This window comes from Curvibacter sp. APW13 (assembly GCF_032337135.1).
GTDB lineage: Bacteria > Pseudomonadota > Gammaproteobacteria > Burkholderiales > Burkholderiaceae_C > Allorhodoferax.
Window position 1 is genome coordinate 1,435,991 of the sequence record NZ_JAVXZZ010000001.1, and the last position, 57,671, is coordinate 1,493,661.

Here is a 57,671-nt window from a genome sequence, read left to right on the forward strand (position 1 = left end):
AGCGTGCACGGCCGCTTCAAGGGCACCGTGTCGGTGGAAGGCAACAGCATCATCGTCAACGGCAAGAAGATCCGCCTGACCCAGGAGCGTGACCCCGCGAACCTGAAGTGGTCGGAAGTCGGCGCCGACATCGTGATCGAGTCCACCGGCCTGTTCCTGGACAAGGCCTCGGGCGAGAAGCACCTCGCCGCTGGCGCCAAGAAGGTCATCTTCTCCGCGCCTTCCAAGGACGACACCCCCATGTTCGTCTATGGCGTGAACGACAAGACCTACGCCGGCCAGGCCATCATCTCCAACGCCTCCTGCACCACCAACTGCCTGGCTCCCGTGGCCAAGGTGCTCAACGACAAGTGGGGCATCAAGCGCGGTCTGATGACCACGGTGCACGCTGCCACCGCCACCCAGAAGACCGTGGACGGTCCTTCGAACAAGGATTGGCGCGGCGGCCGCGGCATCCTGGAAAACATCATCCCCTCCAGCACCGGTGCTGCCAAGGCCGTGGGCGTGGTGATTCCTGAGCTGAACAAGAAGCTCACCGGCATGTCCTTCCGCGTGCCCACCTCCGACGTGTCCGTGGTTGACCTGACCGTGGAACTGAACAGCGAAGCCACCTACGAAGAGATCTGCGCCGAGATGAAGGCCCAATCCGAAGGCGCCCTGAAGGGCGTGCTGGGCTACACCAAGGACAAGGTGGTGGCCACCGACTTCCGCGGCGAGACCTGCACTTCCGTGTTCGATGCCGACGCCGGCATCGCGCTGGACAAGACCTTCGTCAAGGTCGTGGCCTGGTACGACAACGAGTGGGGCTACTCCAACAAGTGCCTGGAAATGGTGCGCGTGGTCGCCAAGTAATCGGCAATTACCTGCCAAGAAAAAGCGCCCTGCGGGGCGCTTTTTTGTTTTCACCTGTCGTTTTGGCCTGTGGCCCGCGTATTGGTTGCGTAGGCAGCTATCAAAAACAGAGCGAATGCTGGGGCGTTGGTTCAGTCCGCGAACTGCATGAAGTTCACCGGCAAGCCCGGCGTAGCCACCTGGCGGTAGAACACGCTGCCCGAGTCCGGCAATGCGGCCAGCTCATCGGCAGGGCGGCCCTTGCTGGCCGTGGTGACGTACAGCGTGCGCAGGTCCTCACCGCCGAAGCAAGGCATGGTCGGGCACTGGGCCGGCAGTTCCATCTCCTGCTGCAGGCTGCCGTCGGTTGCAAAGCGGCAGACCACGCGGCCCTCGTACATGGCAGCGGTGTAGTGACCGTGCACATCCACGGCGGCGCCGTCGGGGCGGCCCTGGTAGCGCCGATCCTTCCAGGTCCAGCCTTCGGGCTTGGGGGCCACTTTCACGAAATCGCTGCGGTTGCTCAGCACGTTGGTGTTGGATGCGTGGCTGAAGGCGACCACCGTGTGGCGCGGCGTGTCGGTCCAGTACAGCGTGGACGCGTCCGGACTCCAGGCCAGGCCATTGCCGGTGAGTGCACCGCTCACATGGCAGTGCACCTGCGCAGTGCCTGAGCGGCAGTCGATGGAATACAGGGCAGCGGCATCGGCCGACTTGGTTTCGTCCACGGTGCCTACCCACAGGCGCCCCTGCGGGTCGCACTTGCCGTCGTTGGCGCGCACGGTGGCGGTGTCGTAGGGCAGGGTAGCCACGAGCTCCAGGGAGCCACCCCAGTCCCGGGCGCGGTAGATGCCGTTGCGCAAGGCAATGACCAGCCCGCCACCGGCCACCGGGGCGATGCAGCCGGGCTCGGTCGGCATGTCCCAGCGCTGCACCTCACCCATGTAGGTGTTGGCGCGCAGCAGTTGCCGACCTGCGATGTCGACCCAGTACAGGGTGCTCTCCAGCGGGTGCCAGAACGGGGACTCGCCGAGTTCGCAGCGGGAATTGGGAAGGGTTTGCCAGGGCATGGGAATCACAGTGTGCGCACAAACCGGGGGTTTTACCAGCAAAAAAAAGCGCCCGAAGGGCACAGGGCTCCTTCGGGCGGCAATCGACTCACTTCGGTCCCGGTACGTAACCGGGATGACGGGTTCGCCTTCAAACGTATAACTGCGTTGCTTCGTCTCGCCGTGCGATTCGCACTGTCTTCGACTGCGCGCCTTGTTCTACGCTCGAATGCAAACCCGTCAGAGGGTTTAGCGGTTGTAGGCGGTTTCGCCGTGGCTGGTGATGTCCAGACCTTCGCGTTCGTCTTCTTCGCTGACACGCAGGCCGATGGTCAGGTCCACGAGCTTGAAGGCCACGAAGGACACGATACCGGACCACAGCACGGTCACACCCACAGCCTTGGCTTGGGTCAGTACCTGGGCGCCCATGGTGTAGGCGTCGGCGGTGACCATGGCCACGGTGGTCCAGTCAGCCACGAGGCTGGGGCCACCCAGGTTGGGGCTGTTGAACACGCCGGTCAGCAAGGCACCCAGGATGCCGCAGACACCGTGCACGCCGAACACGTCCAGCGAGTCGTCCGCACCGAGCAGCTTCTTCAGACCATTCACACCCCACAGACCGGCAAAACCGGAGAGGAAGCCGATGATCAGGGCACCACCGATACCGACGTTGCCGGCAGCGGGGGTGATGGCCACCAGGCCAGCGACGGCACCGGAAGCAGCACCCAGCATGGAAGCCTTGCCACGCAGCATGGCTTCACCCAGGCACCAGGCCAGCACAGCGGCGGCGGTGGCACCGAAGGTGTTGATGAAGGCCAGGGCAGCGAAACCGTTGGCTTCCAGGGCGGAGCCGGCGTTGAAACCGAACCAACCCACCCACAGCAGGGAAGCACCGACCATGGTCAGTGTCAGGCTGTGAGGCGCCATGGCTTCCTTGCCGTAACCGATACGCTTGCCGACCATGAAGGCACCGACCAGACCGGCGACAGCGGCGTTGATGTGCACCACGGTACCGCCGGCGAAGTCCAGCGCGCCCCACTGCCACAGCAGACCGGCCTTGCTGTTCATCTCATCGACCACACCAGCGGCGGTGTAGGCGTCAGGACCCATCCAGAACCACACCATGTGGGCGATGGGAGCGTAGGAGAAGGTGAACCACAGGACCATGAAGGCCAGCACGGCGGAAAACTTCATGCGCTCGGCGAACGCGCCCACAATCAGTGCACCGGTGATGCCGGCAAACGTGGCCTGGAAGGCAGCGAACACGATTTCGGGGATGTACACGCCCTTGCTGAAGGTGGCAGCGTTGGCGAAGGTGCCTGCAGCGTTGTCCCAAATGCCCTTCATGAGCACGCGGTCGAAGCCACCGATGTAGGCGTTGCCTTCTGTGAACGCCAGGCTGTAGCCGTACAGGAACCACAGCACCACGATCAGCGAGAAGGTGACCATGACCTGCATCAGCACCGACAGCATGTTCTTGGAGCGCACCAGGCCACCGTAGAACAGGGCCAGACCCGGCACGGTCATCAGGATGACCAGCAGGGTGGAGACCATCATCCAGGCGGTGTCGCCCTTGTTGGGTACGGGCGCTGGTGCGGCGGCAGCGTCAGCCGCGGGCGCGGCAGCAGCAGCGGCCGGAGCTGCGGCAGCAGCGGGTGCGGGGGCTTCAGCCGCGGCAGGCGCCGAGGCGGTGGCCGCAGGGGCGTCGGCCGCGGGCGCGGCGGACTGGGCCAGGGCCACAGAGCCTGCACCGAGCAGGCTCCAGCCCAAGACCATGGAAGCAATCAGTTTTTTCATGGTGGTGATCCTGAGAATTGGAATTACAGGGCTTCCTTGCCGGTCTCGCCGGTGCGGATGCGGATGACTTGTTCGACGTCGTAGACAAAGATCTTGCCGTCGCCGATCTTCCCGGTGCGGGCAGCACCTTCGATGGCTTCGATGACCTGTTCGACGAGGGCGTCGTCGACGGCAGCCTCGAGCTTGACCTTGGGCAGGAAGTCGACCACGTACTCGGCGCCGCGGTACAGCTCGGTGTGGCCCTTCTGGCGGCCGAAGCCCTTGACTTCGGTGACGGTAATACCCTGTACGCCAATACCGGAGAGGGCTTCACGCACCTCGTCCAGCTTGAACGGTTTGATGATGGCCGTTACTAGTTTCATGGTTTCTCCTGGTTAGGTGGGAGCGGCTGGCGGCTGCGGCCCACGGGGTCATATAGAAGGCTGTCGGGGGTTGCACCTGCCATCAGCAGGCGGTGGCCCCAGGGGACGCAGGGCTAAAAGCACAAGCCGTGCCAACCCGAAATCAGCGCCTCCACGCGACCCAGGGCTTGGTAAAACCCGTTGCATCCGCTAATATCACTGTATAAATAAACAGTCTGCACTGTTTTGGGGCTGCTTGCGCTGCGGGTGCAGCCGTATTGCACTGCTTTAGGGAGAAATTCGCATGGGCTTGTCTTTGGTGCGCAGTCGATCGCTGCAAGGGCTGCAGGCCGTGGAGGTGCTGGTGGAGGTGCACTTGGCCAACGGGTTGCCAAGCTTCACGCTTGTGGGCTTGGCCGATGTCGAGGTCAAGGAAGCGCGTGAGCGGGTGCGCTGCGCGATCCAGAACGCCCGCCTGGAGTTCCCCAACAACAAGCGCATCACGGCCAACCTGGCGCCGGCCGATCTGCCCAAGGACTCCGGCCGGCTGGACCTGCCTATCGCGTTGGGTCTGCTGGCGGCCAGCGGGCAGATTGACGCCGCCAAGCTCGCCAACTATGAATTTGCCGGGGAGCTGTCCTTGTCCGGCGAGTTGCGCCCGGTGCGCGGCGCGCTGGCCATGGCCCTGGCATTGCGCCAAGGCGGCAGCACGCGGGTGCTGGTGCTGCCACCGGGCAGTGCCGAGGAAGCCGCCCTGGTGCCCGACGTTTCGGTCATTCGCGCCCGCCACCTGCTGGACGTGGTGCGCCGCTTTGTCCCCACGCCCTTGCCCAACGACGATCTGACCGGCGAGGCCGACGATGGCGGCTGGGTGCGGCTGCAGCCCACGCCGCGGCGCTCCACGGCACCCGCTTTGGATTTGGCCGACGTCAAGGGCCAGGCTGGCCCGAAGCGGGCCCTCGAAATCGCAGCGGCCGGCGGCCATTCGGTACTGTTGAGCGGGCCGCCCGGTTCCGGCAAGTCGATGCTGGCCCACCGCTTTGCCGCCCTGCTGCCGCCGCTCGACGACGAGCAGGCCTTGCAGAGCGCGGCGGTGCGTTCACTGGCGGGTCGCTTCGATCTGGCGCAATGGGGGCAGCGCCCCACCGGCAGCCCGCACCATTCGGCCAGCGCCGTGGCCCTGGTGGGTGGCGGCTGATGACTGTATTATTATTTGATAATATTTCTTTTAACTGATAATTGTACCGTTATCTGATAATTTGACTTTAAAATGCCTCAAGCTGAGGCGGCCCTGAAAAGCCAGACATATATCCATTTCGCCTCAGATCTGAAAATGGAGAAGGCAAGGAACGTAAATCGCATAAGGCATAGCCAAAAGCATGGGATCAAGCGTTTCGCCAAGTCCATTCTCAACGCCTTGGGGGTTTAACAACCTGCAGAAGCCACATCCACCGCAATATTGAGCTCCATAGGCAGCAGGTGACGCGTCAGCGAGGCGCCATTTTTTCGTCCCTTCTTGCACAGGTGGGGGAAGCTACTTGGTACGGTCAAGCAAGATTCGGCGAAGTACATCCCACAAGGACTCTCCGGTTGGCACACCTGACGCCTGTAAGATGTGTAAGACAGTGCAATATTCTTGCACCGGGGAGCAGAGGAAAAATAACATATGGCATTCGAAAACCTCACGATTGGCCGCATCATCATTCATGAGATCTTCCGCATCAACGAAGATCGAAACATGGTGGAACCACGCTATGGAAATGGCTTGATTCAGCTTGATGCTGAAGCCAAAGACGCCTTGCAAAAGCGAATCACCGAAGCCCTCGGTAGTTCGTCGCACGGCGTCGAAATGAGCATCAACGACGCAGGCGCTCATAGTGTTTGGTCTTCTACAAAGACCATCATTGAAGCGGCAGGCAGCGACGCCCAATTCATCCAGCTATCGCAAGCAATAACGGCAAAACTTGCAGCCTCGCAGACCACCAAGGTGGTACCTGGGGGCATTGTGGTGATCATAGATGGCACTGCAGGCCACCCTGCTCGTCCTTTCGTTTGCGTCATCAAAGCGGAACCACACCCAGGGTTTATCAAGCGAGAAGAAAACGGTCACCTATTACTGGAATATCTCCGAGACCTCATCCTTACTCCTGAGGCCAAGCTGTACAAAATCGGAGCGTTTGTCCGGTCCGATGCAGCCCAAGCCAATGCTCAGCAGCCTACTGCTGGCTGGCGGGCATTTCTCTTTGATGATCTGATCACCAAGGGAAACAAGTTGGGAGCGGCTCACTATTTCTATTCAACTTTTCTGGGGTTGAAATTTCCGTCCAACAGTGCATTCCAGACCAAGGAATTCCACACGCTCACCAAGAAATTTATCAGATCAGCGGACATCAGTGAAGAAAGCCGTAGCGATCTTTTGAATGCCCTGACCGCCTACCTGAAAGCTGACCAAATCGCCACTATTCAAGTGGGAATTTTTTCAGATACCTACCTGGGGACGGCGGAACTCAAGGACGCCTACACCCACTACATGGAGCAAAACGAGTTTCCTGTACAGGCGATCCATAAAGACCTTAGTGAAGTGGCTCCCGCCCTTAAAAAGCGCAAAATCTCTTTTGGGCACAACATCAGCCTGACCGCCCCTCCAGAGGAGTTCGAGGGTTTGGTACGCATCCAATCCATTGATGGCGACGCGGATGAGCATGGACAAGTGCCCAAGTGGACCCAAATCACCATCAGAGACCACATTCGGGAACAGGAATGAAAGAAGCCGAGCTTCTTGCCAAATGGAGGGCTGAACGGCCTCTCTACGAGGCTTGGGCGGACTTCATTAGCCAGAAAGTACACGAGGCACTTCACACCAGTATTGCCCCTGTGTCACTCGACTACTTCATCAAGGTACCCGTAAAGCCCAGGCTCAAAGCTGACAGCACACTAGTCGACAAGGCCCTGCATCGCAAGAAGTATGCGAATCCCTATGAAGATTTGACCGACAAAGTTGGCATGCGATTCGTCGTCCTGCTGACAACCGACATCAGAAAAGTTTGCGCTGTCATCGAGGCGGGGGTGGGGAAAGGCCTTTGGGATGCCTCAAAGGATCGAGACTATGAACAGGAGCGACTTGATAAGCCCTTGGAGTTCTCGTACCAATCGGTCCACTACATACTACGTGCCAGGGAAGGTGCCGAACATCAAGGACACAAGATTCCTGTAGGTGCTTCCTGTGAAGTCCAGATCCGAACCCTATTGCAGCATGCTCATAGCGAGCTAACGCACGACACGATCTATAAGCCCAAGACAACGGCAAAACCCGAGGTCAAGAGGACAGTTGCCAAGAGCATGGCACTCATTGAGGCGACCGATGAGTTCTTTGAGAAAGCCATTAAGGACCTTGATGAAGCGGCCCGTCCTGGCCGTGAGCTCATGGCATTTTTGACTAGCATCTACGAAGAGGGCGTCAAAGCCTCTGCAGGCAGTGAACTGTCCAATCAGATTCTGATCGACACATGCTTTGATCTGGCGCCGGCAACTCCCTATAAGGAGATCAACGACTTCTTGCAGGCCAAGGGCTTTGTATTTGACAGGATCAAAGAGCGCATCGCTACCAGTCACTTTTTCACCCAACCTATCGTGCTTTTAGCCTACTACCTCGCATACGCCAAACCTGCTCAAGTCAAAGACATATGGCCCCTTGATCGGAACGACTTGGCCCTGGTTTTCAGTGACCTAGGTAAAAAGTTCGAGGACTGACTTTTATGCGCTTTCCATGGACGAAAGACAAATACGCGTTGTCTCCATACCTTCGCGATCCAAATCGCCTCGGCGACGTCATTGCGGCAATTCAAGCCATGGCGACATACAAGTTCTACAAACTTTCTTTCGCTAGCTGGGCAGACCGAATGTCAGCCGACGAGTCACAGGCGGACAAATGGCGAACAGTATTTATTGAGCACCCAGAGTTTTTTAGGTTGGACTCGGCAAAGGAAAAAGCATCATTGGTTTGGCGGCGGCAATTTCCGAAGAGGTACGACGTTGACACTGTCAAAGTGCTGACGAACGACGAGTACGAACAGCTATCTCCAGAAATGAAGTTTCGCATTTCCCGGGTCCCCTTAGCGTCAGCTGACATTAAGGCTCTTATAGATACGGCAGTGAATCTTCATTCACGTGCTTTGGAGCATCAAAAAGATAAGCGTTGGTGGGCCGCACTTGCTGGCGCTGTCGGTGGCTTAGTCGGCTCAGTACTTGGGGCACTACTCAAGTGAGTCAGCACTCTATTGTTGAAACCTTCGGCCATTGATATCGATTGGCCTCGTTACTTAACTATGTCTGCTGACCCCATTACTTACTGCCTAGAGCGAGTTTCCGACTATCGGGACTTCGAGCGACTCTGTTCAGCTTTTCTGGCTGGCGCCGGTTATCCCGACATCGACCCACTGGGTGGAACAGGTGACGAGGGTCGGGACGCCATTATTAGAAATGACGGATCGGGGCGAAAGATTGGCTTCGCATATACGGTTCGATCAGATTGGCGCGTCAAGCTCGCGAGCGACTGCAAGCGAATCCACGAAAAGGGCCACTCCCCGGATATCTTCGTCTTTGTTTGCACGGAGGCACTGACAGCATCGGAGAAGGACTTCGCGTACAAGTTCGTCACCGACAAATATCAGTGGACACTCGACCTGTTCGATATTGAGAGATTGAGGGCACAACTCGTCGGACCCCAGCGGCACCTGATTGCACAGCACTCCAGTATCTTCACGCCGCCGTTCTTCCCACAACGTGGTGGTCAGTCAATCGCTGAAAGTCGGGATACCTTACTGATAGATCATGTTGCAGCCGACCATGCATTAGCCACTTGGCTAGCCCGTCGTCTATCGCTAGCGGGATTTCAAACTTGGTGTCAGGGAACCGCCCCTCTTGCAGGGGAGAACGCAGACGAAACTGTGCGCACGCTGCTCGACACGCGCGCAAACCACTATTTACCCGTCTGCTCCTCTGCCAGCCTCGCTGATGGGGTGTTTCTGGAACGTTGCACGATCGCCGCAACCAGGGAGGTTTTTGTGCTTCCCTGCAAATTGACCACAACACCAGATCCACGCATGCCATCGAGACTCGCCAAGTTAGCACCAGCAGACTTCGACAGCTCATGGAACACCGGTTTGAACCAGGTACTAGAACGGTTGAGCGCATTGGGCATCAAGCCATCGCTTGAGCCTGACCGAGGGCGACAAATTGCTCTCAGAGACTACCTTCCTACACGAGTTACGGTTGCAAAGCCCGAACCTGTTTTTGCTAATGTTTTCCCGATTCAATTACCCAAGACCATGCTCGTCTTCGACCTGCGAAAGTCGTTGACGGACGTTGAAACACTTGAACTTCGTAAGCATTGGGCATTTGTTGAGTTAGGCGCATATCGTCTCATCGCTTTCATGCCACCGCCACGGCAGACCATTTCCTCGGTGACTGTCGAGCGCACCCCTGAATTTCTTTGGGAAGACATTCCGCATAAAGATGGCAAAAAGACCATGGACATTGCCAAAGAGCTTGCCTGGCGCAGCCTTGAGGTCGTATGCGCGCAAAAGGGATTGAAGTTCTGCAGTGACAGACGGGTTTTGTATTTCCCTGAGCGCGAAACGGGCGACTGGAATCAGTCGATTCAACACGTTGACGGTCGCTCAACTACTGTGCGGCTCAACGGTGAGCGCACAAAGGGATGGGGGGATCGTGCTTCTCTATTCCTTTACCAACTTGCACCCAAATTCCGACCTCAACGTGACGCTGATGGTTCTTGGAGCATGTTGGTCAACGTCTACATACGCGTTACGACCCTTGAAGGTGCGATGTTTGAGGGCAAGGAGATTGGCCGGCGTAGAAAGATTGTTAGCAAGAGTTGGTGGAACAAGGAATGGCTAGCGCGTTTACTGGGGGTAGTACAAGCCCTTCAGACCAGTGACGGCCGTATCGAGATTGGGGAAGGTGCCCGCGCCGTATCGATGCTGAGCAAACCGCTAAGTTGGGATTGCCCGGTGGGCCTGGATGTCTCTGTACTTTCCGGCATGTCCGACATCGGAGAAGAGATTGCGCAATACCGCGTCCGCGATGAGGACGATGACGAGAGCGACGAAGCTTCCCCGGCCTTAAAAGGAGCTTTAGGCGCATGACCGACACATTCCACTTTCTCGGTGAACCTCTGCTTCAGTTTGGGCTTGGTCAAACGGCCGAAGATCCACATGATGGTTTGGCACTTTTTGGCCCCGCTGAGCCGCGCACACAAATGCCGGACAACATTGTTATCGGCACAGCACAAGGCATTGAGCTTTGGAAAGATTGGTGCGCCGCCCTGAATGCACCGGCTGCATGTGTTGATCCGACGCGCCATCGAGCTTGGCCACCGTTTCCTGGCTATGACGTCGCTTTCGGAGCAAAGTGGCCCAGTCCAACACGGAGCTACCCCGTAGAAGCAGCTCCGCTGTCGGATGCATCGCGAAAGGCTGATCGCTTTGAGCGCGCCTTTGCCGTTGCAAACCTCTACATGGGAGCGCTTGATCGTGTGGCAAAAATGGACGCTCGGCCAGCGTTGGCCATAGTGGTCGTTCCTGATGAGGTCTACGAGAATTGCCGGCCTAAATCATCGGTGGTTTTCTCCCAGCGAAGCGATGCCACTCGGACCAAAGATGAAGTGAAGTTCATCAAGCAGGCTATTGATGATCGAAATAGCGGGCAATGGCGGATGTTCGATGACGAGGATCCGACCATCACGGCAAAACTTGAGGAGTTGGATGAGTTTGAGGAGGCCAGAGGCTTGTCACCCGATTTCCGCCGACAGCTGAAGGCTCGAATGATGGCCTTTGAATTGCCAGTTCAGATCATTAAAGAATCCACCCTGCGCATTCCGGCACAGGTACGGAATGGAGAGCCCGGTACGAATCCTCTATCTGACCGACTCTGGAACTTCGGCACAGCTGTTTTTTACAAATGTGGCGCTAAGCCCTGGAAGACTCCGTGGGCTCGGGAGGGAGTCTGCTATGTCGGACTCGCCTACAAGCTTACTGAAGATGGTCGTAATGCATGCTGCGCTGCACAGATGTTTCTTGATAGCGGTGATGGCGTGGTTTTCGTCGGTGAGTTCGGTCCGTGGTACTCCACGGAGCGAGGGGAATTTCACCTACCACCCGACAAGGCTGAGGCCCTGTTGCGAGGAACTATCGCGACTTACCAACAGGAAGATGGACGGCCGTTGAAAGAAATATTCTTACATGCTCGCTCGGGGATAGATGCGGATGAGTATGAGGGTTTCAAACGCGCTTGCCCACCGGACGTCAATTTGGTTGCCATTCGTGTCCGCCAGGATCGCGGTGGCCTGCGCCTCTACAGATACGATGAGCATCCCAACGTGGCTAAACGCGGCCAGCACCCTGTACAACGAGGCGTCTTCTGGCAACGCTCGGCACGCCACGGACTTTTGTTTACCAACGGATTCAAGCCCAGAATTGCAACATATGACGGATTCGAGGTTCCCGTCCCCCTTGCAATTACGGTTCAGCACGGCGACGGTGACTTAGTGCAAGTCGCCAAAGACATCTTAGGTCTTACCAAGCTGAACTACAACTCGTGCCAGTTGGGTGAGGGGCAACCCATTACAGTCAAATATTCGGACCGCGTGGGAGAAATTCTGCTTGCTAATCCCGGCTTGCCGTCGGACAAGTGGAAGCACAACTTCAAGTACTACGCCTGAGAAGACGGTCAAGTCAGCCGGAATAAACAGCATGGATCGGCTGTCGCCGCGACTCTTCAAAATGACTAAGTGACCGCACAGCAGGTGCGTATTCCGGTTGACCTGACCATCTGTTCCGGGAATTGCTGACCACCAACAGCAGGTTTTCTTGTGTTGACCAGAGTTTGTTGCTGCACAGGCGTGGAACGTCAACAAGGGGCCAGTTGCAGTCGCTTGCGAGTGTCTGCTATCGGACGGTTGAATCCGCCAGTAAAAGCAATGGGACGGCAGTTTGTTGATCGCGCTCTAAGGCGCTGTAGCGCATAGACCGTACAAGAAACCTTCCCACAAAGTATGCCGGGGATCGCCAATAGAGCTGGCAATCTCCTACCATGGTGCCATGCGCAATGTAGTTGCCGGTCCCCTTGAAACCAGCTTTCTTGCTGACCTGGAAAACATCGCCCTGGATCTCATCAAGGCGTTTGGGTTGCGGTACAAACAAGAACAGGTAAACCTGAGCTGTCCCCTGATGCGCTGGATGGACTTTCGCCATCGGTATGTCGAGCCCATCCCCCGCCCAACGGTTTTCTCCGACAAGTTCCGCAGGATCCAGCTGCCGCCCGACGCCGCGCGCGCGCTGCATCAGCTGGTGGGCATGTTTGAAGCCGGCGCCAACGTCAATCCCTACCAGGGGCGGGGCCTAATCATCAACAACGATACCAGTGCGCTGGCCGGCCACAAGCGCACCGACTTGCTGTTCGCGGACTGGGGCATCCTGCACTTTCACCTCACGACCAAGCTTATCCCCGCTGGCCAATATTTCTCCGCGCCTGCTGACTATCTGGCGTTTTGCCTTGTCGGCAGCGACGCGGTGGCCTTTATCGACGTCCTTAGGCACCCTAGCAGGGAGGGCTTTGCCAACATGGATTTGTTCGAGACCATGGCTAGGAACTGGCCGGAATACATCGAGCAATACCGGCTCAGGGGCATCCTGCCCGGACGTCGGGTCCTCACCACCAAGGAAGTGAGTACGCTCAGGGAAGGGGGCGTGGGGGCCATCTATAACTATCAGGGGGCCGCGTACATAGGGCCCGGCGGAGGCGTGACATCTGCTTGCACGCCGGTGCGCCTGACCGTTGCATGCGACCACATCACGGAAGGGGTCAGGACACTGGCCAGAATCGTCGACGACCCTGCAGGGCAAGTCCGCAAACACCCAGTTTTGGCGGCCGTGCCCGTCCCCCAGTTCCAACTTGGACTCTGTCAAAGCGGGTTGTTGGTTAGAGAGACTCACTCCAACACCAGCTTTGACCTTCTCCAGGATGGTCCAAGCGATGGACCTACTTGGGTGCGGCAGTTAAGCGAAGCGATTTCTCCAGTATGGGCTATCAACGCTCTCCAGCCCTAGCTAGTAGAAATGCGACCTGACTGGCAGAGGGAAGGGGCGGATGCGTGTAGTCGCAATTGAGTTCTGCGAGTCTGGACTGCCGAGCAGGTGCAGGATTTACCAGAGAGTGCTGTAGGGTCTCCCGGAGCCCCAGCGTACTCAAGAACACTTCAACTTTCTGCTACGCTGAGAAAACAATGAGCCTAATAGGCCAACAGCGGAGGAAAAATGGCAGGAGCAAACCGTTCAAAACTTGTACGCATCACCGTGCGCAATATCGGATGCATCGGCAACGATGGTGTTGAGATCGAACTCGACAACGTGGTCTGCTTGGTCGGCAAGAACAATGCCGGAAAGTCCACTATTCTGCGAGCCTACGAGCTTGCGAAGGGTTCGGCCCAGTTCAGCGAATCGAAAGACCGCTGCCTATATGCATCCGTAGACCACCCCAGCGAAGTGCAGCTCGAGGTGCATATTCCAGAGGACATCGGGAACGTTGACGCAAAGTGGAAGACCGAGAAGGATGGCCTGCTGATCGTTAAAAGCCGATGGCAGTGGGTGGCGCCGAATTTCGAAAAGGTACGCACGACTTGGGATCCTACTGGTGGTCCCGATGGTCAGGGAGATTGGGCGGAGGATGGTAAAGCCGGCGGGGCGGACCCAGTGTTCAGCTCCAGGCTACCCCGTCCTCTTCGCATCGGCTCGTTGGATGATGCGGCGAAGACTGAGGAGATGCTGCTTATGCTCGCGCTTGGCCCGTTGATCGCGGGCCTTGAAAAAGAGCGAATCAATCCAGCCTCCGAGCTTTCCCAAGCGATCGACGGCGTAACCCAACGGCTGAATGCACTGAGTGGCGCGCATCAGGCGCATTTCAATGCCATCTCTAGTCGCGTGGGAGCTGGATTCAAAGGCGTGTTTCCGAGTCTCGACGTCAAGTTGACTGTTGGATCTGGTCCGCTGGTCCCGAAACTCGGCGATCTGATCAAATCCGGGTCGAGCCTCAAGGTACAGGACGGTGCCACGGAAACGGCGCTGGGCCAACAAGGCACCGGTGCCCGACGCGCGCTCTTCTGGTCGATGCTGCAAGTCCATAATGAACTATCACGAGATACCGAGATCAGACAGGAGTTCCGCAAACGGCTCGACAAGGACCTGACCGACACCGAGAAGAAAAGGACGAAGGAGGCAGTCAAGGCAAAGCCTAATTTTGAGGAAATCCAGGCACTCGATATATCTATTGGGACCCTGAAGGCACTGCTCCAGGCGCATGACGAAGGAGCACCTATCCCAGACAGTCCCGACGATCCAGCCTTCCCGGGGTACCTGCTACTCATCGACGAACCGGAGAACGCACTGCATCCCATGGCGGCGCGCGCGGCTCAGCGTCATCTTTACAAGCTGGCGGCGAGCCCCGACTGGCAGGTCATCATGACTACGCACTCTCCCCACTTCGTAAACCCGTTCGAGGATCACACCACGATCGTTCGACTTGAACGCTCGGGCGAGGATGCATCTGCGCCAATGGCACCAAAGACCTACCGCTCAGATCGAATCGAATTCGAAGGCGAGGACAAACAGCGGCTCCAAGCGTTGCAACATATAGACCCAAGCTTTTCCGAAGTGTTCTTCGGCTCCTACCCGATCCTCGTCGAAGGAGATACGGAACATGCCGCGTTCATGTCGTCAATCATCGAGCGGCAACACGGATTAATGGATCGCGTCACCGTAATCCGAGCGCGCGGTAAGGCGATCCTGGTGCCACTGGTCAATGTCATGACCCACTTCAAGATCGACTTCGGAATCGTCCACGACGCAGACTCACCTTTCAACAAAAAGGGTGACAAGAACGGTATGTGGACAGTGAACGGGAGGATTCGCGAGGCCGTGCTCAAGGCGCGGGCGGCCGGATTGACTGCTCGGCACAGGATCAGCATTCCAGACTTTGAGCGTTTTTTGGGTGGCGAGGAAGAGTCTACGGACAAACCGCTAAATACATATCTCGTAGTAGCGAAGGTCGATGCCTTGGCCACGCAGGTGCAGATGCTGATGACCGCACTGTTGGATTCGGCCCAGTACGAGCCATTTCCTGACGGCGCCCTTGCCGAAGGCGACTATCTGGCGTGGCTAGGTGGTGTCGTCCAAGCCTGGGCAAGAGAAAACGGTTTGGCCGATCAGGTTCGATTCAAGGGAGCGTAAACCCAGGAAGCTGGCTGTTCAGATCGACTTCTGGTGGGAGCCAGTAGCAGTCATCGGAGAATGCCATCTTTGGAGCGGTTCCCTATGACCTTAAGCGTTTACCTCGATAGCAGCGACTATTCTGTACTCTCTGATCCTGGCAGAGCAAGTCGAGAAGCACCTGGTGTTCTTGAGAAGCTTCAACGCCTTAGGGATGACGGACTGGTGGAGTTCTTCTTCTCTGCAGCACACCTGACGGAAATGGCTCCACTACAACCGAGCTATGCAGACGCAGCAATTAGACGCGGCAATGTATTGGTGGAACTGTGCGGAGGCAACTGCATGGTTCATCAGGAAACACTTTTTCGCGCAGAGGTAAGCACCGCGCTTGGTCTTACTGCCTCAGTGTCAAACCCGACAGATCGCAACGGCAGATGGTTTCAAGACAATATTGCGGAAATGTCTCCTGTCACTGCAGTAAGCCATCTTCGATCTCTTCAAGACTCCATCGCGGAACTACTCCCTGAAGCCTCACGAGCACAGAGAAGGCAAGTTCAGCGGAAGCTTTCGAAAGGTGGGAAGCTGCGTCCTGCAATCCACAACTCCATTGTTCGCGATGCCAAAGAGGTCGACCTTAACGAAATCCTTGCGCTTTATCCAATGACTCAGGATGCAGCGCGCGTGTTGGCGCGATACGTTGCCGGAGACGCCAGCGCTGAGCATGCAACTGCAGCGTTTGAATCTTGTCTTCGGGATCCTAGATGGATGATGCAGTGGTTTGAAAAGCATCATGGCAAACTGACACCCTTCGTTGCATGGGCTCGTGGCCCAGCTGCACAGGTAACGAGCAAAGTGATTGAGATGGCGCAACTCATCGAAAATGCGCGTGAAAATCCATATCTCAGTGAGGAGCTTCTCAACTCCATATACGGACCTGCAGCATGGGCGGAGCTGCAGGAAAAAATGCTTGTCAACATCGCCAATAAGTTTGGCGAGGGGATAAAAGCAAACACTAGGCTAGACATTGATTCGATTGATAATTCCTGTCCGGGACTTTCGGCGGCAATCCGCTCATTGCACTCTGCCTGGTACTCGATAACTTTTGAGAAGCAACGCAAGCCGAAAGAGAGCGATTTTGTAGATGCCCTGCATACGGCCTATGCTCCATATGTGGATGTGTTTAGAGCAGATGGGTTCATGGCAAATTACGTCACTAAACAGGTCGCTCAGTTCGGCACTACGGTCGTATCGAAGCTCTCATCTCTCCCGAATATCCTCCAAAATCGCTGTGCACCAGTGGCTAACAAGGCCCAAGTCGACTGTACCTCGGCGCCCCTATGATGGTCTTCATGGATGCCGCACTCGATCAACTATTGGTTCAAACTGAAGCTCTTCACAAAGCTGCTATAGGACACGCTAAAGTTCTACGGCCGCTTGGCGATTTGCGTACTATGGTCGCGTTTCAAGCTGGCTGCCTGGCACTAGAGCATTCTCGTTCTGTGCAGATTCTTATTGCGGATGGGCGCCTCCCTTCCGCCTTTGCGTTGTTTCGCCCTCAATTTGAAAGCCTTGTTCGAGGTATCTGGCTGCTACACGCAGCAAGCGACAACTGGATTCAAAAGTTCGGCCAGCCCTTGACAACCGACAGTGCCAAACGGGCCAACGAAGGGCCGGGTTTCGCAGAAATGCTCAAAGAGCTCAAAGCAAGTCCGTCATCACCCTCAAATATCGTCGAGCAACTGCACGAGTACAAAGAAGCGACATGGAAGCCACTAAACAGCTATACGCATGGTGGAATTCATCCGTTGACTCGAAATTGGACTGGCTACCCACCTCAACTGACCTACGCTGCTGTGCGCAACGCAAACGCAGTGCTGGCACTCACCTTGCAATTGCTGTCCATTCTTACCGGAGACCCGCGCAATATGGAGCCTGTCCATCGTATGCATGTGGAGTTTGCCGATTGCTTCAACGTGTTGCCCCCAAAAACGGAGCAATAGCGACGCCTTACCGAAAGCACAAGTCCCAAATGCCAAAACCTCCTCAATCTGGAATCACTACGCTCTCAGCATTAAATGCACAGCATCTTGATGCACTGCATAAATCCGGCGTTACAGAGCGAGCCATTGAGCTGCTAGCAATCATCTCAACTGACTGGGTTCAGGGAGTGGGAGTCGCGGCCGCCGAGTTCCGTCGCGATCATCGTCGAGATGCCGTCGTTCTAAGGTCGCTGGAAGAACGGCGGTTTATTGCCGGCAACGGGGCGTTACCGTATGTGCCGGAGTTCAGCGCCTTCTGTGCAACTTTGGTTGCTAGGAAACGCATCGCTGTGTCTTTGTTCGGGGAAATGAAGCTAGTTATCAAAAGAGCTCTCGAATTGCTGCACAAAGAACCATTGCGCACTCAGGTACGTTTAGACGAATTCACGGCTCAATATCCACTTTCCCCACTAACCTTTCCCGCAGTGAAGCTGCTAGGAACCGCATCGCTTGGAATTTATCTGAGCTCTGACAACGGTGTGAGTTTGATTCAGTTTTCCGAAGAGACGCTGAAAGGAAAGAAGCTTCTTGACTACATCAGCGGCTACCTGAGCATGATCACCCTGTCCGCCAACGGCGAGCGCACTTCGTCGCAGCCGACGGGACGTGAGCTCAATACCTTTTCAATCGACAAACTGCAGCTTGTTGCGGACGCTCACGAAAAGGCAGACCGGGCGCTGTCACAGTGGAATAGAGCTCCCGACACTGCTATCTCTTCGGCCAAATCAGCGTTGGAGGCCACTCTCAAATTTATTGCGCACGCGGAAGGCTTACCTATGTCCGGCGCCATCACGTTGCCACAACTCTTGACGCTTTGTAGACCGGTGTGCGGATTGGGCTCCGACCCATCCCACAAGATCGGTAGATCCGTTGCCAGTCTGTGTACCGAGATTGCCGAAGCACGCAATGTCCTGGGGGACTCACACGGGAAGTCTCCCGTCGCACCTGTTCCAACAAGATCCGAAGCAAGGTTCATTGTTGGCGTGGCCTTGCATTTGTCAGATTGCTTGCTGGATCGCTATGACGCGCATCGCATGACGTCGGAAATACCGCGAAAGCTGAAATAGGAAGCTGCGAGTTCTAGCGCCTGTTTGACTTGCCAACCATACACGCAGGGGGGCACCAATGACTGCTCTCAGGCGCTGAGTCTGGTTGTCCGGATATCAGCTTTGGGTCGACTGTTGCGGGCCAAGTGTTGACGCTCACATGTGACTGCTTTCGAGCTGCGAATATCACTCCATCAAAGTTACTGCCTGGCTCATGAAAATTTCAGTTATAGGCTGAGCCATCGGTACTTGCGGCGCGACACCACCGTTCTTGACCGAAACCAGTCGCCCTTCTTTGAGCATGTTCTCGATTACGTAAAGCTCGTGCTTCAAACGGCGCTCGATCAGCACGGTCACTGTCCAATTTTGTCGACTTGCCCCTCATGGAAATCCCAAACCTGGAGGTTAACCATGGCGGCACAGGAAAGGAACTTGATACCCACATTCGTAAATAGAGTCATCTGCATACCCACCATGCCGTGCGCCCTCTACAGCACATGCTAATTAGCGCATCATGACTCGTCCCGGAAGGCCAACCAATTTGCAGGAAGCACTTTCATCACACGAAGCGTGTGTGTTGGCGCCGATTGAATCTCGACAACGTCATTTTCCGGTGGGCGGCAACAGCCTATGCAGGCTATAGAGAAGTGGTTCGAGCGTTATCCGCACTTACTCCAGAGGCGACCATATTGTCCCCTCGAATGCGACAAATATGCAGATTCATGCTTGGTTGGAACGAATACCATGCGCAAGAAATCCGATGAATATGTCGGCCACTTCATCACCTCGAAGATCGCCATCGATATGCAACCATTGGGACAGGGAATTGATGGCACCCATAAACCAGAAAACCGCCAACTTCACGTTGCACGGTGCAATCGATCCGTCCTGAACACCGCCCTCAAGCACTTTCCGCAACTCCAGATCGAACTTGCGTCGGCGCAGCGTGATTTTCTTTTGGTCCGCGGCAGACATCATCGAGACATCATGAAGAATCGCCGGGGCCCCCATTTCATTTGTTAACAATGAAATGTAATTCTTCATAAAGGCACTGATGCGCCCATACCCCGTGCTTTCGGAAGCGATCGCGTCATGCAAAACGCGATCCCCCAATTGCATGGCCAACTCGTGGCATTCGTAGACCAGCTCTTGCTTGTTCTTGAAATAGTAGTACAGGGCGGGCTTGGTGACATTGAGCGTTTTGGCGATTTCGTCGAGCGACACATTTTTGTAACCATGGCGGCCAAACGCGCGCGAAGCTTCTGCAATGACGGCTTGCTTCTTGAGCTGGTACTGCTCATCCGCTCCGCCCACGGCATTGTTCCATTTCGCGGCCTTGTTCGCGCGCTTGGCAAGCACGCGTGGCCGTGACTTGGGTTTTGCATCAATTTGCGTGCTCATTAATATTCTATTCCTTGCGGGTATCCGCATCCCCATCAGGGTCATAATGATATATGACTGAGGGAGCGCTGACAGGGTGTCTACCCCTGCCCCGGTCCATCAACCCGCCAGAATATTGCGAGCGATGATCAACTTCTGGATGTGGCTCGTGCCTTCGTAGATCTTGGTCACGCGCACGTCCCGGTAGTAGCGCTCGACAGGGAAGTCGTTGACATACCCATACCCGCCATGCACCTGCAGTGCTGCAGAGCACACCTTCTCGGCCATTTCGCTGGCATAGAGTTTGGCCACGGCAGCCTCCTTGCCGGTTGGCAGACCCGCGTCCGTCAGGCGCGCGGCATACAGCATGTATTGGTGCGCCACCTCAACTTGCATCGTCATCTCCGCCAAATCGAAACTGACAGCCTGCAACTCGGTCAGGGGCTTGCCATACGCCTCTCGGTCCTTGGCGTACCGAATGGCAGCTTCTAGGGCCGCGCGGGCGATGCCGATCGCCAAAGCCGCAATGGCAATGCGGCCATCGGACAGCAGCGACAGCGCCTTGCCGTAACCACGTCCCTCTTCGCCGACCAAGTTCGCGACAGGCACGCGCATGTTGTCCAGCTGGATCTGGGCTGTATGGGCGGTGTGCTGGCCCAGCTTTCGCTCAATACGCAAGCACTGGTAACCCGGGTCCTTTGGATCGACAATCATCAGGCTGAAGCGATTGCGCGTACCGGGCTCACCAGTAGCGGCCACCAAGAGCGCAAAGCCCGCCTCGCTGCCATTGGATATCCACTGCTTGCTGCCATTGACCACATAGAAGTCCCCATCCCGCTTGGCAGTGGTCCGCAGTGCTGCGGTATCCGAACCTGCGTGCGGCTCGGACAACAAGAAGGCAGCAATGCTTTCGCCACTGGCCAGACCGGGTAGGTAGCGCGCCATCTGCGCTTCGCTTCCGAAGGTGCGCAGCACGTGCGCCGCTGAATTGTGGACATGCATCATGGTGGCAAAACCACCGTCGGCCGCCGCGAATTCTTCAATCGCCAGGCAATACTCCACGAACGAAAGCCCCGAGCCGCCATGAGCCTCTGGCGCGAGCATGCCCATAAAACCGACCTCGGCCACCGCCTTGATTTCGTCGTGCGGCCAGGCACCCGAACGATCACGCTCAGCAGCTGTGCTAGCCACCACCTCCGTTGCAACGCGCCGGGCAGATTCCCGAATAATGACCTCTTGTTCGCTCAGCAAAGCGTTAGAAACGATGCTCATAAATACTTCCTTAAAAATTGGGATAACGAGTGACTGAATGCGCTCAGCCCAACCAGCGCTTGCGGCGGCGGTAATGTTTCATGTCGCGAAAGCTCTTCCGAGCCCCATCGACTGTCAGGCCGAGGTAGAACTCACGCACATCCTCATTTGTCTTGAGACTGCTGGAGGGCCCCTCCAGCACGATTCTTCCGCTCTCCATCACATACCCATAGTCGGCCAAATCAAGCGCGACGCGGGTGTTTTGCTCCACAATCAGCAAGGTCAATCCGCTGGCCTTGAGGTCACTCAACAAGCCATAGACCTCATCGACCATCAGCGGTGCCAGGCCGAGTGATGGCTCATCGATCATCATCAACCTAGGCCTGGCCATCAGGGCCCGGCCGATCACCAGCAATTGCTGCTCGCCGCCCGACAGGTAGCCTGCAGTGCGATGGCGCAAAGCCGCCAGACGCTGGATGCGGCCATACACCTCATCCAGCCTTTCCTTGCCGGCGCTGGCGTTACCCATGTGGCCCCCAACGACCAGGTTTTGCTCTACCGTCATGTGGCGCAGCACCTTACGTCCTTCCATGACGTGCACCAGTCCTTGGCGAACGACATCGACAGGGTTGGCGCCGGTGATGTCCGCGCCGTCAAACGCAATACTTCCCGCAGTGACACGACCATCTTCGGTCCTCACTAGGTTAGAGATGGCCTTGAGCGTGGTGCTTTTGCCGGCACCATTGGCGCCCAGCAGGGTTACGCACTGTCCCGTCGGCACTTTGGCGGTAATGCCTTTGACAGCGAGAATGACGTCACTGTAGAGGACTTCAACATTGTTCAGTTCAAGCACAGGTGGCTCCAGATGATGGGGTCTGGGTTCGGGCGATCCAAACCCAGACCGGTTTTAAATTACCACTTGTTCAATACAGGAACCGGAACGTTTTGCTCGACAAGTTTGTACTTGCCCTTTTCTATGGTGCTGATATTGACTGCAAGGCCCTCTGTCGGGAACGGTGCTTCATTGCTGAATTTGATGTTAGGCAAGACTCCGAAGCTGCGCTCGGTCGTCATCGGCGTGGACAACAATGCAGCGCGGACCGCTTCGCCAGTCACGCCGCCAGCGCCCTTGACCTTAACGACCTGTTCTACGGCACGTGCTGCGATGATCGCCTGGCTCATGCCCATAATGCAGTTGGACGTGTACTCGGCTTGTACCTTGTATTGGGTGCGCAGTTTGTCGAAGAATGTTCGCGATGGCGTTGCATCCTCAGAGGGCATGGCCATGCCGTAGACCTCGTAGTTACCCTCCATCTGACTCAGGTCACCCAGCGCCTTGCCGGACGACTGCAAGCCGTTGTGGGCGCTCACCACGATAGGGATGTTGGACTTACCCAGACTCTGCAGGGCACGGCGTGTTGCCACGACCGATGCCGTGTTAGTGTAAACCTGCAACACCGTGGCGCCCTTGCGGACCAAGCGGTTGACCTGCTGGGTCAAGTCGGTCGGTTGAGCTTCGGTATAGATCGTTTCGACCACTTCGAGGATCTTGGGATTGTCCTTGGCAAACTTCTCGACGCCCTTGTGGATGTCCACGTAGGCGGGCGATACTTCCGATGAAATCACTCCCACTTTGAGGGGAGCCGATGAGCCGGATTTCTTCTGCATCCACGTATAGAACGCAGCCGCTTCGTGTGGATAGGTCGCACGGCCATTGAACGCCCAGTTGTCACTCTTCCACGCGAAGCCATAGCCCGCCGTGCCCAGTATCAGAGACACCTTGTCATTGGGCAGACGCTGCTGCAGCGCGTTAGTGTCAGCACCGCCCACTCCAAGTATGACCACCGGATTGAGTTCCGACTTGATGCCAGGCCACAGGCTGGCCACCTGTGCCACGTCGTAGCGGGTATCAAATTCTTTGATCCGCAGTGCCACACCAAGGGACTTACCTACCTCTTCGCTCCACCAGTCCAGCACCCCGCGACGGCAGCCGGTCACGTCCTTCATGATGTTTGCATATGGGCCTGTAAAGTCTGCCAGGCCTGCCACGTTGTACGTAGTGACCTGCGCGTGTGCCGTACTACTAAGGCACAGCGCTGCAACCCCCAAGGAACCCCATCGCATCAGCTTTGGCAGGACCGTAAAATTTTGTTTCGTTGTTTTCATATAAGTCTCCGTTGTAATAGCGCTTTGCGGTGAAACAGCCATCCTCTAGCGCACAGAATGGCTGCAGAGAAATAGGGATTGAGGATCAGTAGGGGTAGGGCCACGTGCGGTAGGAACGCTTGATGATGTTCCAACGATGCATCAGACCGCGTGGTTCAAAAATCAGGAAGCCCGCAATAACTCCACCCAGGAAAATGTTCATAACAGCGAAGACGACGTCGCCGCTCAAGAACGAAAAGTTCTCAACCAGTGACGGGCCCACAATAGTGATCGACTCCTGGACCGTGCGAATGACCACCACACCAATCAAGGCACCCGTCACCGATCCCATACCACCCACAATGATCATGGCAATGAACCAGATGGAATGGATGAGGGTGAACTGGTCAATCGCCACGAATCGGACATAGAAAGCCCAGAGACCACCACCGATACCTGCATAGAAGGCCCCCAACAAAAAGGCCAGCACCTTGGTGCGCACAACGTTGATGCCCATCATTCCCGAGGCGACATCGTCATCGCGCACGGCAGCAAAAATCCGACCATGGCGGCTTCGCGCCACGCCGTAGGCCCCCGCAACCATGACACAGGCCACCACTAGGCACAGGTAGTAAATGCGCGTGTCTGTATTGAAGGCAAAGCCAAAGAACTCTGCCGCCTCCAAGGTGATGCCATTGGAGCCACCAAGCCAATTGGCAGGCAGGTTCAGTACAAAGAAGTGGAACAGGATCTGCGCCGCAATTGTTGTCAGGGCGAGATAGAAGCCCTTGATCCGCATAGCGGCCATGCCGAAGACCAGTCCAAACAAGGCTGCGCACAAGCCGCCAAGGGGCAGGGCCAGCCAGAAAGGTAGGTTGACCTTGGTGGCCAGTAACGCCGTGGCATACGCCCCAACCCCCATGAATGCAGCCTGCCCCAGATTAATCTGACCGGCCAACCCGGTATTGATCTGCAAGCCCATGACAACCACCGCCGTGATAAGCATGGAGGTCATGATCGCCACCCAGCGAATTTCGCTGTAAACGGGCAGTGCAAACAGCGCGATGAGGAACAAGCCCAGCGCCACCGCTTGGCTGCGCGTGCGAATCAGTGCTTGATCTTTGGCGAACGATGTCGCGAATACTCCTGCGGGATCCATACTCATACCCTCTCAATGGTTTTCCAGCCGAACATGCCGGTAGGACGTATCAACAACACCACCAACATGATGATGAATGGGAAGACCGAACCAAGTGCCCCGCCCACTAGCGGGTCGAGATACGCCGAGGCCAATGCCTGAATCACCCCCACCAGCAACCCGGCCAACAGCAGCCCCGCCAGGGACTCCAGACCGGCCAGCAAGGCCACGGGCAATGCGGTCATACCGATATCGGAGCTCATCATGCTGATCGAACGACCACTCAAATGGACCATGGCCCCCAGAGTGGAAAGCACTGCCCCAAGAACCCAGGCAAAGGCAATGGAGCGCTGCACCGAAATGCCCATCGACATGGCCACTTGGTGGTCTTCGGCCACGGCCGTCATGGTCAAGCCGGCACGGGTCCGGTTGAAGAACCAGGAGAGACCGATCCCGATGACGATGGTTATGATTCCGCCGTAGAGCATCGACCGGGAAACGATGATGTCTCCGAGGATGATCGGCTCCAGCGGAAAGATGATCGGGAAGACGCGCACCTGTGGCCCGAAGAGCACCAGCACGATGCCACGGATCAAGATCAGCAGACCAATCGTCACCATGACCATCGAGAAGACGGACTCGCCGACCAGCCGGGCAAAGAATATCCGCTCGATCATTAAGCCGAACAGCGCCGAACTTGCAAACGCGATGGGCAAGCCGACCCACATCGGTAGCCCCATCTGAATGATGGTCCACCACACCATGTAGCCGCCAAAGACCACCAGTTCGCCTTGCGCAAAGTTGAAAACCTTGGAGGCGCGGTAGATCACCACAAACCCCATGGCGATCAACGCATACAAAAGCCCTGACAGGGCACCGTTTATCAGGTAGTTGAGAAAGTCGATCATTTGTGTCCTTTGCTTCGGGCTGCGCCCAAGTGGTCCGACCCGGAAGAGTCGGTGTCGTGAATGGACACTAGCGCTTCAAAATTGCCGCGACGGCCGTCCTGGTAGGTCACCGGAATGTCGATACGCACCTCGCTTGATCCGTCGTACAAGCCGCTGATCAGTTTGCTGTAGCGCACTTCCAAGAAATCGCGCCGCAGTTTTCTGGAGCGAGTCAGCTCCCCTTCGTCTGGATCCAACTCCTTCGGGAAGTTGGCGAATCGCTTAACCCGCGCATGCTCCGGCAAAAACAGGTTCACACGGGCAATTTCCTGGCCCAGCAAAGCGGCGATCTCTGGCCGCTGCGACAGATCGGTGAAGGTAGAGAAGCCGATCCGCTTTTCTTCCGCCCAACGCGATAAAACGGACATGTCGATGTTGATGAGCGCTGCCACGAATTCCCGCGTTTCGTCGCCCACCGTCATGATGTCCTTGATGAAAGGACTAAACCGCAGACGCGTCTCGACGAATTGCGGCGGGAATGTTTCACCACCGCGCAAACGTTTGAGGTCTGACAGCCGCTCCAGAAAAACGAGTTCTCCGCGCTCGGTTTTTGTTACCGCATCGCCGGTGTAGAACCAACCTTCTTTTACCTTGGATTCCACTGAATTTTCCCTGCGGTAGTACCCCAGGAACGGACTTCCACCGCGAATTTGAAGCTCGCCGTCCGCACTCACGCGCCACTCCAGAGGCGGCCCAGCCTCGGGGTGCGACTTCATCCAATTCCCGACCGTCTCCAGGTCAAACCGGTCACCCTGGTGACATGTCAGCAAGCCGACTTCGGTGGAACCATAAATGTTGCGCAGAGGAATTCCCATGGCATGAAACATGCGGAAAATGTCCGGCGCCATAGTGGCGCCACCGCAACTGGCGCAGCGCAGTCGGGTCAAGCCGAGTTGATCACGCAGTGGGCGCAATACAAGCGCGTTGGCAACAGGGAACAGTATCCGATCCCACAGGCCGATGGGCTTGCCATCGAGGCGTCCCACGTTTACGGTATGACCAACCTTCATGCCCCATTCGTAAACACCACGCCGGATGGGGCCTGCGTCGAGCATATGCGCCTGCACCGAGGACGCCATACTCTCCCATTGCCGCGGGGCAAACGTCATACCCTCGACCGCCAACTCCCGAATGTTAGCCAACACCTGCTCCGGGCCTTCAGGAAAATTTACCACCATGGGCAATCCCAGCCCCAGTGCGATTCCGTAAATCTGCTCGGTGGCCCACGATGGCGCGATATAGCTCAGATATTCCATATCCGGCCTCACATCCATGGAATTGATCAGACGTTGGGCGTTGTCGATAAGAAAACGGTGTGTGAGGATGACTCCCTTGGGCTGTCCCGTCGTACCGGAGGTATAAGAGAGCACCGCGATGTCGTCGGCCGAGCCCGCGTCCACGAGCGCGTCATACGCTTTGGAATCCCGTTGGTGCACAGTACGTCCCTGCTGTTGCAGGGCATCGAAGGTATGCAAAATGGGGTCGTTGTACGACCACATCCCCGTGGTATCCCAGTACACAATGTGGCGCAGCGTGGGCAGCTTGGCCCGCACATCAATCCCCTTGTCAACCTGCTCCTGATCCTGCGCAAAAAGAACGACGGCTTCGCTGTCATCCATCAAGTAGGCCACTTCGCCCGCAGTGAGGTCCGGGTACATGGAGACCACCTTGCAGCCCAGGGCGTGTGCGGCATACTCGGCCCAGTAGTGTTGCGGCTCATTCTCGCCAATGATGGCGATGGTTTCGCCGGCTTTGATGCCCGCCTGTTGCAGTCCCAGCGCCAGCTCTTGCACATTGCGCTGCACGTCAGCAAAGCTGTATTCTCGCCAAATACCGCGCTGCTTGTGGCGCTGCGATAGACGGTTGGGGGTTGTCTGCGCATGCTTGCGCAGCAACTGAGGAAGGGTTGCCATCTCGAGTTTCATTGGGAATCCTCACCAAGGTAGGCTTTGAGAACCGCAGGATTGGCCTGGATTTCCTTGGGGGTTCCATCAGCGATCTTGCGGCCAAAGTCCAGCACCGCTATGCGATCGGCTAAATCCATCACCACCCCCATGTCATGCTCCACTAAAACGATGGGAATGCGTTTTGCTTCGCGCACGTCCAGAATGAAGCGCGCCAAGTCTTCCTTTTCTTCTGTGTTCATGCCCGCCATGGGCTCATCCATCAACAAGATCTTTGGGTCTTGTGCCAGTGCACGGCCGAGGTCTACGCGCTTGCGAAGCCCATATCCCAGACTACCCACCGGCACATGCCGGATAGATTCAATTTCGAGAAATTCGATGATTTCTTCCACGGCTTCTCTGTGCAGGACTTCTTCGCGTCGTGCGGGGCCGAAATGAAAGAACGACTGCACGAGATTAGTTTTCATGTGCATGTGCCGTCCCACCATGAGGTTCTCAATGACGCTCATGCCCGAGAAAATATGCGTGCCCTGAAACGTGCGCGCCAAGCCCTGGGCTGCTACGTCGTGAACTGCAATGTTGCGCACATTGCGCCCAGCCAGTGAGATGTCTCCCTTTTTGGGGCGATAGAAACCACTCAGACAATTCATCAAAGAGGACTTGCCCGCGCCATTTGGACCGATGATGGCCAGCAACTCGTCCTTGCGCACATCAATCGAAACATCGTTCAACGCCACAATCCCACCGAACTGCAACAGTAAATTCCGAGCTGTCAGCACCACGTCGTCGCGCTGATCCGGGAGGGGCGTACTCATAGCCACCTCCGCTCTGCATTTTTAACTTCGTCCATCGAATTTCCTTCTAGAGACCTTGGCAGATTTCAAACATGCTGTCACGGGCGTTCCCGCAGCGTTTAACCGTCAAACCGTACTAACGCGCACCCGCGTCTAGGCTGATCGTGGTGGCATTCAAATAGGCGTTTTCCACGATGTGCCGAACCAGCCCAGCAAACTCTGGCGCCTGCCCCATGCGATGGGGAAAGAGGATGACGTTGTCGACAATGTTTTGCGACACCTTGGTTGGCATGCCCGAGGACATGGCGGTTTCAAAAAGACCTGGAGCAACGGCCACGATGCGGATGCCATATTGCGCAAGATCCCGCGCCACCGGAAGTGTCATGCCGATGACCGCCGCCTTGCTGGCACTGTAGGCGGCCTGGCCCATCTGGCCTTGCCATGCCGCACCGGAGGATGCATTCACAATAACGCCCCGTTCACCGTCTGCATTGGGCGCATTGCGGGACATCGCCTGTGACGCATAACGCACCACATGGAAGGTTCCTGTCAAATTGATGGCGATCACCCTGCTCCAAAGGTCCATCGGAAACAACTCTCCCTTGGACAGGGTCTTGCACGGACCCAGAATCCCCGCGCAGTTCACCGCCACGTGCAGCGCACCAAACTCAGAGACTGCTGCATCCACCGCCGCCTTCACACTCGCCTCATCCGAAACGTCAACCTTCTGGATACGCACACGGTCCCCAAGGGGCAACACCTCACTCGCCAGACGCGCTTCATCCAGGTCAACCGCCATGACCCGCGCGCCGGCGTCAACCAAGACCTTGCAAGTGGCAAGCCCCAGGCCCGACGCAGCCCCTGTTACGAAGGCAACAGTGTTCTTTATTTCCATGATGACTCTCTTATTTAATAGTTAGTGCGCTCAACGCGCCAGGATGGTGATACAGGCCACCGCTTCTTCAACTCCTTCAAGTCCTCCGCCGTTTTCTGCAAGCGCAATCCGCGCGTCAGCCACCTGCCGCAACCCTGCCTCTCCGCGAAGCTGGGTTACCAACTCATGTACCTGGGCAATACCCGTGGCCCCCACCGGGTGCCCCTTGGATTCCAAGCCACCCGAAGGGTTCACAGGAATGCGCCCGCCAATCCGGGTGTCACCCCGCTCGGCGATCACACCGCCCATGCCAAATTCACAGAAACCCAGGTTTTCTGTCTGGATGATTTCACCCATGGCTGTGGCGTCATGCACTTCGGCCACGGAAATGTCGGCAGGACCCACACCCGCCAGCTCATATGCTTTGCGTGAGGCCAAAGCGGTGCAATGGTTGACGTAGTCTTCCTCGGTGCGGTCGGAACCGCTTTGGACTACCGACGCCAGAACCTTGATGGCACGCTTTTCATCTATGTTCAGGCGTTTGAGCGCCGAGCGCGTGCACAAAATTGCAGCGGCAGCGCCATCCGACACGGGAGAGCACATGGGCAAAGTCAAGGGGTAAGTAATCGGGGGGGCAGCCAGCACTTCCTCAATGCTGTAGGCCATCTGGTACTGCGACAGCGGGTTGTGCACGGAGTGCGCATGGTTCTTCGCCGACACCGCGGCCAATTGGCGCTGCGTAGTCCCAAAGGTGCGCATGTGCGATCGTGCAAACGCGGCATACACGTCCATGAAAACGCTATACGGCCTGGGCGAGGTGCTCCCCTCGGGCACCGGCACGTCACGCCCCATCTTCATCAGCTCTGCGCGGATCGCTTCTGCGCGTGCGAGATCCCAGGCACTGTCAAACACCGAGAACATTTTCAACTTATCCGTGGCGAACATTTTTTCCGCCCCGATGGCCAAAGCCACATCACCCGCGCCCGACTTGATGTGGTTGCAGGCGAGAACAAAGGCCGACGAGCCGCTGGCGCATGCATTTTCAATGTTCACCACCGGAATGCGCCCAATGCCCATTGCGCGCAATGCTATTTGCCCGCGAATCATGTGCTGACCTTCCATGTGTCCCTGGGACGTGTTACCAAAAAAGGCAGCCCCTAGGTCTTCTTTTTGAAGCCCAGCATCCGCCAAGGCAGCGCTAACCGCTTCTTTTGTCAGAGCTTTGATGTCCTTGTCTAGATGCCGCCCAAACGGCGTCATTCCTACACCAACCACAAAAATTTCTTCCATTACATCGTCTCCATTTCCGGACCCATGCGGTGCATGACATCCAATGTATTTACCTAATAGACAGTTGTTTTACTGTAGAGTAAAACCTTGTTTAATGAATCTAGGGAAATCCCTTACTTAGTTCATTTCGGTATCGAGCAACGGCAAAAAGCGCATGCCCCTCGCAGTCTCGATATCGCCCTTCGCAGTTACGCTGTACAAACCACGGGCCACGTTGTGTGGATGAGCGGCGGCCTCGGCCATGGTGAGCACCGGCGCAAAGCAGCTATCGGTTCCCGCCATCAGCGCGTTCCAGTGCCCACTGGGATGTGAGGCAAAGCGCTGCGCAATCCGCGCCTTGAGCGCCGGCCACAACGACTTGTCCATTTGTTGTGCCGGATTCACATCCGTCAACTCCAGTTGCGCCAGCAGTAAGGCATAGAACTGGGGTTCGATCGCACCGATGGTGATGTAGCGGCCATCGCTGCACAGATAGCGGTCATAGAAGGGCGAATCGTGAAAGACGCTTGGCGCGCTACCTTCTAGGCCGCCGCGTTGGCGTATCAGTTGCGCGATCGGCGACAGCATGGCCAGCACATCCACGATGGCGCCGTCGACCACACAGCCATGCCCCGTGCTGCGAACGCCAAGCAAGGCGGACACCATGCCGAACGCAAAGCCGAGCGCGCCCGCCGCATCCCCGACCACCGTGGGCGGAACCATGGGCGGGTGCCCCGGCCGTTCGGTCAGCGACATCACCCCCGTGAGAGCGACATAGTTCATGTCGTGCCCAGCGGTATGAGCCAGCGGGCCATCCTGGCCCCATCCCGTCATGCGCCCGTACACGAGCCGCGGGTTGCGTTTACCACAGGCGTCGGGGCCCAGGCCTAGTCGTTCCATCACGCCGGGGCGGTTGCCTTCGATCAGTCCATCGCTCTGTGCGACAAGGTCCATGGCCTGCGCCCGGTCCTCTTCGCGCTTGAGATTCAAAGTGACACGGCTCTTGCCGCGTGACAGGAGGGGGTCGTCCTTCGCCGTGAGTTCGTCCGGAAGTGCGCCCGCGCCGGGTCGCCCGACCACGGTCACATCCGCCCCCATCTGCGCCAGCATGAAGCCTGCCAATGGCCCTGGACCAATGCCCTCGAACTCTACGATCTTGATACCCGAGAGCGGATGCATGGACGATTTGGTTTGACTTTGCATGTAAATTATTCCTACAATTCAATCAATTTACTTTACGGTAAATAGATTAACCGCGCGGTAATGGAAAACCCTATCCCTCTCAGAGTCCTGAGGAAAGCACAATCAAATCTCCTTAATAAACACCTCATCAAGGGTCAAGAAATGACGGCACCGGTTGTAATTGCAGAAGTACGAAAAGGCAGCATGTGGATTCGCCTGAACCGGCCTGAAGCCATGAACTCACTCACCCCGGAGGTGCTTCTGGGAATAGACAAGGCCCTCAACGAAGCACAGGACCGGGCGGACGTCATCTCCGTCGTATTGACGGGCACCGGCCGCGCCTTCTGCGCTGGCGCAGACCTCAAATACGTCAAGGCCCAGGCCGGTGAAAGTGGTACGCATGGTTTTCTGGACAGCGTTTTGGCCACCATGAACCGCATTGACCGATTTCCCAAGCCGGTGATCGCCGCCCTCAACGGCATCACCTTGGCAGGTGGCCTGGAGCTGGTGCTCTGCTGCGACCTGGTGCTGGCGGCACGCAGCGCCAAGATTGGCGACGCGCATGCCAACTACGGGCTGCTGCCCGGTGGCGGCGGTTCGGTGCGGCTGCCTCGGGCCATTGGCCCCGCGCGCGCCAAGTACCTTCTTTTCACGGGTGAATTCGTTGCCGCCTCCGAATTGGTCGCAGCCGGACTCATCAACCAGGTGGTAGATGACGAACAACTGGAATGCGCCACACAAGCCGTGGCGGACAAGATCGCCACCAAGAGTCCCTTGGGTCTGCGCCGCATGAAAGCGCTGGTCGACGATGGATTACAACAACCCATGGACACCGCCCTGCGCTTAGAGTTGCTTGCCTGTGAAGTCCATGGGCACAGCGCCGACCTCCACGAAGGTCTCGCTGCCTTCAGCGAAAAGCGCGCCCCACGCTTCACGGGTCACTAAGGCAGCCACACCATGCACACCCCCACTGACCGGTTTGAAGCCCTGCGCACATCGCAACAATTTGCGTATGACCGCGCGCCCGCCATTCGCGCGGTCTATGCTAATGCGCAGATGACACCGCAAGATCTGCAAAGCTCCGCCGACCTAGCGCGGCTGGCCGTCACCAGCAAGGATGCACTGCTGGAAAAGCAACGCCTGTCGCCACCGTTCGGCGGCTTTTTGGCCGCCGACGACACCGCCATCCGCCGCATCTTTGTCTCGCCCGGCCCCGTCTACGAGCCGCAACTTTTCGACGACAGCACCGGCCACGGCTTCTCCCACTTGTTCCAGCATGCGGGCATCGGCCCGGGTGACCGCGTACTCAATACCTGGTCTTACCACCTGGTGCCCGCAGGTCTTCTGCTGGACGAAGGGATTGCCGCCACCGGGGCCACGCTCATCCCCTGCGGCCCTGGCGGCGCCGAGCAACAAGCGCAACTCATCATGGAGGTGGGCATCACTTGCATTTGCGCCTCCACTGCCTTCTTCATCACCTTGGTCGAGACGCTGGAGCGCATGGGCTACGACCTACCCTCGCAATGGAAGGTCCGATCCGCCATGCTGGGCGGTGAACTGGGCGACTGGATAGGCAAGCGCCGGGCGCTGGAACAAAAATACGCCATCCGCACGTTTTCCGCCTATGCCACCGGCGACTTCGGGCTGATTGCCTACGAAGAACCTGGACAGACCGGCTACACCGTTCAATCTGACCGGATGGTCCAGATCTGCGACCCGCACACCGGCGTCCCCCTTCCCTTAGGTGAGCCCGGTCAAATCGTGGTCACCACTCTGGACCGCGGCTGGCCCCTGGTGCGCTTTGGCACTGGCGATGTAGCGCAAGCCCTGAGTCATGCGCCCGACGGCTTGGTCGAACGCATCAGCTTGTTGCAAGGCCGAGTGGGCCAAGGCGTTAAAGTGCGTGAAATTTTTATCTATCCGCGCAACGTGGAGGAGCTAATCATCCGAATGCCTGCTATCGAACGTGCCCAGGTCATCGCTCGAAAAAATCCGCATCGGGAAACCGCAACCTTGCGTGCGGTACTGGCTCCGGGATCTTCAAAGGAAGACACACAAAATGAATTGATGGAAGTATTCAGGCAACTAACTCGTCTTAAGCTCGACTCCATCGAGTGGTCAACTCATGAGGATATGCCTATTGATGCCCCTTTGCTGGTTGACAGCAAGCATTGAATCATGGAGAGCAGCGAGCCTTTGATAGCAGAAGTTGATCGAGCGCTGCTTTGTGCCCTTCAACCATGCCACGAGGAAGGCTCACTGCGTGAGCCAGGTCAAGGAGTCACTACCTAAGTTGGTTCGATTCACACTAGCGCTCTACCACCAAGGACTGTTACTGGCGGCGGATGGCGGTCACGCGGCAGCCTAGGAGGATCGCGAGATATTTGTTTTGCGGCCTGAGCCGCCCAGCGGGCCGGATGGAAGGTTGCGTCGGGCTTCGAACTCCTTCCCTGGGCGCTTGTTGGCGGCGATCCACCCACGTGTGTCGCGCCCAAGGCGAGCAGCGTCCTTTTCCGCACGACCTGCGTCGCTGGGAGCGTTCTTCTGCGCGAGCGGGTCGGCACGCTTGTACGGCATTGACATGCAAGGCTCCTAAAGGCCGCAGAGAATTGGCGTTGTCATATTGTCGAGGCTAAAACGAGGCATCGTGTGGCGGATAGAGATCCCTGCACGAAGTAGGTTCTAGATGTCCAACCGGCATTATGCGCCCAGCCAGTGCGGCCGAGAACCGTTCCCGGCCATCAGCAGGCGGTTGCCCCGCGCCCAAAAGTTCTGGCTGAGGCAAGACCGTGGAGGACAGCTTTGCGGTGACGAGTCTGAGCGTCTGGTCGGCTCGAATGGGCCAGTTGCGGTCACTTGAAAATGTCCACTCACAGCCGTGCGTTGGAAGCGTAGTGCTACACTGACCGCTCCTCGCGGTTTCTTGCTGAACGGCAAGAATGAAAAGGGAACGACAGAACGGTTGAGTTTCAACCCATGCTGTGGCTGCCCCCGCAACTGTGATCGGCAAGTTTCCTGTTCACCACGCCACTGGCTTCGCGCTGGGAAGGCTGACATGTAAACGATGACCCGAGAGCCAGGAGACCTGCCCTGAGGAAATGACCTATGTAAGGGCGGGGTGTCCCTGTGCGAGTGTCGTTTTTCTCATGGCAGATGGGTTTGCCCATGCTGCCGCTGTCCCTTGGGTTCTGGCCAGAGGGCGGTCTGCTGCATAAACGATGTCTGGCCGAGCTCCGCCTCCACTCTTTTGGAGGATGAATGTCTGACTTGGCTGAAGTAAATGCACCGGATACCCCTGCGCCACCGATTTTTGGCGCGGAACCTTCCCTCATGTCTGTGGTTGACATGGTTTGGCCAGACCAGTCCAACCACCATGGCACGCTATTCGGTGGCGCAGCTTTGGCCGCGCTGGATCGACTGGCTTTCATCATGGGTAGCAAGGTACTGCGCGGAACGGTGGTGACTGCCGCCGTGAGCCGTCTGGACTTTGCGGCGCCAGCGCCAGCAGGACATCTGATCGAGTGCACTGCCGAGGTCGTGAAGCGCGGACGACGATCGGTAACCCTTAAAGCCGCATTGATTGCTGAGGCGCTACTGACTGGGGAACGCACCCACTGTCTGTCAGGCGACTTTGTGATGGTCAGCCAACAGGCCTCTGGGCAGACCTCACCAGCCGCAGTCCGTGCGTCAGCGCAGGCCGGCGCGAGTGTGCTGATAGAAGATACACCGGACCGACCGGTAGTCCGGGTGGCAGAAATCGTTTTTCCGGGCCACGCGAACCACCGGGGAATCTTGCATGGTGGCCCCGCCATGGCCTGGTTGGCCAAGGCCGGGTTTGTCGCCGCTACCCGCCATATGCGCCGTACTGTGGTGATGGCTAGCAGCGAACGCATGGACTTTGTGGCACCTGCCCATGTTGGTGAAGTGGTGGAAGTATTGGCACGCGTTGCGCGCGTAGGCAACCGGTCCATCACGGTACAGGCAGATATGTGGTCGGAGTCTCCCCTCACCGGGGCACGCCGTTTGTGCACTTCTTCGAGTCTGGTCTATGTCTCCGTGGATCACTGAAATCGGCCCTTTGGATGCTGGGCATCGTCATGCCCTGCAACTGCATCTCATGACGCTGGACAAGGACGACCGCTATGCCCGATTTGGGCGTACCCTGTGCGATGACGCAGTGCTGGCGTGGATCCGGGATATGGACTGGAACCGGACCCAATGGTGGGGCGCTTGGTCAACTGCGGATGCTGGACTGCTGGGTGCTTTGCAGCTCACATCTACCTCGCATCCCGGGGTATGCGAACTGGCCTTTTCGGTGCATCCCAAGGCTCGACATTTTGGTGTGGCGACTGCGATACTGAAATACGTGGCAGAAACACGCACGGATGCAAACTTGAAAGCGCTAGTGTGTGAAAACGGTCACCCTGCTGTCGTGCGTATGGCTAAGACCTTGGGCTTGAACTCACGACAGAGAGAAGAAGCGCCTCGTTTGTGGCTAACTTTGCCAGCTCTCCGCATTTAATGGGGTCCCTGGAGCGCTACAGGCTGTCGAGCCAATTCAATAAAGGCTCTCACGTAGTCGATGCCCGTCTCCGCCTCGCGCGCTCCCAGGAAAATCTGTTTGGCAATGCCGCGCGCACCCAGCCGTACAGGCACCACTTCCATCTTGACCGCGTATTCCTCGATCAGCCAGCGCGGCAGAGCGGCAACACCGCGGCCGCTGGCTACCATCTGCAGCATGATGTCGGTGGTCTCAATCGCTTTGTGGCGCTTGGGCGTGACACCGGCCGGCAGCAGGAACTGGTTGTAAATATCCAGGCGCTCAATGTCCACGGGGTAGCTGATGAGCACTTCCTGGGTCAGCTGCTGCGGCTTCACATAGGCCGCAGAGGCCAGGGCGTGGCCCTTGGCCACGACGAGTACCTGTTCGTAGTCAAACACAGGTTCGAACTTCAGCCCCGGCTTGTACAGCGGGTCGGGGGTGACCAGCAGGTCAATCTCGTAGCCAAAGAGCGCGCCGATTCCACCGAACTGGAACTTCTGCTTCACGTCCACATCTACATCGGGCCACGCCGCCAGATAGGGGGAAACCACTTTGAGCAGCCACTGGTAGCAAGGATGGCATTCCATGCCGATGCGCAGTGCACCGCGCTCACCCTGCGCGAATTGACCCAAGCGCTCTTCAGCCAGGTCCAGCTGCGGCAAAACTCGGTTTGCCACCGCCAGTAAGTACTGGCCAGCTTGTGTCAAACGCAGGCTTCGGCCTTCGCGAAGCCAGACGTCGGTGCCCAGTTGCTGCTCCAGTTTCTTCATGCTGTGGCTCAAGGCCGATTGGGTCAGATTGAGCACTCCAGCAGCGGCGGTCAAGGACCCTTGTTTCTCAACCTGCTGAACGATGCTCAGGTGGATGCGCTCCAGCATTCGAATGATCCCAATTCATGGATTTATTAGAAAAAACCATTTTACTTCATGAATTCACACCGATAGCATTCGCCCCATCGTTGACAGGAAAGCACGAATGACACATCCAATCCGTTTAGTAGCCGTTTCCGGCGGGCTGCAAGGCCCCTCCAAGGCTGCAGCACTGGCAGAGCACCTGCTGGATCTGATCGCCAATGAAGTCCCGTGCGAGCAACGCCTGATTGAACTTGGTCAGCTCGCGCCTCAGTTTGCTGGCGCAGCCTTGCGCTCTCAGCTACCGAACACGGTGGAGCGGGAGTTGGCGGCGGTCGAACAAGCGGACTTTCTGGTGGTAAGCACACCGGTGACATCCGTCGGGCAATTGTGCTGAAGCAGTACAAGCGCCCCGCAGGACTCATCGCCTTCTTATCCAACATCTATGGTGAGCAGCGGTTTGAAGATTTGGTAGAGGTGCAATTTCGGGGTGGCGTTTGTTGTTGCATAGTCCAAGCAAATCAACGGTATATCCGTGAAGACCATTTCAGTTCCGGTGAGTACTTTTTAATCAATCTTTACCGGAAAGTCCTGAATAAGACTCCTTTGGTGGTTATTGATGAAATAGACATTGCCTTGGATGCGAATGCCCAAGCGCAATTGTCAAAACAGTTGCGCACTTTATGCGAGCAACACCAAGTCACAGTGATGTTCACCAGCCACTCCCTGGCACTAATGCAGACGCTCGAACCCACTGAGTTGCACTATCTGGAGCGTACCGAGACTGGAACGTTCTTGACACCAATGTCGTTCAATGCTGTCAAGAGTTTGCTGTTTGGTTTCAAGGGATGGGACAAGTACATCTTGACCGAGGATAGAGTCCTTACTCAATTTCTTGAGTACGCGATACGTCGCTACTGTTCCCCAGCATTTTTTTCGTATCAGATCATTCACGCGAGTGGTAGCGGACAAGCCGTGGGTCTGATGAGGAGGAATGTTGAATATCAGTTCCTTGGGCCTGAAGCTGACGTAATCTGCCTTTTGGACGGCGATCAGAATCGCCCCAATCTACCCCCTCGCGTGTACTGCATTCCATTTCACGATGTAGAGACCGCCTTGTGGAATGAGTACCGTGAACCGGCTTTCCCTCACACATTTGGGGGAGGCGAGATTCTGGATCCCAAGCCTCTGTTCAGAGAGTATTGCCGTTCAAAGAAGCTGTCGCCTGATGAGATTTTCGCGTTGCTTTGTGACCGTCACCACGCTGCGATGACGCAGTTCTCTCAAATCCTGAAGGCGTTCTTATGCAGGCCAAATGCCTAGGACTTGGAGGACATATTTGGAACTAATACTCAGCCATATTCCAACGACGTGGCACATCACGGCTCGTGCTATTTGGCAGTATCACGGCAACTAGATTGCATCAAAAGCGACTGTTGGTAGATGAATCTAACGAGAGCAATTAAACAAGTAATTTCGATGAGATATGGCGCGTCTTTTTTGGGAAGACTTTGCACTTCGACTGAGGCTTGGTCTCTCACTTTGCGTGATCGGCAGTTTGTACTGCAGGTTGCAGAGAGGCTTCATTCGGGAAGCACCATGCTCCTTGAAAACCTCGACGTCACACCCGGTCTTCTTTGGTCTACCGTACACATCGTAGGTGCCAATGGCCAGGTCATGACCTTGGACGGGATTTCCAACGGCGCAGCCCGCCACATGCTCAAAGCCATCCAGGTATCGGTCGTTCATCATCGCCACGTCGACCAGTTGCTCGGGGAGTTTGCGAACGTTATTGAATTGGTGAAAGCATGGGCGTCTGACGTCCATCGTTCGTGTACGGAGCAATTTCAGAAGCCTGGCTGGCTGAGCCAAGAGTTCAAAGGTCTGATTGCAGCAAGAAGACCCACTGGCCTGGACAAGCTTCTAGCCGTACCCGAGGTAGCCCAGCACCTGTCGGGTCAGGATGAAGAAACGCAAGCGGCCGTGACACTCTGGCGCAACCCCGTCCCCGAGACTTTGGACTCCCTCAATCGACGCCATCTAGCTAATGAGCTGCAGGAATCTCGCCCGTTCTTCGACACCGTCGAAAAGTCTCCACTGACACGTGAGCAAGCCGAAGCCGTCATTACCTTTGACAACCGCGTACTCCTGATTGCATCCGCTGGCTCGGGCAAGACAAGCACCATGGTCGCTAAGGCGGGCTACGCCCTCCAGAAAGGCTACTTCGCACCAGAACGCATGCTTCTGTTGGCGTTTAACAACGATGCGGCGGCTGAGCTGCGCGAGCGCATCCGCTCCAGGCTGACGCCGCTTGGATTGCCGGCAGACCAAATCGTTGCAAAGACATTCCATGCCTTTGGACTGGAGGTAATTGGAGCCGCTACTGGCAAGAAGCCGACCTTGGCGCCGTGGGTTGAGAGTGGTCGTGACCAGGACACTCTCCTGAAAATGGTCGATGAGCTAAAAGACAGCGATACGTCATTCCGTACCGCATGGGACATGTTTCGGCTGGTGTTCGGACAAGACCTTCCGAAGTTTGGCAAAGAGGAAGAAAGCCCGGAAGCCTGGGACCGTGCATCTGGACGCAATGGCTTCTGGACTCTCAAAGGCGATGTGGTCAAAAGCCGTGGCGAACTTGTCTTGGCCAATTGGTTCTTCTACATGGGGGTGGACTATGTCTACGAGGGCCCGTATAAGGTCGATCTAGCCGATGCGACCCATCGTCAGTATCACCCCGACTTCTATCTGCCGGGCATAGACGCCTATCTAGAACACTGGGCACTCGACGCCCATGGCGAGCCTCCCGCTGCATTCACGGGATACAAGGAGGGCATGGCATGGAAGAAGCAAATCCACGCCCAGCATCAGACGGTGCTTCTGGAAACCACCATGGCACAGCTCTGGTCAGGCCAAGCCTTTGTGTATCTCGCCCAAGAGTTGACTCGGCGTGGAATCACCCTTGATCCCAATCCGGACCGGAAAGGAGCCGGTCGGCAGCCTATTGAGAGCCCCCGCCTGGTCAGAACTATCCGCCAATTCCTTACTCATGCAAAAAGCAACCGGCTCTCCATGGTGGAGTTGCGCAACCGTCTGGACACTGGCGCCGCTGGCCAGTTTCGGTTCCGGCATGCGATGTTCCTGGATATCTTCGAGAAGCTTTGGAGCCATTGGGAGTATCGGTTGCAGGGAGACGGCGCCATCGACTTCGACGACATGCTTAACTTGGCAACTGACTGCATCGAACGGGGTCAATGGGCAAGTCCCTACGAGCTTGTCATGGTTGACGAATTCCAGGACGCGAGCCAAGCGCGCGCGCGCCTGATCAGCGGTCTCATCCAGCAGCCAGGTCGGTATCTCTTTGCGGTGGGTGACGATTGGCAGAGCATCAACCGTTTTGCGGGTGCAGACCTATCCGTCATGACGGACTTTGAGTCAAAGTTCGGCAAGGCAGTGACACTGAAGCTGGAGACGACTTTTCGCTGTCCACAGGCGTTGTGTGACATCAGCAGCAAGTTCGTTCAGAAAAACCCCAGGCAACTCCGTAAAAGTGTTCGCTCCCCCAAGAACGATGTCGCACAACCCGTTCGGATTGTCAGTGTGCGAGAAGAGCTGCATATTCGCTCTGCTGTGGAGTCGCGGATCGCGCAGATTGCTGCGGAGCACCCCGGCGGGGATTACAAAATCAAGATTTACATCCTGGGGAGATATCGCCATGACAGCGAACACCAACCCCGGCAATACGATCCAAGCCGCGTTGAGGTGGAGTTCATCACAGTCCATTCATCCAAGGGACTAGAAGCCGACCACATCATCCTTCCGCGGATTACTTCTGAGACCTTGGGTTTCCCGAGCAGAATTATTGACGACCCGGTCCTCCAGCTGGCGATGCCTGGAGGTGATGGCTATGAGTACGCCGAGGAGCGGCGTCTGTTCTACGTGGCGCTTACCCGTGCGCGGAGTAGCGTCACGCTGATTACAGTTGCGCGCAAGGAGTCCAGTTTTGTGAAAGAACTACTTCACGACCACCAACTCACAATATTGAACGCGGATGGCTCGGAGAATAGCGATGAACTCTGCCCCACATGCGGGGCAGGTTTCCTGACCATGCGCAAAGGGCCGTACGGTTCATTCTGGGGATGCAGCACCTATCCCAAATGCAAGCACATCAAGCGCTTACCGAGAACCTAAGCCTAAAACGCACCCTAAGTCCCAGCGTAGCCACCGAGGGATCCAATTTCGCACAAAGTCAGCTCTTCGCGTTGCATACCTGCCATGCCTCTTGCCGTTGGCCCAAAAATGTCGGAGAATAATTTAATTGGCTTCTTTGACATGAGCCAGCTACCCGCCAAAGCAAAGCTGCTGGTCAGCAATGTCGCAAATATCCTCATTCCATGTGAGTGTTCAGGTTCTAGGTTCGGTAGGCGGGTAACGAATGTCGGAACTTGGAGACCTACATGCGTTCATCACCAATTCGCCCAACCACTTTGTTGGGTATCAAAAGCTACGCAAGTGATTTAAAAAAATCACTTGGCCTCGGTCACATTGCCGCTCTACAACAAGCCGCTGAAGCTGCCGGGTATCAAAACCTATCGCATGCAAAAGCGGCTCTTGCTTCCCCCGCAACGGTACTCGCACCACGGCACATCACCATCATCACTTGCCATTGGAAAGACCGTAAGACCAAGAACACGGGTACTGAGGGGTTGGCCGTTGACTTGGCAACTCCACTATGGGACATAGCGACTGTAGAGCAGATGAAGAAGGACCCATTGCTAAGCGACTTCTTTGTGTATGACAAGAAGCAACTCGTCGCTGACGCAATTCGAAGCTCGCAGGACAGCGCGCGCCAAACCATCAACCAAGTTGCCCGCGTCCTTCAATTCATGGATGCAACAGGACTGCGTCCATCGAGGAGCCACAGACGTATTTACCCCGGCAACACCTCACAGAACAGAATTCCAGGGGCTGACCACACACGAGCATGGTTCGACCCTGCGACAAGGGCTTTTCTAATGACAGATGAGCCATATGACTTTGCTATCGAACGGCGAGTAAATGAACGCGCCCAATGGGCAGACCGACACAAATATCAGGTGCTGAAAGCCAAGTGGCAAGGAATGTATGCACCAGATGTTGGGTCACGCCTGTATTTGGTAGGAAACGTGACTCAAAGCATCGCTTTGGGCAAGATGCTCGCGGCCATAGACAAGCTCCCGGACGCATTCTGTGGTGACAACTGGCTAGGTGTGTCATTGGCGACTGCAGGATTAGTAATACCAGACAATCAATTAAATGCTCCCGTGAGAGCAAGTTAGGAGGAAGAGAGTGGAATATGAACCAACAAACGAGGGGACTTCAGGGAAGGAAGTTCCAGCCCAACCCCAAGACATGTTCTATTCGGACATCATCGGGGTGAAGAATTTGAAAAGCGGCGAGGGCATCGAGGCCTTTTTCAAACGGTTCTATGAAAGCGATCTCCGGCGGGACTTCGGCGTTTATAGGCTGTCGCTTGATGTACTGCGCAATGACATTCAAAACTACATCATTGAACACGGAATCTCCTCGCTGTTCTACCAATCTATAACCTGCGACGAAATTACGCACTCAGGGCTTCACACCGATCAAATTGAAGCGATCGTCCTCGGCGTCATGCGGAAATTGGACGGGGTGAGGCACCTGTTGATCGTCGACCCATTTTTTTACGACGAGAGTCCAGCTTGCTTAACTCTTCTGGAGAAGATCGTGGCCGCAATGGCTAGTCGACTGGAAAAGGTGACCCTCATCACCAATGGAAAAAGAACGAACAGGCGTGCCGCGATGCACAACGTATTCCAAAAACTCGTTCCAGCGATACAGATCAAGGACAGCGTCTCGGATGAGTTTCACGACCGCTACTGGATCAACCTTGATAGCTCGAAAGGCGTTATTGTGGGCACATCTCTCAATGGCATAGGGAAGAAAATCTCAATGATCGACCACGCAAAACACGCCGACTCAAAGGAGATTGACCACCCGCACCCTCTACAGGTTGCATGACGCGGCGGAAGTTCACGTTGCTCAGCAGGAAACTGAACGCTGTCTCGCCAGTAGTATTGCAACGGTTTTCTAGGTAGTCGCGCAAGAATTCGAGCTGTTTGCCAATCGCGACAGCAGGCTGAGACAGATCAGTAATTGAACTCATTAATTTATGAACGTTTTCCTGAAAGTTGATGCTATTGAAAACATTGGCCTTGAATGCGTCCAGGAACTTCTGCCTATGCACATGAACACTGAAAACCGGGACACCAATAGGCCTTGGTTTTGCAAGGTGTTAGGTAGTACAGCGGATTGATGGTTCCATCTGCCAATTTCTCCGCTCTGCCTTTCATGTAATAGGTTGTCCTTGAAATCAAGTGAGGATTGTTCTCAGTGAACGAGATGGTCGTGATCCGATCAGGAAATATCTCGCCTTGATAAGGACGAACCAAGTCTTCAAGGTAAAACGAGAACAGTCCCTTGACAACGAAATGTTCGCTGCTAGCACCATTAAGCTTGGCAAAGCGTGCGCGAAGTTCTGCTTGGTTATTGGTGGTGTAGGTCACCACAAGAACTCGTCCGCCGGCCTTGATGACCTCAATGGCATCAGTGATGATCTTATTGGTTTTCCCCGATCCTGCACCTGCGAGCCAGAGTTCGTTAGGCAAAATCTAGTACCTCGTCCAGAAACACTGGATACTTGAAGTCCAGCTCGCCATCAAAAAGCCTGATGGCTGAATCGACTTTGCGGGAACCTTTGCCGTTGCCCTTTTCGCTCTTAAACCATTGAATCAAATATTCCCGCCTGTCTTCCAGGGTAATGTTGGTTTCGTACAGGTTATAGGTCTTAGTCGATAAGACCTCTTTTGCAAACGCATTAAGTGTTTTGAGGTCAATCGCATTGGCACAAATCAGTGCCGGCTCCAGCGAAAACTCGTTGTTGTTAGCAGACGAAAACAGTTCAACGTTGGGGAAGGCAGCATATTCCAAGCGCTCTTGTTCAACATTACCGTGATAGTCACCGTCATTGTCTCTAAGCACATGAATCTTGGTGCCGATTTCCTTGCCCACCTCGATGAACGTCTTAAAGCCCACACCGCGCACCACAACGATATCGATGCCGTCATGCTCGGGCAAGCGCCCATGTTTTCGTTGGTATATCTTCTTGAGAACCAGTTCATCCGAAGATCCTTCGACCAAAACGGCCCTGCTAGATAGTGCCACCCTCAGGGTGTCGTAGCCTGGCAGACGCTTGAGCGTCTTCACAACATCTGGATCTAGCTTGTGCAACCTCTTGTAGCCTGTTTGCAGCAGGCAAATCTTGTCAATGCTTAGCTTATTCAATACGTATGAACTATGGGTTGTAAGGAATAGTTGCTTGTCGCCGCGTTTACTGTCGACGTAGTGCACAAGTTTGTTTAGATTGGTGTGCGACAGATGATTTTCTGGCTCTTCCATCATCACCAGATCGATATCGTGGGACTTGTTCTGGATTGCCAACTTGATTTGTATATTGCTTTGTTCGCCTTTGCCGATGAAGTGAAAAGGAACATCGTCAACCTCCAGTTGTAGGCCGGTCTGGATCGAACCCGCTGGCAATGTGCTTGCTGCGATGGTGAGCTTGCGGTCGGTGATAAGGTGACCGGCATCAAGGTTGGCGTTGACTGTCATGACCTCTCCAGCGTTATTAAACACCTGTAGGTTCTCCCGATAGTTGGCGGTCAGTTTGACCAACTCCTCCTTCGCGAGAGCAGTATTGAGGATGCCTGATATGTACTGATTCTTCCCCATCGTTGGGTGGAGGCGTGTGGGATCGATGTACAACGCCTTGAATCTCTTAGCAATGGGCTTAATCTGGTTCCATGCAAAATCAAGCCATTCCAATTTGTAAAACTCGATTGGAATGCTTGTGAAGTTTGGTTTTGTAAGCAGGTAGTTTTCGTATACCAACTCAAGTGACTTATCGAAGCAGGCTTGCACTACCACGCCCTCGGTATCCGCCTTGCGCCTGTTATTCGCGCCTCGATATTCAGGCACGCCCTCAATGTAGGCCTCGATGATCAGATCGGGTAAGTGCTTCGAAGACCTATCTGAGACAAGAAATTGACGGACTGCATCTCTATTGAATAGATCAGGCGAGAATTCACTACTGAATGGCCTACCGCGATGGTTGTAGTTGAGTGCAATTTCCAGCGCCTCTAGGATCGTACTTTTCCCTGCAGCGTTATCGCCCACAAATATATTGACGTCTTCATTAAACTCAAAATACTCGTCGCGGAACTTCTTGAAGTTGACCAGTTTGATTGACTTTACGTGCATCTCTGTGCTCCCTGAATATCGTCTGATTTTGACGTATTGCAGTGGCCGCGGGCGTTGGCAGCTGAATGATCTTCGTAAGACAGACTTGTCCCATCGCAATGTATTCAAATTGGGATGCTAAAAGCAGTCGTTCAGCAACGACTGCACCTGGCCCGGAGCGGCGTTCTAAATGAATCAGAGGCCTACCCCCGGCCCAGTCTGTGTTGGCAACACCAGAAAGCTGATTGGGAATGGTCAATGAGTTCCGGAACAGATGGTCAGTCTGACCGGAATACGCAGCCTTGAATGCTCGTGGAAATATCAGGCGATATCTGAAAGCAGGATTGCCGGGATGTGTTGCCGAGAAAACAGCTGCAACCCGAATCTCGGCTTTAGCAATCCCGGCTGTTGCTCCAGGCGCACAAAGCAGACGCTGCAACTGTCCGATCATGGGCGATTTTCGCTAATTGGATTAGGGCGCCCGCAGACCCAATATCCATGCGGGTTTCAGAAGAGTTTTCGTGGTGCATAGCTATTAGTCCACCACCACGAAAAATGGCACGCGGTCTTGAAGTCCTCGTCGTTTTCAGCCAACCTTGCCGTTCCGATCACTCCTCCACTTGGACGCCAAACTTTTCATGAATACCATTGCAATCGACGCAGACGGCGTACTGCTGGACTACAACACCGCCTATTCGAAGGCCTGGTTCAATGTCTTCGGCGAACGCCTCGTCCTGAACAACCCAGCTGCCTATTGGCCCATAGAGCGTTGGAATGCACGGCGGCTTGTGAACAACGAGCTGGAGCAATTCCGCAGCGCCTTTGATCTGGAGTTCTGGAGCACCATTCCGGCCGTTCCGGGTGCGCTGGAAGCTTGCCAACGTCTTGCAGACCAGGGTTACAACTTGGTCTGTGTGACAGCGCTACCCGAAAGGTTCGCTGATGCCAGGGCCCAGAACCTGCGCGATTTAGGTTTCCCGATCTCGCGGATCATCACGACCGGCAGTGAAATCATCGGGGGGAGCCCCAAGGCACAGGCTATTGCGGACCTTGGCCCGGTTGCCTTTGTGGATGACTATGCCCCTTACCTGGTGGGTGTGGACCCACCCGTGCACCTGGCGCTGATCCTGCGTGACCCGGTGGGTAGTCCCAATGTGGGGAAACTCTTGGATATCCCCGATTCCAGCCATGCAGATCTCCTGGCCTTTGCAAAGTGGTGGCTTTCTCGGGAAGAACCGTGGACTGGGCTGAACGGGAAATCACCGCGCAGCACGAGCCTATGAACGCCAGATCCAACAAACGAAGAATCTGCAGAAGGTTCCATGGTCGATTCCACGGCGAGGTTCGTTGGCGATCTGCAGAAGAAGATGCGTGGCTAAATGCGGTTGCCATAGGTCGGGAGTTCGGCAGTGCGGACTACCACCGGTTTGAGCAACTCGACGGCTATGCCTTTGACGTCTTCGGGGACATGGCATTGGCTCAGCAATGGATGTCCCGGCCCCATCCTGCTCTGGATGGAATGACGCCCAATGATTGCGCCCGCAATGACCGGGATCTTCAGAGGGCATTGGACCTGTTGGCAGAACTCAAGCGCAATGCTGTCGTGACATCAGCCAGCAAGCCAATACCGACCGATGGAAATCACGCATGGTGATTCACCGTGCCCAACAAAGACCATCCCGGATCACCCCTGTAAATAGATACCGTAAGGAAAAACCATGCCCCAACGTCGCGCAACTAGACCTCCCTTCAACCGCCGCACACGCCAGGCGCAGAAACGTGCGTACTGGCAACTTCTGGGAAAGATCCGGCGCGTTGCGCCTGTGCTTGGGGGACGCTTCTATACACGTCACTACATGCACGGTGAGAACGGGTGGGCCGATGTCTTCTTCCTTGGCAACAGGAAGCCCATCTACTACAACTTGTGCATTCAGACTGCCTCTTATGCCTACAAGGAATTGGTATCAAGTCGCGCATGGGAGCTGTCGTACGAGTTGGCTCCACTTGACTTGGATCTGTCGATTTCTGAGCGCACAGCCAAAGATCCGGTATCTGGCCTGTACGTCACGTCCCCTCGTGAACCCTACCGCTATCCAGAATTGAATGACATGACCCGATACGAATGGGCACAAGCCGAGAATCAGCGGATTGCCGATAGCCTGGAGATCCAGGTATTCGAGCACTGGACCTTGCGCCGTGAATATCACAGCGGTATTGGGCTGCATGCAACGATCGACGTCCCATTCGTGACGATTGAAGCGGTCAATGCATTCATTGAACGTTTTCTGGCGTCCGAGGCCAATTTCACAGGAAAGACACCTCGTTCATTCCGTTTTGATGAGATCCCATACTGGGGACTGGAGTCCAACGCTATTTGTGATCCCGGGGATTGGGCCAATGAAGCGAAGTCGGAACAGGAAAGTGAATCCAGCAACTGATCCCTCAATCCAAGAATCACCATGACCGTCCTTGAATTGATCAATCTCCTGAAGACGATGCCACCCCAAGCCGAGGTGGTCATTCCTGTTTATCAAGACCGGGCGGATGAGTTCTGTGTGCGTTCCCTGGAAGCATCCCAGGTACAGGTGGTGCAGATGCGTCAGGCTCCAGAAATCAAAGGCATCTTGAAGCCTGCGCGAACCCCTTGCCTGTACCTGTTGGAGCCAGTGGGTGGATTGTCCGGGGTGGTCATTGGGTATGACCGCGACGAGAGCAACTGACGCAACGCCAAATCAAAGCACTTCGAGCGGATGCAGCACAACACTTGCCCACAGGGAGAACTATCTCCCGTGATGACCTTTTTTTTGACGATGTACCTCGGGCACCCTATGTTGCGAATTACCAATGTAAGGTTAGGCGCAGCAACAAATTTGATCAACTCGGAGGTAAACGCGTGGCGTGCTTCTACGAGCTGAAGCGTATTGCACGCAGCAGTGTGGCGCTCTACTTTGCACCGTTACGCCGGGTGGGAAGCATCTTCAGGCGTATGCGAGGCCGCAAGGAGTGAGCAAATTGTCCTGGCGCGGGGAAAAATGGTAATCCGCGATGGAATGCAACGCATGAGCAACGACATCACCAAGGCTTCTTGTCAATTTCTGACTTCAAAGCGAATGCGATTGCAGACGTTTCTCAACGAGTGACATGACGCGGGTCAGTGCGCGATAGCTTGTTCGAAAGGTCGGATTTACCTCAATCTATGCGAGAAGCAAATCCGTGCCTCAGGAAACCATAAGCGTGCCGTTCTGGAAATCACTTCTTACTAAATCTGCGTCAGACTTGACGCTACGGGCAACCATTAGCTAACTTTTTGACAAAAAGTGGAGAATTCGCTCAGTTTGATAGTGGAAGCATAAGCGTTCCGCCCTCAAATGGAAGCATAAGTGGGCCTAAGCGGCGCAGTTATGCTTCCAGTGACACGCGTCAACATTGCCGGCCCACTCATGTAGATTCTGGCGGTGCACGTCACAGAAAACGATATGTCGCCGACGCAATCCGTGCACGTGCCACTTGGAGGCTAGGCACGCCGCTGTCTGCAGCTGCTCGAAGCCTCCTCAACTGACCCAACTACCAACCCAGCTGCCGTATTAATTTGGCGACGGAGTAGGGGTTGCTGGCAACGGCCTCTGGCGCTATAGCGATGCCGACCTCACCTTGCTGCCCATTCACCAAAATGCCAAATGCCTGCGAGAGCGCTTCATACTTGTCCAAATCCGTCTGAGGCAGGTACAAAAGCAATGCGGCATCTCCGGCTAGTCCATTGTCCTGAGTGCGGATGAGGCAATACGCGGTGCGCGATCGACCACGATCCCTTTGCACACCAATGCAGCTGAACGCCCGCCCCAACTCTCCGGTGTTCGACAAAATTCTCGCCAACGGAAACAGCTCAGCGTCATAGGCGGAAGTAGCCAGTGACTTAAGACCCACGCCGAAACCTTCTTGGCGAAGAATGTCTGCTGCAAGATGGAGGACATCCAAGCCTTCGGGCTCTATCACCCCGTCATCACGCTCCTCATCTTCACTCGCAAGCTCGACTTGCGGAAGACCCACCTTGGTCACGTCGGAACCATCGGCTAGCACATGGGGCACTTCTTCCTGCAAAGCCCTTACACCCATAGCACTCTTGCTCCTGGGCTTCACCCTCTTGATGACCTTCTCATGAAGATCAGGAAAAGCTGCCTCTGTAGCCTCGGGTAAATACACCATCGCCACAGCATCTTTTGATTGCAACCGATCCTCCCTGACTTCCGGACGGAAGTCTTGCGCGCTTTTGGAGTACTTAGTCCACGGCATCCGTCTAGAAACCGCTGTCACCACCCGCGGCAGCACCGAGTAGTTGAGTTGGCGAAACGGAAATGGATGGGTACAACTCAAGATGCGTTCAACAAATAGAACTGATTGCGACCCTTGATTGAACCAATGGCCTTGGACCGTCAGATCCGTGCTGCCTATAAATGGAAAATTTGTTTTGGGGTAATACGCCAGTCTGTTTGCGCGAGCCGCCGTCCCCGAGTTGCTAATCCAGCGCGCCGCACTCCCTGCAGACGGGTCCAAGGCAATGCGTGCCACCGTAGCTGCTGCAGCGGCAGGCAATCCAGAAGCCAAATCCAGCCAGTGAGTGTCGCTACGCTGGTCGTGTCTGATCGACCTGTAGAGGTTCCGCGCAGCGATCGGCCCGGAGAGCAAGCGACTGGCCAAGGCACCAGACGCACCAAAATAGAACCGCAGTACTTCCCAGCAAGGAATGATCATCCAGTGGTCTTCCGACAGGCGCTCTCGAACCGTGAATGCGCCTGTGTGACCCGAATGTGCAGAGTACGTCCGAAAGTCGAGCGGGAATTCGCTGCTACCTTCTTCTAGTGGTCGGCCGATGGGACATACATTTTCAACATTTCCAGAAATCTTCAAGTCCTTCAGCCGAACGACTGGGGCAGAAGAGACCGCCACGAGATTTGGACCAAGCCACACATCACCCAGTCGCATGGCCCGCACAAATGCCGCAGGCACAAGTATGCGAATGGTGCGTGCATTTGGGTCTTCTGCAGGACGAAGAACTACCTCTATCTGCGGCTTTTGCTGGCCAGCGCGTCCTATGCTGCTGACACGCCCAAACCAGATGATCTCCATTGGCCGTCGAAACCCCGCCAACGGTCGGAGCACAGGAACGCCGCTATTCAGCAGACGACTCAAAATTGTTCTTGGCGGCTCCGGCGCGCTTAACCTAGTACTCAACACACTGCCTTCCCTCGCATATTCTTTGAACGCATTAGATGGAATTTGTACTCCGCGGCGTACCAGTCAGGAGGATCAATCCTAAAGCCCTGGACCATTGAGTAGCAACCTACTCCAGAGGCATGCAATGCCCCTCGAAACCGATGGGGCCAATCCATCATCAGCCATACCGCCATGCCAAAGAGACGGTGCCGCTCTTCGACCCCCCGCAGTTCATAGATTAAGCCTCGCTGGCTTAGAACTCTGTAGCCATCCAGCCAAATCTGCTCAGCAACAGCATCGTACAACTGGCCATATGGACCGTCCGACGACATGATGGCGATGAACTGCCGAAGTACCCCAAAGAGGCTGGCAGATTGAGGAAACACCTGATTCTGGATAGCCGCCCAGCCAAAGTCTTTCATGAACAGGAGCGTCCGAACTACCAGTGCGTGTTCCAACTGAGGCCAGTCAAACCGCTCGGCAGGTGCCTGATACAGCGCTGCCCCACATTTGAAGCAGGCGCACATTGAAGCACCGTCGATTCGCTCCCTGTGCCCCAACTCAGCCCTGAAATACATGAAAGGAGCGCCACACAGATGGCATCGATCGCGCAACAGCACGCGATGATGTTCGCACTCTGTATAAAACCCGAGCCTCCAGGCTCGCCGGACATACTGACCGCTCTCGGAGTAAAAACATAGAGGGCAATACTGAACACCAAACCTTCGACGCTTTCGGTGCCATATCCCTAGCGGCAACAGCCACGTCTCAAAGCCATTTTTGTTTGGGATATGGCCATTCAAGGCGCTTGCAATTCCTTCTAACCCAGCACCCTCAATTCTCGAAGCTGGCACTCCGGTCAGCTTCTCTAGCTCATACTGAAGCCAAATCGGCAACTGCCTATCGATATCGCGATTCCAAACGGCTGCTTGATTGCCCGCTAGCGTCACGCACAATGAATGCACTTTCAAGCGATTGGCCCATGCTAGGCGAAGCAGCCATGAACTAAATAACTCGTCGTACCGAAGCTGCGGATGACAAGGCAAACCATAACGTGACAATCCATAGGGACGCCACATCACGCACCCCTTTATTTTGTTCTTGCAACCAAGTCTTTGTCGGCCATGGGCGCCCAACTGCAACTTTTCACAAGTTCAATCGTAATGCATTCTTCACCCGTTTGAATGGCCAAGACCCCAAGCTCCGACAACAGATCTGCGACATGTCCGACCAATCCTTCAGTCAATCTGTAGATTTCTTGTGCGAGATCTGGATCCATCAGATTTGATGCTTTGAGCAACGGCATCCTCAACTCAAATCCTGCTAGGAGACTTAGAAAGTCTTCATCATTTGAACGAAATCTCTCCAAGTAAATTGCTCGCAGTCTACTCAGCATCTGATCATCTTTGTTGATTGCGTTATAAGCCTCACTTGTACCGGCAACCACAACAGGACGGCCTATTGCGTTCATTACATACTTGATGGTGGTTAGACCTATTCGTTGCTCTTCAGTATTACCGCGCAGGACGTTGTGAAATTCGTCGATTAATAGCACTTGGACGTCCACAGCCTTCAACAAGTCAATACAGTCGGAACGCAACCTGGCCATACTCGCAGACACGGGTGGCTTGTGATTCAAGGCATGGCAAACAGCTGAATAGATTCCCTCACGCCCGGTTTCTGGGTACTGCACCATAAGTACAGGAACAATTGCGGAATCGCCGTCTACGTTGTCGTCTGCGCGATGGTTTTTGACAAACTGATGCAGTATTGAACTCTTTCCAGATAGCGATGGCCCGATGAAGAGTCTCCCTTGTGCACGATTTGCATCTTCGCGCCGATAGAGTCCCTCCAGTTCATTCAAGATTCGTTCTGCACGTGTATAGGGGATGAACTGCTCACGCATCAGATGTTTGATGCGCTCTTCATTGCTTTGGGTCGCGATAGGCCGGATCGTTTTTGATAAATGACTGAGGTCATGAGCTGTTGGATCTTCTTCCTTTTTCATCATTCATCTCCTCTCAGTTCAAGTCGCCTGCGCATTTCTTCCCGAATCTCTTCATTGGTGCGACGAGAAACAAGTGTGGAAGTTGGCGCAGACGGCTTTTTGGGCACCACTGGTTTGGTAATCGCTTCTGCAGCGTCGCGCTTGGCCCGCTCCGCATCTCGTCTGGCTTGTTTAGTCAGCTTTTTCGACTCCAGCTTGAACGCCTCACGGCGCTCCATGCTTTCCCAGCGTTGCTGCTTGAATTCGTCAGCTGGCCGCCCGAGTGCCCGCTTCTGTGCTTTGTGCTCCCACAAGGAAATCGAGGGCTTGCGCAAGTCTGCAAAGGTTGCCTCAATATAACTATCCTCCACTGGATCCTTCACCCATATCTTGGAGATATCTCGCGGGTCATATCGCACCTCAAATTTCCGATCCTCCGTGGCCTTTCTTGGATCAACCAAATCTCCCAAGGTGGCCAATGCTCCGCTGTAGTACGTTTCGTCAAATATTGAAATGGTTGCTTTGTTGATGACGCGCCAGTCCACCGGCATCAGCGATATCTGTAACGCTAGAGCATCTGTCGGGATGTCCGGCAACCCAATGGGCGGAAATACATCACCTTCAAAAATGCCGGCGTTCCAACGTTGCAAAGGCGCTCGTCTCTCCATCCCCTCGCCTCGATGCTCCGACAAGTGATAGTCATTCACGAGAAAATCCGTGAAATACCACTCAAACTCTTTCAGAGTCATAATTGATCGACCTTCTGAGTCGTACTCTGCACGCTCAGTTGGATTTGAAAACTTGGTTCCAGGGATCGTTTTAATCTCTTCCATGAAAGACTTAAATGCACTCTCCACATGGCCACCGAATTGTGGGAATCCAATTGGACGATTTCTTATCGTGAAACGGTAATTTTCCCGTGCAGATTGCATCATGTATCCATTGAGCTCATTTGCGTTGTCCACCAAGATCAGGTCCGGGAAGCCCCAACACGGCCAGTCGCCCTTTATATCCATTCGTCTTAGGAGAGTGTCTTTGGGAAGAAACGCCCTGGAAAGGGCAAGCCCCGTTGACAACGTTGATGGACCGCCGAACGACAAGTAGAAACCCAGGATCATCCGGCTATAACAATCAATAACCAGTGTTAGCCATGCATCTCCTACAGGCATGCGATTGCTCTCATCCACAAAGCATATCTGACAAGGTGTGTGATCTACTTGGACCGTACCCAGCGGGAAGTCGTTGTTAGGAAGATGATCCACACTTGGCCTGAATGTGTCACGCGCCTCTTTCTTTCTACCTTGGGCCAGAAGTTGGTCTTTGTATGTGACTTTATTTCGGATTTTGTAGAGAAGACTCAGGCTGACTTCCTCCAAATTGCTTTTAGTCAGAGCTGAGTTGACCAAGTCCAGGCAGCTGGGGATATTTCTAGGCGTGTCGACAAAGTGTTTCGCACGCAGAACTTCCTCAACAATCTTCAGTCGCTCTTGCCCAATTCTCGAACCCACTCCTTTCTTGTCACGTCGAACTGCACGATAGAGACTATCCGCAGTTGTGTTCTGCTCAACCACTTTGATTTTTCGGTAGACAGTAGGCTCGCTGATTGAAAATTCCGCTGCTAGTTTCCGTATCGATGCCCGACGCAACCCTCGCGGCACTTTCAGTACAGCCACCAGCGCCTGGTACAACTTCATGTGCACTTGCAGGTCGGGCTCTAGATCAAACTTGGAGTCCATAGTGAACTCCGGTTTATGACGCTTGGGATTTGTCTGCTTTGCGTCCTCGTCAGTTTCAGCAGTTACGACGGGGGCATCCAATTCAAAGATGGGCAAGAAATCCCGTCTTCCGTCACTCAATCGCTGTGCGAGCACACGCTGAAAATCCTCCGCACTCTCAACTAGCCAAACTTCCTCCTTGTGCAGCACCTTCGATCCAGTGCGAAGTGAAATTAGTGCCTTATTCATCGATGTACTCACATACGCTTTTGAGAGAAATGAGCGTAGACAAATCGACCTTAACGTACCCCTCCGCAATAAGGTGGTAGCACGTTGGAAGTAAGTCCGCGCGTTGTGCATTTGTGCTCACGAGAGGATTCACCCAATCTTCAAGCGAAAGCTGTTTATGCGCTTTCAAGGTGTCCATCAACTCCTGATGCCTATGCATTGACACCGGCCGCTCACGGAAACGCATTAGAAAACGAGCATTTCGTAAATATGGAGTGCGGATTTCGGCTTCACGGTAGACCTTGAATGTCCAGCTCTTCCTTGCCGCGTATCGCTCCGCAGCTTCCCATTTCAACTTGTTCTCCGCCTCCGATTCTCGGCGAGGCAACCGGTTCTTAGGACGATCTGACATACTGTCGAAGTCCGGCTTGATTTCGCATAAAACCATAACTGGATCCGCCACTGGCTTCTCAGGCCTGTACTCAACAAGTACATCGGGTGTGTATTCCCTCACTCTTCCCTGCTCATCGAGCCATTCAATCGTGAGGGGGTGTGATTCCCATCGCACGACGTTCTTGTTAAAACGTAGCAAAACGAAGAAATCTTCTTCAAGGTGTGACTCAAATTCCTGTCCTTCAGGTGCACGTCCCGTCACTTTTACCGGGCTAGTTTTGATTCTTCGAGTAGGCATTATTGAAAAATAGCACACTATTCTCAAATAGCAAAACACCTGTCAGCGGCAATCCGCCACGGCCGGGCGAGATTTCGCTGGCCCACCATGGGGTGCTGTTTCTGGACGAGTTTCCCGAATTCAGCCGCATGGCATTGGAAGCCCTGCGCGAGCCGCTGGAGACCGGCACCATCACCATCGCGCGTGCGACGCAGCGGGCCGAGTTTCCGGCGCAGTTCCAGCTGATTGCCGCCATGAACCCCTGCCCCTGCGGCTACCTGGGCTCCAGCGTGCGGGCCTGCCGCTGCACCCCGGACCAGGTAAGCCGCTACCAGGCCAAACTCAGTGGCCCGCTGATGGACCGCATCGACCTGCATGTCGACGTGCAGGCCCTGCCCGCGGCCGATTTGCTGCAGACGCCACCGGGGGAAGGCAGTGCCGCAGTGCGTGCGCGTGCCCATGCCGCGTGGTCCCGGGCCCTGGCACGCCAGGGTTGCAGCAATCAGCGCCTGGCCGGTGCGGATCTGGACCAGTGCATGGGGCTGGAGGATTCGGCGGCCCGCTTCATCGCCTCGGCGGCGGCCCAGTTGGGGTGGTCGGCGCGCGGCACCCACCGTACCTTGCGCATTGCCCGCACCATTGCCGACCTGGCCGCCAGCGACGGCGTGCAGGTGGCGCATGTCGCAGAAGCCATGCAGTACCGACGCGTGATCGCACGTCAGGCTGCATGAGAACCCCGGCGAATTTTGGGAATCAAGGCGGCTGATGGCAGGTGGGCGCAGCAGTTGCGCATTTGCAACCGACCTTAGCCCATGGCCTGCTCAAGCGCTTCGAATTCAGGACGCCAGTTCTGTTGCCAGTGCCACACATCGCCAGCGGGCATGGGGTGGGCAATGGCATAGCCTTGGCCGCCTTCGCACCCCTGCTGCAGCAATAGCGCTCCGTGGGCTCGTGTCTCTACCCCTTCGGCCACTAGCGTGCGCTGGAATGCGGTGGATAGTCCGATGACTCCCTGCAGAATCGCCAGATCGTCCGCGCTGTCCAGAATGCCGCGCACGAAGCTCTGGTCGACCTTGACGGTCTGCACAGGCAGGTGGCGCAGGTGGTTCAGAGAGGAGTAACCGGTGCCAAAGTCGTCCAGCGCGAACCGCACTCCCAAGGACCTGCAACGTTGAATCACCCCGGTGACCTGGCTCACGTCGTCCATCGCACTGGATTCCAGCACCTCCAGTTCGAGCTGCTCCGGTGCCACGTTGGGATGGCGAGCCAGCATCTCCTGCAATTCCTGTACGAAGCGCTCAGATTGCAGGTGCAGCGGGTCGATGTTGACGCTGACTGCCACCTTGCGGCCTTCCTGCTGCCACTGCGCAACTTGCGCCAGTGCCGTGCCCAGCACCCAACGCCCCAACTCCAAGGCCATGGGGTGGTTGTGCAGGAAGGGAAGGAACGCGATCGGCGATAGCAGGCCACGTTCGGGGTGTTGCCAGCGGATCAGGGCCTCGAGCCCCAGCAAGGCCCCAGTGCGCATGTTGACCTTGGGTTGGTAGTAAAGGACGAACTCGGAGCGAGCGAGTCCGGCTCGAACGTTCTGCAACTGCAGATGGCGACTTCGCACGTCGCTGTCCTGCAGGGTGTCAAAGAAGTGGTACCGGTTCTTTCCGGCGACCTTGGCCTGGTACATCGCCTGGTCTGCCTGTCGCATGAGCTGTTCGGCATCCACTTCCTCAGGCTGTGGGTATACCGTCACCCCTACGCTGGCCGACACGCGCAGCAGTTGTCCGTGGTATTCGAATGGCTGGGCGGCACAATGGATCAGACGGTCCAACAGGGGAATGCAGCCATCGGCCGATGCGACGCCAGTCAGAACCGCCACGAATTCGTCGCCACCAATGCGCGAAAGCGTGTCGTTTTCGCGCAAGGCCTTGCGCATGCGCTGGGCCAACTCGACCAGGAGTTGATCGCCAGCTTCATGACCGTGCTTGTCATTGACAGATTTGAACCCATCCAGATCAAGGAACAGCACGGCCAGCGGCTGCCGGGTGCGGTGGGTATGGGCCATGGCTTGGCGTAGCCGGTCCGAAAGCAGTACCCGATTGGGCAGACCGGTGAGTGCATCGTAGTGGGCAATCTGCAGCAGACGGTGCTCCTGACGCTTCTTTTCGGTGATGTCGGAAAACAGGGCCACATACCGCACAGACTTGCCCTGGGCATCGGACACGGTGCTGATCGCGAGATGTTCGGCATAAACCTCGCCATCCTTGCGCCGATTGACCACCTCACCGCTCCACTGACCTGCGTCCCGGAGCGCGGCCCACATCTGCGCATAGAACTCCTTGGGCTGGTGTCCAGAGCTCAGTAGCCGCGTGCTGCGACCGACGACTTCGTCTCGGGCATAGCCGGTGATCTGGCTGAAAGCGCTGTTGACATCCAGGATGTTGCCCCGCATGTCAGTAATCATGATGCCCTCGGCCGCGTGGTCGAACACCCCGGCGGCGATCTGCAGCCTTTGTTGTGCTGATTCCTGCGCCGTGATGTCCTGCAGCAGCCCGGTGTAATGGCGCAGACTGCCATCGGGCAGGTAGACGGCGTTGATCTCCAGCAATGCAGTGTAGACCGTCCCATCCTTGCGCCGGTTGCTGAGCTTGCCGTGCCAGTGCCCGGTAGTGTGTACGCTGTGCCACAGCGCCTGGTAGAAGGCCGGTGGATGCTGGCCCGAGCCCAGCATGCGCGGATTGTTGCCAATGAGTTCCTCGCTGCGGTAGCCGGTGACCGAGAGCGATGCTGCGTTGACCGAAATGATGCGAGCCTGGGCGTCGGTCACGATGATCGCATCGGGACTGCTTTCAAACACCGTGGCGGCAAGCTGCTGCTGTTGCTGAAGGACAAG

49 protein-coding genes, 3 pseudogenes and 1 riboswitch (2 of these 53 running past the window's edge) are annotated in these 57,671 nt (G+C 55.9%); of the genes and pseudogenes, 26 read left to right on the forward strand and 26 right to left on the reverse strand.

Features of this window, described 5'->3' with window-relative positions:
* Positions 1-852: the 3' portion of a type I glyceraldehyde-3-phosphate dehydrogenase gene (gap, locus tag RQP54_RS06625; RefSeq protein WP_315677382.1), read on the forward strand. 147 nt of this gene lie to the left of the window's left edge; 852 of the gene's 999 nt are visible here — the last part of the coding sequence; the start codon falls outside the window, past its left edge; it ends in the stop codon at positions 850-852.
* Positions 853-983: 131 nt separating this feature from the next.
* Here gap and RQP54_RS06630 read toward each other — a convergent pair whose 3' ends face one another.
* From RQP54_RS06630 to RQP54_RS06640, 3 genes are all read right to left on the reverse strand, one after another.
* On the reverse strand, positions 984-1,901 hold the full coding sequence (locus tag RQP54_RS06630; RefSeq protein ID WP_315677383.1) for an SMP-30/gluconolactonase/LRE family protein: 918 nt from the start codon (positions 1,899-1,901) through the stop codon (positions 984-986).
* 228 nt (positions 1,902-2,129) lie between these two features.
* Complete coding sequence (locus RQP54_RS06635; protein ID WP_315677384.1) at positions 2,130-3,677, reverse strand: ammonium transporter; 1,548 nt, start codon at positions 3,675-3,677, stop codon at positions 2,130-2,132.
* A 23-nt stretch (positions 3,678-3,700) separates the two neighbouring features.
* Positions 3,701-4,039, reverse strand: coding sequence for a P-II family nitrogen regulator (locus RQP54_RS06640; protein ID WP_315677385.1), 339 nt, complete (start codon positions 4,037-4,039; stop codon positions 3,701-3,703).
* 283 nt (positions 4,040-4,322) lie between these two features.
* Here RQP54_RS06640 and RQP54_RS06645 point away from each other — a divergent pair.
* The 11 genes and pseudogenes from RQP54_RS06645 to RQP54_RS06695 form a co-directional block, all read left to right on the forward strand.
* A pseudogene (locus tag RQP54_RS06645) lies at positions 4,323-5,213 on the forward strand (YifB family Mg chelatase-like AAA ATPase); the annotation flags it as partial.
* Between the two features lie 471 nt (positions 5,214-5,684).
* Positions 5,685-6,782, forward strand: a complete 1,098-nt coding sequence (locus tag RQP54_RS06650) for a nucleoid-associated protein (RefSeq protein ID WP_315677386.1) — start codon at positions 5,685-5,687, stop codon at positions 6,780-6,782.
* Positions 6,779-7,768, forward strand: a complete 990-nt coding sequence (locus RQP54_RS06655) for a RelA/SpoT domain-containing protein (protein ID WP_315677387.1) — start codon at positions 6,779-6,781, stop codon at positions 7,766-7,768. Before RQP54_RS06650 ends, RQP54_RS06655 begins: the two co-directional genes overlap by 4 nt.
* A gap of 5 nt (positions 7,769-7,773) precedes the next feature.
* Complete coding sequence (locus RQP54_RS06660; protein ID WP_315677388.1) at positions 7,774-8,283, forward strand: hypothetical protein; 510 nt, start codon at positions 7,774-7,776, stop codon at positions 8,281-8,283.
* 60 nt (positions 8,284-8,343) lie between these two features.
* Positions 8,344-10,182, forward strand: coding sequence for a hypothetical protein (locus RQP54_RS06665; RefSeq protein WP_315677389.1), 1,839 nt, complete (start codon positions 8,344-8,346; stop codon positions 10,180-10,182).
* On the forward strand, positions 10,179-11,756 hold the full coding sequence (locus tag RQP54_RS06670) for a hypothetical protein (protein WP_315677390.1): 1,578 nt from the start codon (positions 10,179-10,181) through the stop codon (positions 11,754-11,756). Before RQP54_RS06665 ends, RQP54_RS06670 begins: the two co-directional genes overlap by 4 nt.
* Before the next feature lie 379 nt (positions 11,757-12,135).
* Positions 12,136-13,143, forward strand: a complete 1,008-nt coding sequence (locus RQP54_RS06675) for a hypothetical protein (RefSeq protein WP_315677391.1) — start codon at positions 12,136-12,138, stop codon at positions 13,141-13,143.
* Between the two features lie 207 nt (positions 13,144-13,350).
* A complete protein-coding gene (locus tag RQP54_RS06680) occupies positions 13,351-15,318 on the forward strand; it encodes an ATP-dependent nuclease (RefSeq protein WP_315677392.1) in 1,968 nt (655 codons plus the stop codon).
* Between the two features lie 84 nt (positions 15,319-15,402).
* Entirely contained in the window at positions 15,403-16,638 is a 1,236-nt protein-coding gene (locus RQP54_RS06685; RefSeq protein WP_315677393.1) for a hypothetical protein, read from the forward strand.
* 8 nt (positions 16,639-16,646) lie between these two features.
* Complete coding sequence (locus RQP54_RS06690; RefSeq protein WP_315677394.1) at positions 16,647-17,297, forward strand: DUF6988 family protein; 651 nt, start codon at positions 16,647-16,649, stop codon at positions 17,295-17,297.
* Between the two features lie 29 nt (positions 17,298-17,326).
* Positions 17,327-18,403, forward strand: a complete 1,077-nt coding sequence (locus RQP54_RS06695; RefSeq protein ID WP_315677395.1) for an abortive infection family protein — start codon at positions 17,327-17,329, stop codon at positions 18,401-18,403.
* Positions 18,404-18,568: 165 nt separating this feature from the next.
* On the opposite strand, the gene RQP54_RS06700 is transcribed toward RQP54_RS06695, so the two are convergent.
* The 12 genes from RQP54_RS06700 to RQP54_RS06755 all read right to left on the reverse strand — a co-directional run bounded on the left by RQP54_RS06700 (position 18,569) and on the right by RQP54_RS06755 (position 31,287).
* Positions 18,569-18,739 carry a hypothetical protein gene (locus tag RQP54_RS06700; RefSeq protein WP_315677396.1) on the reverse strand — a complete coding sequence of 57 codons (171 nt, stop codon included), beginning with the start codon at positions 18,737-18,739 and terminating at the stop codon, positions 18,569-18,571.
* A gap of 363 nt (positions 18,740-19,102) precedes the next feature.
* On the reverse strand, positions 19,103-19,783 hold the full coding sequence (locus tag RQP54_RS06705) for a TetR/AcrR family transcriptional regulator (protein WP_315677397.1): 681 nt from the start codon (positions 19,781-19,783) through the stop codon (positions 19,103-19,105).
* 99 nt (positions 19,784-19,882) lie between these two features.
* A complete protein-coding gene (locus RQP54_RS06710) occupies positions 19,883-21,034 on the reverse strand; it encodes an acyl-CoA dehydrogenase family protein (protein WP_315677398.1) in 1,152 nt (383 codons plus the stop codon).
* Positions 21,035-21,077: 43 nt separating this feature from the next.
* Positions 21,078-21,866, reverse strand: coding sequence for an ABC transporter ATP-binding protein (locus RQP54_RS06715; RefSeq protein WP_315677399.1), 789 nt, complete (start codon positions 21,864-21,866; stop codon positions 21,078-21,080).
* A 59-nt stretch (positions 21,867-21,925) separates the two neighbouring features.
* The gene (locus tag RQP54_RS06720; protein WP_315677400.1) at positions 21,926-23,179 is read right to left on the reverse strand and encodes an ABC transporter substrate-binding protein; all 1,254 of its coding nucleotides are present in this window, start codon (positions 23,177-23,179) and stop codon (positions 21,926-21,928) included.
* 85 nt (positions 23,180-23,264) lie between these two features.
* A complete protein-coding gene (locus RQP54_RS06725) occupies positions 23,265-24,323 on the reverse strand; it encodes a branched-chain amino acid ABC transporter permease (RefSeq protein ID WP_315677401.1) in 1,059 nt (352 codons plus the stop codon).
* Positions 24,320-25,204, reverse strand: a complete 885-nt coding sequence (locus RQP54_RS06730) for a branched-chain amino acid ABC transporter permease (RefSeq protein WP_315677402.1) — start codon at positions 25,202-25,204, stop codon at positions 24,320-24,322. Before RQP54_RS06730 ends, RQP54_RS06725 begins: the two co-directional genes overlap by 4 nt.
* Positions 25,201-27,168: an AMP-dependent synthetase/ligase gene (locus tag RQP54_RS06735; RefSeq protein WP_315677403.1), complete on the reverse strand. Its 1,968-nt coding sequence runs from the start codon at positions 27,166-27,168 to the stop codon at positions 25,201-25,203. The genes RQP54_RS06730 and RQP54_RS06735 overlap by 4 nt, the downstream gene beginning before the upstream one ends.
* A complete protein-coding gene (locus tag RQP54_RS06740; protein WP_315677404.1) occupies positions 27,165-27,962 on the reverse strand; it encodes an ABC transporter ATP-binding protein in 798 nt (265 codons plus the stop codon). The genes RQP54_RS06735 and RQP54_RS06740 overlap by 4 nt, the downstream gene beginning before the upstream one ends.
* A gap of 115 nt (positions 27,963-28,077) precedes the next feature.
* Positions 28,078-28,836, reverse strand: a complete 759-nt coding sequence (locus tag RQP54_RS06745) for an SDR family NAD(P)-dependent oxidoreductase (protein ID WP_315677405.1) — start codon at positions 28,834-28,836, stop codon at positions 28,078-28,080.
* Positions 28,837-28,866: 30 nt separating this feature from the next.
* Positions 28,867-30,105: a thiolase family protein gene (locus tag RQP54_RS06750; RefSeq protein WP_315677407.1), complete on the reverse strand. Its 1,239-nt coding sequence runs from the start codon at positions 30,103-30,105 to the stop codon at positions 28,867-28,869.
* Positions 30,106-30,222: 117 nt separating this feature from the next.
* The gene (locus tag RQP54_RS06755) at positions 30,223-31,287 is read right to left on the reverse strand and encodes a CaiB/BaiF CoA-transferase family protein (RefSeq protein ID WP_315677408.1); all 1,065 of its coding nucleotides are present in this window, start codon (positions 31,285-31,287) and stop codon (positions 30,223-30,225) included.
* A 183-nt stretch (positions 31,288-31,470) separates the two neighbouring features.
* Between RQP54_RS06755 and RQP54_RS06760 the strand changes: the two genes are divergently transcribed.
* Together RQP54_RS06760 and RQP54_RS06765 are read left to right on the forward strand one after the other, a co-directional pair.
* Complete coding sequence (locus RQP54_RS06760; protein ID WP_315677409.1) at positions 31,471-32,211, forward strand: enoyl-CoA hydratase/isomerase family protein; 741 nt, start codon at positions 31,471-31,473, stop codon at positions 32,209-32,211.
* Between the two features lie 12 nt (positions 32,212-32,223).
* Positions 32,224-33,441 (forward strand): phenylacetate--CoA ligase family protein, encoded by a 1,218-nt coding sequence (locus RQP54_RS06765; protein ID WP_315677410.1) that lies wholly within the window; start codon positions 32,224-32,226, stop codon positions 33,439-33,441.
* 189 nt (positions 33,442-33,630) lie between these two features.
* Here the strand turns inward: RQP54_RS06765 and RQP54_RS06770 are convergent, their stop codons facing one another.
* On the reverse strand, positions 33,631-33,849 hold the full coding sequence (locus tag RQP54_RS06770; protein ID WP_315677411.1) for a hypothetical protein: 219 nt from the start codon (positions 33,847-33,849) through the stop codon (positions 33,631-33,633).
* 316 nt (positions 33,850-34,165) lie between these two features.
* Positions 34,166-34,374: riboswitch (cobalamin riboswitch) on the forward strand.
* Positions 34,375-34,596: 222 nt separating this feature from the next.
* Here RQP54_RS06770 and RQP54_RS06775 point away from each other — a divergent pair.
* A complete protein-coding gene (locus RQP54_RS06775; RefSeq protein ID WP_315677412.1) occupies positions 34,597-35,334 on the forward strand; it encodes an acyl-CoA thioesterase in 738 nt (245 codons plus the stop codon).
* Positions 35,315-35,788, forward strand: coding sequence for a GNAT family N-acetyltransferase (locus tag RQP54_RS06780; protein ID WP_315677413.1), 474 nt, complete (start codon positions 35,315-35,317; stop codon positions 35,786-35,788). Before RQP54_RS06775 ends, RQP54_RS06780 begins: the two co-directional genes overlap by 20 nt.
* On the opposite strand, the gene RQP54_RS06785 is transcribed toward RQP54_RS06780, so the two are convergent.
* Entirely contained in the window at positions 35,785-36,687 is a 903-nt protein-coding gene (locus tag RQP54_RS06785; RefSeq protein ID WP_315677414.1) for a LysR family transcriptional regulator, read from the reverse strand. The two genes, RQP54_RS06780 and RQP54_RS06785, sit on opposite strands and share 4 nt — an antisense overlap.
* A 97-nt stretch (positions 36,688-36,784) precedes the next feature.
* On the opposite strand from RQP54_RS06785, the pseudogene RQP54_RS06790 reads away from it, so the two are divergent.
* The 5 genes and pseudogenes from RQP54_RS06790 to RQP54_RS06810 all read left to right on the forward strand — a co-directional run.
* Positions 36,785-37,033: pseudogene (locus RQP54_RS06790) on the forward strand (NADPH-dependent FMN reductase); the annotation flags it as partial.
* Positions 37,034-37,050: 17 nt separating this feature from the next.
* Positions 37,051-37,983 carry a hypothetical protein gene (locus RQP54_RS06795; RefSeq protein ID WP_315677415.1) on the forward strand — a complete coding sequence of 311 codons (933 nt, stop codon included), beginning with the start codon at positions 37,051-37,053 and terminating at the stop codon, positions 37,981-37,983.
* 156 nt (positions 37,984-38,139) lie between these two features.
* On the forward strand, positions 38,140-40,848 hold the full coding sequence (locus RQP54_RS06800) for a UvrD-helicase domain-containing protein (RefSeq protein WP_315677768.1): 2,709 nt from the start codon (positions 38,140-38,142) through the stop codon (positions 40,846-40,848).
* A gap of 266 nt (positions 40,849-41,114) precedes the next feature.
* A complete protein-coding gene (locus tag RQP54_RS06805; protein ID WP_315677416.1) occupies positions 41,115-41,975 on the forward strand; it encodes a hypothetical protein in 861 nt (286 codons plus the stop codon).
* Positions 41,976-41,985: 10 nt separating this feature from the next.
* Positions 41,986-42,696, forward strand: a complete 711-nt coding sequence (locus tag RQP54_RS06810; protein WP_315677417.1) for a hypothetical protein — start codon at positions 41,986-41,988, stop codon at positions 42,694-42,696.
* A 218-nt stretch (positions 42,697-42,914) separates the two neighbouring features.
* Here the strand turns inward: RQP54_RS06810 and RQP54_RS06815 are convergent, their stop codons facing one another.
* From RQP54_RS06815 to RQP54_RS06825, 3 genes are read right to left on the reverse strand one after another with little or no spacing between them, the layout of a single operon-like run.
* Positions 42,915-43,343 (reverse strand): UvrD-helicase domain-containing protein, encoded by a 429-nt coding sequence (locus RQP54_RS06815; RefSeq protein ID WP_315677418.1) that lies wholly within the window; start codon positions 43,341-43,343, stop codon positions 42,915-42,917.
* Entirely contained in the window at positions 43,336-44,994 is a 1,659-nt protein-coding gene (locus RQP54_RS06820; RefSeq protein WP_315677419.1) for an ATP-dependent nuclease, read from the reverse strand. Before RQP54_RS06820 ends, RQP54_RS06815 begins: the two co-directional genes overlap by 8 nt.
* A complete protein-coding gene (locus RQP54_RS06825) occupies positions 44,936-45,424 on the reverse strand; it encodes a hypothetical protein (protein ID WP_315677420.1) in 489 nt (162 codons plus the stop codon). The genes RQP54_RS06820 and RQP54_RS06825 overlap by 59 nt, the downstream gene beginning before the upstream one ends.
* A 187-nt stretch (positions 45,425-45,611) precedes the next feature.
* Here RQP54_RS06825 and RQP54_RS06830 point away from each other — a divergent pair, with 187 nt between their 5' ends.
* From RQP54_RS06830 to RQP54_RS06845, 4 genes are all read left to right on the forward strand, one after another.
* Positions 45,612-46,256, forward strand: coding sequence for an HAD family hydrolase (locus RQP54_RS06830; protein ID WP_315677421.1), 645 nt, complete (start codon positions 45,612-45,614; stop codon positions 46,254-46,256).
* The gene (locus RQP54_RS06835) at positions 46,253-46,627 is read left to right on the forward strand and encodes an MbcA/ParS/Xre antitoxin family protein (RefSeq protein WP_315677423.1); all 375 of its coding nucleotides are present in this window, start codon (positions 46,253-46,255) and stop codon (positions 46,625-46,627) included. The genes RQP54_RS06830 and RQP54_RS06835 overlap by 4 nt, the downstream gene beginning before the upstream one ends.
* Positions 46,628-46,691: 64 nt before the next feature.
* On the forward strand, positions 46,692-47,411 hold the full coding sequence (locus RQP54_RS06840; RefSeq protein ID WP_315677424.1) for a hypothetical protein: 720 nt from the start codon (positions 46,692-46,694) through the stop codon (positions 47,409-47,411).
* A 21-nt stretch (positions 47,412-47,432) separates the two neighbouring features.
* Entirely contained in the window at positions 47,433-47,693 is a 261-nt protein-coding gene (locus RQP54_RS06845; RefSeq protein ID WP_315677425.1) for a hypothetical protein, read from the forward strand.
* An 844-nt stretch (positions 47,694-48,537) separates the two neighbouring features.
* Here RQP54_RS06845 and RQP54_RS06850 read toward each other — a convergent pair.
* The 5 genes from RQP54_RS06850 to RQP54_RS06870 all read right to left on the reverse strand — a co-directional run bounded on the left by RQP54_RS06850 (position 48,538) and on the right by RQP54_RS06870 (position 54,769).
* Positions 48,538-50,097 (reverse strand): hypothetical protein, encoded by a 1,560-nt coding sequence (locus RQP54_RS06850; RefSeq protein WP_315677426.1) that lies wholly within the window; start codon positions 50,095-50,097, stop codon positions 48,538-48,540.
* 101 nt (positions 50,098-50,198) lie between these two features.
* A complete protein-coding gene (locus tag RQP54_RS06855) occupies positions 50,199-51,263 on the reverse strand; it encodes a TniQ family protein (protein WP_315677769.1) in 1,065 nt (354 codons plus the stop codon).
* 11 nt (positions 51,264-51,274) lie between these two features.
* A complete protein-coding gene (locus tag RQP54_RS06860; RefSeq protein ID WP_315677427.1) occupies positions 51,275-52,192 on the reverse strand; it encodes a TniB family NTP-binding protein in 918 nt (305 codons plus the stop codon).
* Positions 52,192-54,147 carry a Mu transposase C-terminal domain-containing protein gene (locus tag RQP54_RS06865; RefSeq protein WP_315677428.1) on the reverse strand — a complete coding sequence of 652 codons (1,956 nt, stop codon included), beginning with the start codon at positions 54,145-54,147 and terminating at the stop codon, positions 52,192-52,194. The genes RQP54_RS06860 and RQP54_RS06865 overlap by 1 nt, the downstream gene beginning before the upstream one ends.
* Positions 54,128-54,769: a TnsA endonuclease N-terminal domain-containing protein gene (locus RQP54_RS06870; RefSeq protein WP_315677429.1), complete on the reverse strand. Its 642-nt coding sequence runs from the start codon at positions 54,767-54,769 to the stop codon at positions 54,128-54,130. Before RQP54_RS06870 ends, RQP54_RS06865 begins: the two co-directional genes overlap by 20 nt.
* Before the next feature lie 83 nt (positions 54,770-54,852).
* On the opposite strand from RQP54_RS06870, the pseudogene RQP54_RS06875 reads away from it, so the two are divergent.
* Positions 54,853-55,515: pseudogene (locus tag RQP54_RS06875) on the forward strand (ATP-binding protein); the annotation flags it as partial.
* A gap of 74 nt (positions 55,516-55,589) precedes the next feature.
* Here RQP54_RS06875 and RQP54_RS06880 read toward each other — a convergent pair.
* Positions 55,590-57,671: the 3' portion of an EAL domain-containing protein gene (locus tag RQP54_RS06880; protein WP_315677430.1), read on the reverse strand. 972 nt of this gene lie beyond the right edge of the window; 2,082 of the gene's 3,054 nt are visible here — the last part of the coding sequence; its start codon lies off the right edge, out of view — the gene reads right to left on this strand; the stop codon is at positions 55,590-55,592.

Coding starts and splice junctions, on each gene's coding strand:
- RQP54_RS06630 (WP_315677383.1), bottom strand. CDS start 1,901: ATGCCCTGGCAAACCCTTCCCAATTCCCGCTGCGAACTCGGCGAGTCC.
- RQP54_RS06635 (WP_315677384.1), bottom strand. CDS start 3,677: ATGAAAAAACTGATTGCTTCCATGGTCTTGGGCTGGAGCCTGCTCGGT.
- RQP54_RS06640 (WP_315677385.1), bottom strand. CDS start 4,039: ATGAAACTAGTAACGGCCATCATCAAACCGTTCAAGCTGGACGAGGTG.
- RQP54_RS06650 (WP_315677386.1), top strand. CDS start 5,685: ATGGCATTCGAAAACCTCACGATTGGCCGCATCATCATTCATGAGATC.
- RQP54_RS06655 (WP_315677387.1), top strand. CDS start 6,779: ATGAAAGAAGCCGAGCTTCTTGCCAAATGGAGGGCTGAACGGCCTCTC.
- RQP54_RS06660 (WP_315677388.1), top strand. CDS start 7,774: ATGCGCTTTCCATGGACGAAAGACAAATACGCGTTGTCTCCATACCTT.
- RQP54_RS06665 (WP_315677389.1), top strand. CDS start 8,344: ATGTCTGCTGACCCCATTACTTACTGCCTAGAGCGAGTTTCCGACTAT.
- RQP54_RS06670 (WP_315677390.1), top strand. CDS start 10,179: ATGACCGACACATTCCACTTTCTCGGTGAACCTCTGCTTCAGTTTGGG.
- RQP54_RS06675 (WP_315677391.1), top strand. CDS start 12,136: ATGCGCAATGTAGTTGCCGGTCCCCTTGAAACCAGCTTTCTTGCTGAC.
- RQP54_RS06680 (WP_315677392.1), top strand. CDS start 13,351: ATGGCAGGAGCAAACCGTTCAAAACTTGTACGCATCACCGTGCGCAAT.
- RQP54_RS06685 (WP_315677393.1), top strand. CDS start 15,403: ATGACCTTAAGCGTTTACCTCGATAGCAGCGACTATTCTGTACTCTCT.
- RQP54_RS06690 (WP_315677394.1), top strand. CDS start 16,647: ATGGATGCCGCACTCGATCAACTATTGGTTCAAACTGAAGCTCTTCAC.
- RQP54_RS06695 (WP_315677395.1), top strand. CDS start 17,327: ATGCCAAAACCTCCTCAATCTGGAATCACTACGCTCTCAGCATTAAAT.
- RQP54_RS06705 (WP_315677397.1), bottom strand. CDS start 19,783: ATGAGCACGCAAATTGATGCAAAACCCAAGTCACGGCCACGCGTGCTT.
- RQP54_RS06710 (WP_315677398.1), bottom strand. CDS start 21,034: ATGAGCATCGTTTCTAACGCTTTGCTGAGCGAACAAGAGGTCATTATT.
- RQP54_RS06720 (WP_315677400.1), bottom strand. CDS start 23,179: ATGAAAACAACGAAACAAAATTTTACGGTCCTGCCAAAGCTGATGCGA.
- RQP54_RS06725 (WP_315677401.1), bottom strand. CDS start 24,323: ATGAGTATGGATCCCGCAGGAGTATTCGCGACATCGTTCGCCAAAGAT.
- RQP54_RS06730 (WP_315677402.1), bottom strand. CDS start 25,204: ATGATCGACTTTCTCAACTACCTGATAAACGGTGCCCTGTCAGGGCTT.
- RQP54_RS06735 (WP_315677403.1), bottom strand. CDS start 27,168: ATGAAACTCGAGATGGCAACCCTTCCTCAGTTGCTGCGCAAGCATGCG.
- RQP54_RS06740 (WP_315677404.1), bottom strand. CDS start 27,962: ATGAGTACGCCCCTCCCGGATCAGCGCGACGACGTGGTGCTGACAGCT.
- RQP54_RS06745 (WP_315677405.1), bottom strand. CDS start 28,836: ATGGAAATAAAGAACACTGTTGCCTTCGTAACAGGGGCTGCGTCGGGC.
- RQP54_RS06750 (WP_315677407.1), bottom strand. CDS start 30,105: ATGGAAGAAATTTTTGTGGTTGGTGTAGGAATGACGCCGTTTGGGCGG.
- RQP54_RS06755 (WP_315677408.1), bottom strand. CDS start 31,287: ATGCAAAGTCAAACCAAATCGTCCATGCATCCGCTCTCGGGTATCAAG.
- RQP54_RS06760 (WP_315677409.1), top strand. CDS start 31,471: ATGTGGATTCGCCTGAACCGGCCTGAAGCCATGAACTCACTCACCCCG.
- RQP54_RS06765 (WP_315677410.1), top strand. CDS start 32,224: ATGCACACCCCCACTGACCGGTTTGAAGCCCTGCGCACATCGCAACAA.
- RQP54_RS06770 (WP_315677411.1), bottom strand. CDS start 33,849: ATGTCAATGCCGTACAAGCGTGCCGACCCGCTCGCGCAGAAGAACGCT.
- RQP54_RS06775 (WP_315677412.1), top strand. CDS start 34,597: ATGTCTGTGGTTGACATGGTTTGGCCAGACCAGTCCAACCACCATGGC.
- RQP54_RS06780 (WP_315677413.1), top strand. CDS start 35,315: ATGTCTCCGTGGATCACTGAAATCGGCCCTTTGGATGCTGGGCATCGT.
- RQP54_RS06785 (WP_315677414.1), bottom strand. CDS start 36,687: ATGCTGGAGCGCATCCACCTGAGCATCGTTCAGCAGGTTGAGAAACAA.
- RQP54_RS06800 (WP_315677768.1), top strand. CDS start 38,140: ATGAGATATGGCGCGTCTTTTTTGGGAAGACTTTGCACTTCGACTGAG.
- RQP54_RS06805 (WP_315677416.1), top strand. CDS start 41,115: ATGCGTTCATCACCAATTCGCCCAACCACTTTGTTGGGTATCAAAAGC.
- RQP54_RS06820 (WP_315677419.1), bottom strand. CDS start 44,994: ATGCACGTAAAGTCAATCAAACTGGTCAACTTCAAGAAGTTCCGCGAC.
- RQP54_RS06825 (WP_315677420.1), bottom strand. CDS start 45,424: ATGATCGGACAGTTGCAGCGTCTGCTTTGTGCGCCTGGAGCAACAGCC.
- RQP54_RS06830 (WP_315677421.1), top strand. CDS start 45,612: ATGAATACCATTGCAATCGACGCAGACGGCGTACTGCTGGACTACAAC.
- RQP54_RS06835 (WP_315677423.1), top strand. CDS start 46,253: ATGAACGCCAGATCCAACAAACGAAGAATCTGCAGAAGGTTCCATGGT.
- RQP54_RS06840 (WP_315677424.1), top strand. CDS start 46,692: ATGCCCCAACGTCGCGCAACTAGACCTCCCTTCAACCGCCGCACACGC.
- RQP54_RS06845 (WP_315677425.1), top strand. CDS start 47,433: ATGACCGTCCTTGAATTGATCAATCTCCTGAAGACGATGCCACCCCAA.
- RQP54_RS06850 (WP_315677426.1), bottom strand. CDS start 50,097: ATGGAGATCATCTGGTTTGGGCGTGTCAGCAGCATAGGACGCGCTGGC.
- RQP54_RS06855 (WP_315677769.1), bottom strand. CDS start 51,263: ATGTGGCGTCCCTATGGATTGTCACGTTATGGTTTGCCTTGTCATCCG.
- RQP54_RS06860 (WP_315677427.1), bottom strand. CDS start 52,192: ATGAAAAAGGAAGAAGATCCAACAGCTCATGACCTCAGTCATTTATCA.